Annotated in this window: 52 protein-coding genes (2 of these 52 cut by a window edge); 18 read left to right on the top strand and 34 right to left on the bottom strand. The window is 67.0% G+C overall.

Features of this window, described 5'->3' with window-relative positions; genetic code table 11:
• The 7 genes in view from ACZYVJ_RS01560 to ACZYVJ_RS01590 are tightly spaced (at most 33 nt apart) and all read right to left on the bottom strand, a layout consistent with a single transcriptional unit that may run on beyond the window.
• On the bottom strand, window positions 1–919 hold the 5' portion of the coding sequence (locus ACZYVJ_RS01560) for a M24 family metallopeptidase (protein ID WP_463829388.1). 203 nt of this gene lie to the left of the window's left edge; only the first 919 of its 1,122 coding nucleotides appear in the window; the start codon lies at window positions 917–919; its stop codon lies off the left edge, out of view.
• Window positions 909–2,144, bottom strand: a complete 1,236-nt coding sequence (locus tag ACZYVJ_RS01565) for a M24 family metallopeptidase (RefSeq protein ID WP_463829389.1) — start codon at window positions 2,142–2,144, stop codon at window positions 909–911. Before ACZYVJ_RS01565 ends, ACZYVJ_RS01560 begins: the two co-directional genes overlap by 11 nt.
• Window positions 2,141–3,313, bottom strand: a complete 1,173-nt coding sequence (locus tag ACZYVJ_RS01570; protein ID WP_463832791.1) for an amidohydrolase family protein — start codon at window positions 3,311–3,313, stop codon at window positions 2,141–2,143. Before ACZYVJ_RS01570 ends, ACZYVJ_RS01565 begins: the two co-directional genes overlap by 4 nt.
• Before the next feature lie 33 nt (window positions 3,314–3,346).
• Complete coding sequence (locus ACZYVJ_RS01575; RefSeq protein ID WP_463829390.1) at window positions 3,347–3,946, bottom strand: hypothetical protein; 600 nt, start codon at window positions 3,944–3,946, stop codon at window positions 3,347–3,349.
• Between the two features lie 19 nt (window positions 3,947–3,965).
• Complete coding sequence (locus tag ACZYVJ_RS01580) at window positions 3,966–4,913, bottom strand: SDR family oxidoreductase (RefSeq protein WP_463829391.1); 948 nt, start codon at window positions 4,911–4,913, stop codon at window positions 3,966–3,968.
• On the bottom strand, window positions 4,907–6,130 hold the full coding sequence (locus tag ACZYVJ_RS01585) for a cytochrome P450 (RefSeq protein WP_463829392.1): 1,224 nt from the start codon (window positions 6,128–6,130) through the stop codon (window positions 4,907–4,909). The genes ACZYVJ_RS01580 and ACZYVJ_RS01585 overlap by 7 nt, the downstream gene beginning before the upstream one ends.
• A complete protein-coding gene (locus ACZYVJ_RS01590) occupies window positions 6,127–6,849 on the bottom strand; it encodes a TetR/AcrR family transcriptional regulator (RefSeq protein ID WP_463829393.1) in 723 nt (240 codons plus the stop codon). The genes ACZYVJ_RS01585 and ACZYVJ_RS01590 overlap by 4 nt, the downstream gene beginning before the upstream one ends.
• A 136-nt stretch (window positions 6,850–6,985) precedes the next feature.
• Between ACZYVJ_RS01590 and ACZYVJ_RS01595 the strand changes: the two genes are divergently transcribed.
• Entirely contained in the window at window positions 6,986–7,462 is a 477-nt protein-coding gene (locus ACZYVJ_RS01595) for a nitroreductase family deazaflavin-dependent oxidoreductase (RefSeq protein ID WP_463829394.1), read from the top strand.
• Window positions 7,463–7,489: 27 nt separating this feature from the next.
• Here the strand turns inward: ACZYVJ_RS01595 and ACZYVJ_RS01600 are convergent, their stop codons facing one another.
• The 4 genes from ACZYVJ_RS01600 to ACZYVJ_RS01615 form a co-directional block, all read right to left on the bottom strand.
• Window positions 7,490–8,119 carry a hypothetical protein gene (locus ACZYVJ_RS01600; protein WP_463829395.1) on the bottom strand — a complete coding sequence of 210 codons (630 nt, stop codon included), beginning with the start codon at window positions 8,117–8,119 and terminating at the stop codon, window positions 7,490–7,492.
• Window positions 8,120–8,262: 143 nt separating this feature from the next.
• Window positions 8,263–8,754, bottom strand: a complete 492-nt coding sequence (locus tag ACZYVJ_RS01605; protein ID WP_463829396.1) for a DUF2231 domain-containing protein — start codon at window positions 8,752–8,754, stop codon at window positions 8,263–8,265.
• Between the two features lie 29 nt (window positions 8,755–8,783).
• The gene (locus ACZYVJ_RS01610; protein ID WP_463829397.1) at window positions 8,784–9,416 is read right to left on the bottom strand and encodes a hypothetical protein; all 633 of its coding nucleotides are present in this window, start codon (window positions 9,414–9,416) and stop codon (window positions 8,784–8,786) included.
• A gap of 114 nt (window positions 9,417–9,530) precedes the next feature.
• A complete protein-coding gene (locus ACZYVJ_RS01615) occupies window positions 9,531–10,340 on the bottom strand; it encodes a SigB/SigF/SigG family RNA polymerase sigma factor (protein ID WP_463829398.1) in 810 nt (269 codons plus the stop codon).
• A gap of 862 nt (window positions 10,341–11,202) precedes the next feature.
• Here ACZYVJ_RS01615 and ACZYVJ_RS01620 point away from each other — a divergent pair.
• Window positions 11,203–12,090 (top strand): SDR family NAD(P)-dependent oxidoreductase, encoded by an 888-nt coding sequence (locus tag ACZYVJ_RS01620; protein WP_463829399.1) that lies wholly within the window; start codon window positions 11,203–11,205, stop codon window positions 12,088–12,090.
• Between the two features lie 33 nt (window positions 12,091–12,123).
• Here the strand turns inward: ACZYVJ_RS01620 and ACZYVJ_RS01625 are convergent, their stop codons facing one another.
• Window positions 12,124–12,756 (bottom strand): cutinase family protein, encoded by a 633-nt coding sequence (locus tag ACZYVJ_RS01625; RefSeq protein WP_463829400.1) that lies wholly within the window; start codon window positions 12,754–12,756, stop codon window positions 12,124–12,126.
• 274 nt (window positions 12,757–13,030) lie between these two features.
• Window positions 13,031–13,702, bottom strand: coding sequence for a TetR/AcrR family transcriptional regulator (locus tag ACZYVJ_RS01630; protein ID WP_463829401.1), 672 nt, complete (start codon window positions 13,700–13,702; stop codon window positions 13,031–13,033).
• A gap of 180 nt (window positions 13,703–13,882) precedes the next feature.
• On the opposite strand from ACZYVJ_RS01630, the gene ACZYVJ_RS01635 reads away from it, so the two are divergent.
• Complete coding sequence (locus ACZYVJ_RS01635) at window positions 13,883–15,649, top strand: N-acyl-D-amino-acid deacylase family protein (RefSeq protein ID WP_463829403.1); 1,767 nt, start codon at window positions 13,883–13,885, stop codon at window positions 15,647–15,649.
• A 31-nt stretch (window positions 15,650–15,680) separates the two neighbouring features.
• On the opposite strand, the gene ACZYVJ_RS01640 is transcribed toward ACZYVJ_RS01635, so the two are convergent.
• Window positions 15,681–16,286 (bottom strand): TetR/AcrR family transcriptional regulator, encoded by a 606-nt coding sequence (locus tag ACZYVJ_RS01640; RefSeq protein WP_463829404.1) that lies wholly within the window; start codon window positions 16,284–16,286, stop codon window positions 15,681–15,683.
• A gap of 148 nt (window positions 16,287–16,434) precedes the next feature.
• On the opposite strand from ACZYVJ_RS01640, the gene ACZYVJ_RS01645 reads away from it, so the two are divergent.
• On the top strand, window positions 16,435–16,980 hold the full coding sequence (locus ACZYVJ_RS01645; RefSeq protein ID WP_463829405.1) for a class I SAM-dependent methyltransferase: 546 nt from the start codon (window positions 16,435–16,437) through the stop codon (window positions 16,978–16,980).
• An 8-nt stretch (window positions 16,981–16,988) separates the two neighbouring features.
• On the opposite strand, the gene ACZYVJ_RS01650 is transcribed toward ACZYVJ_RS01645, so the two are convergent.
• From ACZYVJ_RS01650 to ACZYVJ_RS01665, 4 genes are all read right to left on the bottom strand, one after another.
• Complete coding sequence (locus tag ACZYVJ_RS01650) at window positions 16,989–18,365, bottom strand: DEAD/DEAH box helicase (RefSeq protein ID WP_463829406.1); 1,377 nt, start codon at window positions 18,363–18,365, stop codon at window positions 16,989–16,991.
• Between the two features lie 318 nt (window positions 18,366–18,683).
• On the bottom strand, window positions 18,684–19,055 hold the full coding sequence (locus ACZYVJ_RS01655) for a thiocyanate hydrolase (RefSeq protein WP_463829407.1): 372 nt from the start codon (window positions 19,053–19,055) through the stop codon (window positions 18,684–18,686).
• 7 nt (window positions 19,056–19,062) lie between these two features.
• Window positions 19,063–19,767 carry a thiocyanate hydrolase subunit gamma gene (gene scnC / locus ACZYVJ_RS01660; protein ID WP_463829408.1) on the bottom strand — a complete coding sequence of 235 codons (705 nt, stop codon included), beginning with the start codon at window positions 19,765–19,767 and terminating at the stop codon, window positions 19,063–19,065.
• Between the two features lie 19 nt (window positions 19,768–19,786).
• On the bottom strand, window positions 19,787–20,626 hold the full coding sequence (locus ACZYVJ_RS01665) for an SH3-like domain-containing protein (protein ID WP_463829409.1): 840 nt from the start codon (window positions 20,624–20,626) through the stop codon (window positions 19,787–19,789).
• A 118-nt stretch (window positions 20,627–20,744) separates the two neighbouring features.
• Between ACZYVJ_RS01665 and ACZYVJ_RS01670 the strand changes: the two genes are divergently transcribed.
• Window positions 20,745–21,587, top strand: a complete 843-nt coding sequence (locus ACZYVJ_RS01670; protein WP_463829410.1) for an enoyl-CoA hydratase-related protein — start codon at window positions 20,745–20,747, stop codon at window positions 21,585–21,587.
• 10 nt (window positions 21,588–21,597) lie between these two features.
• Here the strand turns inward: ACZYVJ_RS01670 and ACZYVJ_RS01675 are convergent, their stop codons facing one another.
• From ACZYVJ_RS01675 to ACZYVJ_RS01710, 8 genes are read right to left on the bottom strand one after another with little or no spacing between them, the layout of a single operon-like run.
• Entirely contained in the window at window positions 21,598–23,298 is a 1,701-nt protein-coding gene (locus ACZYVJ_RS01675; RefSeq protein ID WP_463829411.1) for an FAD-binding protein, read from the bottom strand.
• The gene (locus tag ACZYVJ_RS01680) at window positions 23,295–24,689 is read right to left on the bottom strand and encodes an aromatic ring-hydroxylating oxygenase subunit alpha (RefSeq protein ID WP_463832792.1); all 1,395 of its coding nucleotides are present in this window, start codon (window positions 24,687–24,689) and stop codon (window positions 23,295–23,297) included. Before ACZYVJ_RS01680 ends, ACZYVJ_RS01675 begins: the two co-directional genes overlap by 4 nt.
• Window positions 24,690–24,720: 31 nt before the next feature.
• Entirely contained in the window at window positions 24,721–26,253 is a 1,533-nt protein-coding gene (locus tag ACZYVJ_RS01685) for an acyl-CoA synthetase (RefSeq protein ID WP_463829412.1), read from the bottom strand.
• Window positions 26,254–26,261: 8 nt separating this feature from the next.
• On the bottom strand, window positions 26,262–27,134 hold the full coding sequence (locus tag ACZYVJ_RS01690) for an enoyl-CoA hydratase-related protein (protein ID WP_463829413.1): 873 nt from the start codon (window positions 27,132–27,134) through the stop codon (window positions 26,262–26,264).
• An 18-nt stretch (window positions 27,135–27,152) separates the two neighbouring features.
• Complete coding sequence (locus ACZYVJ_RS01695; protein ID WP_463829414.1) at window positions 27,153–27,389, bottom strand: biotin/lipoyl-containing protein; 237 nt, start codon at window positions 27,387–27,389, stop codon at window positions 27,153–27,155.
• The gene (locus tag ACZYVJ_RS01700) at window positions 27,382–28,380 is read right to left on the bottom strand and encodes an alpha-ketoacid dehydrogenase subunit beta (protein ID WP_463829415.1); all 999 of its coding nucleotides are present in this window, start codon (window positions 28,378–28,380) and stop codon (window positions 27,382–27,384) included. Before ACZYVJ_RS01700 ends, ACZYVJ_RS01695 begins: the two co-directional genes overlap by 8 nt.
• 10 nt (window positions 28,381–28,390) lie before the next feature.
• Entirely contained in the window at window positions 28,391–29,371 is a 981-nt protein-coding gene (locus ACZYVJ_RS01705; RefSeq protein WP_463829416.1) for a thiamine pyrophosphate-dependent dehydrogenase E1 component subunit alpha, read from the bottom strand.
• Between the two features lie 43 nt (window positions 29,372–29,414).
• Window positions 29,415–30,278 (bottom strand): mycofactocin-coupled SDR family oxidoreductase, encoded by an 864-nt coding sequence (locus tag ACZYVJ_RS01710; RefSeq protein WP_463829417.1) that lies wholly within the window; start codon window positions 30,276–30,278, stop codon window positions 29,415–29,417.
• Window positions 30,279–30,534: 256 nt separating this feature from the next.
• On the opposite strand from ACZYVJ_RS01710, the gene ACZYVJ_RS01715 reads away from it, so the two are divergent.
• Window positions 30,535–31,791 (top strand): CaiB/BaiF CoA transferase family protein, encoded by a 1,257-nt coding sequence (locus tag ACZYVJ_RS01715; protein WP_463829418.1) that lies wholly within the window; start codon window positions 30,535–30,537, stop codon window positions 31,789–31,791.
• A gap of 266 nt (window positions 31,792–32,057) precedes the next feature.
• The gene (locus ACZYVJ_RS01720) at window positions 32,058–32,345 is read left to right on the top strand and encodes an ANTAR domain-containing protein (RefSeq protein ID WP_463829419.1); all 288 of its coding nucleotides are present in this window, start codon (window positions 32,058–32,060) and stop codon (window positions 32,343–32,345) included.
• A gap of 201 nt (window positions 32,346–32,546) precedes the next feature.
• Here ACZYVJ_RS01720 and ACZYVJ_RS01725 read toward each other — a convergent pair whose 3' ends face one another.
• Window positions 32,547–33,632: a DMT family transporter gene (locus ACZYVJ_RS01725; RefSeq protein WP_463829420.1), complete on the bottom strand. Its 1,086-nt coding sequence runs from the start codon at window positions 33,630–33,632 to the stop codon at window positions 32,547–32,549.
• A gap of 51 nt (window positions 33,633–33,683) precedes the next feature.
• On the opposite strand from ACZYVJ_RS01725, the gene ACZYVJ_RS01730 reads away from it, so the two are divergent.
• Window positions 33,684–34,304, top strand: a complete 621-nt coding sequence (locus ACZYVJ_RS01730; RefSeq protein WP_463829421.1) for a CGNR zinc finger domain-containing protein — start codon at window positions 33,684–33,686, stop codon at window positions 34,302–34,304.
• Here ACZYVJ_RS01730 and ACZYVJ_RS01735 read toward each other — a convergent pair.
• A complete protein-coding gene (locus tag ACZYVJ_RS01735) occupies window positions 34,301–36,133 on the bottom strand; it encodes a DUF4407 domain-containing protein (RefSeq protein ID WP_463829422.1) in 1,833 nt (610 codons plus the stop codon). The genes ACZYVJ_RS01730 and ACZYVJ_RS01735 overlap by 4 nt on opposite strands.
• A gap of 224 nt (window positions 36,134–36,357) precedes the next feature.
• Here ACZYVJ_RS01735 and ACZYVJ_RS01740 point away from each other — a divergent pair, with 224 nt between their 5' ends.
• The gene (locus ACZYVJ_RS01740; protein ID WP_463829423.1) at window positions 36,358–36,915 is read left to right on the top strand and encodes a hypothetical protein; all 558 of its coding nucleotides are present in this window, start codon (window positions 36,358–36,360) and stop codon (window positions 36,913–36,915) included.
• A gap of 112 nt (window positions 36,916–37,027) precedes the next feature.
• Window positions 37,028–37,456: a type II toxin-antitoxin system Rv0910 family toxin gene (locus tag ACZYVJ_RS01745; RefSeq protein WP_463829424.1), complete on the top strand. Its 429-nt coding sequence runs from the start codon at window positions 37,028–37,030 to the stop codon at window positions 37,454–37,456.
• A gap of 16 nt (window positions 37,457–37,472) precedes the next feature.
• On the opposite strand, the gene ACZYVJ_RS01750 is transcribed toward ACZYVJ_RS01745, so the two are convergent.
• The 5 genes from ACZYVJ_RS01750 to malQ all read right to left on the bottom strand — a co-directional run bounded on the left by ACZYVJ_RS01750 (window position 37,473) and on the right by malQ (window position 43,438).
• The gene (locus ACZYVJ_RS01750; protein WP_463829425.1) at window positions 37,473–37,730 is read right to left on the bottom strand and encodes a LapA family protein; all 258 of its coding nucleotides are present in this window, start codon (window positions 37,728–37,730) and stop codon (window positions 37,473–37,475) included.
• Between the two features lie 97 nt (window positions 37,731–37,827).
• Window positions 37,828–39,570, bottom strand: a complete 1,743-nt coding sequence (locus ACZYVJ_RS01755; RefSeq protein WP_463832794.1) for a molybdopterin-dependent oxidoreductase — start codon at window positions 39,568–39,570, stop codon at window positions 37,828–37,830.
• Between the two features lie 306 nt (window positions 39,571–39,876).
• On the bottom strand, window positions 39,877–40,347 hold the full coding sequence (locus ACZYVJ_RS01760; RefSeq protein WP_463829426.1) for a nuclear transport factor 2 family protein: 471 nt from the start codon (window positions 40,345–40,347) through the stop codon (window positions 39,877–39,879).
• The gene (locus tag ACZYVJ_RS01765; protein ID WP_463829427.1) at window positions 40,344–41,225 is read right to left on the bottom strand and encodes an LLM class F420-dependent oxidoreductase; all 882 of its coding nucleotides are present in this window, start codon (window positions 41,223–41,225) and stop codon (window positions 40,344–40,346) included. The genes ACZYVJ_RS01760 and ACZYVJ_RS01765 overlap by 4 nt, the downstream gene beginning before the upstream one ends.
• Window positions 41,226–41,260: 35 nt before the next feature.
• A complete protein-coding gene (gene malQ, locus ACZYVJ_RS01770; RefSeq protein ID WP_463829428.1) occupies window positions 41,261–43,438 on the bottom strand; it encodes a 4-alpha-glucanotransferase in 2,178 nt (725 codons plus the stop codon).
• A gap of 424 nt (window positions 43,439–43,862) precedes the next feature.
• On the opposite strand from malQ, the gene eccB reads away from it, so the two are divergent.
• Complete coding sequence (eccB, locus tag ACZYVJ_RS01775; protein ID WP_463829429.1) at window positions 43,863–45,380, top strand: type VII secretion protein EccB; 1,518 nt, start codon at window positions 43,863–43,865, stop codon at window positions 45,378–45,380.
• A complete protein-coding gene (gene eccCa / locus ACZYVJ_RS01780; protein WP_463829430.1) occupies window positions 45,377–49,543 on the top strand; it encodes a type VII secretion protein EccCa in 4,167 nt (1,388 codons plus the stop codon). Before eccB ends, eccCa begins: the two co-directional genes overlap by 4 nt.
• 30 nt (window positions 49,544–49,573) lie before the next feature.
• Here eccCa and ACZYVJ_RS01785 read toward each other — a convergent pair whose 3' ends face one another.
• Complete coding sequence (locus tag ACZYVJ_RS01785) at window positions 49,574–50,743, bottom strand: cytochrome P450 (RefSeq protein WP_463829431.1); 1,170 nt, start codon at window positions 50,741–50,743, stop codon at window positions 49,574–49,576.
• Between the two features lie 291 nt (window positions 50,744–51,034).
• Between ACZYVJ_RS01785 and ACZYVJ_RS01790 the strand changes: the two genes are divergently transcribed.
• The 6 genes from ACZYVJ_RS01790 to ACZYVJ_RS01815 all read left to right on the top strand — a co-directional run.
• Complete coding sequence (locus ACZYVJ_RS01790) at window positions 51,035–51,229, top strand: ferredoxin (protein ID WP_463829432.1); 195 nt, start codon at window positions 51,035–51,037, stop codon at window positions 51,227–51,229.
• Window positions 51,230–51,714: 485 nt separating this feature from the next.
• Window positions 51,715–52,956, top strand: a complete 1,242-nt coding sequence (locus ACZYVJ_RS01795; RefSeq protein ID WP_463829433.1) for a PPE family protein — start codon at window positions 51,715–51,717, stop codon at window positions 52,954–52,956.
• A gap of 69 nt (window positions 52,957–53,025) precedes the next feature.
• Window positions 53,026–53,325: a PE family protein gene (locus tag ACZYVJ_RS01800; protein WP_463829434.1), complete on the top strand. Its 300-nt coding sequence runs from the start codon at window positions 53,026–53,028 to the stop codon at window positions 53,323–53,325.
• A 7-nt stretch (window positions 53,326–53,332) separates the two neighbouring features.
• Complete coding sequence (locus tag ACZYVJ_RS01805; RefSeq protein ID WP_463829435.1) at window positions 53,333–54,553, top strand: PPE family protein; 1,221 nt, start codon at window positions 53,333–53,335, stop codon at window positions 54,551–54,553.
• Between the two features lie 524 nt (window positions 54,554–55,077).
• Window positions 55,078–56,331 carry a PPE family protein gene (locus ACZYVJ_RS01810; protein ID WP_463829437.1) on the top strand — a complete coding sequence of 418 codons (1,254 nt, stop codon included), beginning with the start codon at window positions 55,078–55,080 and terminating at the stop codon, window positions 56,329–56,331.
• Between the two features lie 332 nt (window positions 56,332–56,663).
• Window positions 56,664–56,955 carry the beginning of a PPE family protein gene (locus ACZYVJ_RS01815; RefSeq protein ID WP_463829438.1) on the top strand. It continues 926 nt past the right edge of the window, so the window shows 292 of its 1,218 coding nt (coding positions 1–292); the start codon lies at window positions 56,664–56,666; the stop codon falls past the right edge of the window.

The raw sequence follows: 56,955 nt of genomic DNA on the forward strand, positions 1-56,955 counted from the left end.
GCCCGTGTGCGACCGGCATCGGCGGCACCGGCTCACCGGCCGCCTCGTAGGCGGCCAGCAGACCGCGGGTGGAAACGCCCGGACGACACGCGTCAAGCATCCTGTCGTACAACCCATTCGAGCGCTCGAAGAGCGTGCGTGCCTCGCCGGTGACGCTATCGCCGGCCGGCCAGGTTCGGCCGACCTCGGCGACATAGCCATTCGCCAGCGCGCCGGCGGCGAACGCGACGAGATCACCCGCACGCACGTCGTGAGTGGCCGCGCGACGCCACGGCTGGTCCCGCGAGGTGACCCATGCGGCGTCCTGGGTCGCCGGCGTGCTCACCCCGCCCGCGGCCATCGCCTCCATCATCACCCCGGCCAGCGTCCGCTCGGAAACGCCTGGCGCCAATTCGCCCAGGGCGGTGGATAATCCGTGTTCGGCGACGCGCAAGGCCTGATCCATCGCAGCGATTTCGCCGGGCGTCTTGATGCGTCGCGCCGCACGCATGGCCGGTTCGGCATCGACGAGCTCGGCATTGGGAAACGCCTCGGGCAGCAGCGCCGCGAAAGTGGGTGTGATCGCGTCGGTTCCGACCCGCCGCGCCGTCTCGGCGCCGTCGACCTTCTTCAGGACATCGATGAGCGTCATCGGGTTCCAGGCCAGCCCGTACAGGTGGTCGTGGCCGATTTCCTCCGGAACGCCCTCGTCGTCGGTGCTGTTGAGGTAGATGTCCCCGGAAGCACGCACCAGCACACACATCGGACCGAACGGCCGCGTACCGGCTATCCACAGCTGTGGAGCGCCGGTGACGTAACGGATGTTGGCCTGCCGGCCGAGCACCAGGATGTCGAGGCCGTGCTCCTCCATTTGGGCCAGCGCCCGATCCCTGCGGCCCGACCGCAACGCGCGTGTGTCGGGCAAAATTTCAGTCGCCATAGGGGGTGTACGGGTAGTCGGTGATCGGCGCGTAGCCGTCTTCGGTGATCACCACGATCTCCTCACTGCGGTAGCCTCCGGTTCCGTCCTCCCACACCACGGGTTCCAGCACCAGAACCATGCCGGGCGGGAAGACGAAGTTGTCGTCGAACTCCTCGCCGAGATCCGTCCCTATCATCGGCGCCTCGGCGGGGTAAGTGCCGATACCGTGGCCCAGGTAGAAATGCGGCAACCACGGTTTGCGGCCGCCGTTGGCCGCGATCGCCGTGCGCGCCAAGTCGCCGGACGTGACGCCGGCTTTGGTGACCGCGAGTACGGCGTCCAAAATCGCGCGCCACTGCCGGAATTGGTCCTGCTGTCGTGGCGTGGGCGCCTCGCCGACCACCCAGGTGCGGCCGAAGTCAGAGCAGTATCCGTGGTAGGTGATGCTGATATCGGTCCACAGCACGTCGCCCGCGGCCAGTTCCCGATCGGTGGGCAACAGCGGCAGCGCGAGATCGCCGTGCGTCGTCCACACTCCGGCTTCCCGCGAGCTCGGCATCACCTGCCAGATGGCCTCCAGCATGTTGGTGGTGGCGCCCAGTTCGAACGCTCGACGCACGAACGTGGCAGACAGATCGATCTGGCGTACACCGGGTTTCAACGCCTGCTGCACGTCGACGATCGCCCGTTCGGTGATGCGGGCCGCCCGACGCAGGCAGGACAACTCGTCGCGGGTCTTCACCAGTTGCGCGGCGCCGAGCACGATCGCCGCGTCGGTCGGCGCGCCCGCGGGGAACAGCTTTGCCGCCGCCCGTCGCATGGCACCGGTGAGTTCGTCGACGGCCACCTTGGCCCCCGGCGGGACGAGCCCGGCCAGCTGTCGCGCGAAATCCTCGACACCATGGTCGAATTCGAGGTAGGCGGGGCCGTGCAGGTGGTCATCGGGCACGGGATACTCCGCGGACGCCCCGCTGCGAAACGGCATGAACAGGTGCGGATGCACGTCCTCGGCGAGCACCACGGCGACCGGGCGCTCCACGTGTGACAGACCGGCGTCCAGGAGCGGCCAGCTGGCGCCGGTGGCGTAGCCGACGTAGCCGTTCATCAGCAGGATCAGCGCGTCGACACCGTGTTCGGCCATGGCGGATCGCAGCCGCGCGCCGATCTCGGTGCGCATGCGCGCCCAATCCGGCTCTTCGGGGATGTCGAGCACCGATGCGCGGGCAGTAATCGAATTCGTCATGCGGGGATTCCCAGGAATTTCCTGATGTTGCCGCCGACAATCCGAACGGCGTCCTCGGGACCGACCGCGTCGACCACCGCGGCCAGCGACCGCTCCGAGTAGCCGAAAGTGCTTTCGTTGTGCGGATAATCGGACGACCACATCACCTTGTCGATGCCGATCTCGTCGATCTGCCGCAGCCCCAGCGGATCGACCATGAACGAGGCGCACATGTGCGCGTCCCAGTAATGCCGGACGTCACGTGCCGGCTGGTGGGCCAGCATGTGCCGATAGGATGCCAGGACGTGCTCGGCGTCCTGCAGGGCCGCCGGCACCCAGGCGATTCCGCCTTCGAACCAGCCGATCCGCAGCCGCGGATGCCGATCCAGGATGCCGCCGAAGATGTACTTGGAGAACATCTCCCGGAATGAGTCGATGTTGACCATCATCGCCACCGCGACGCTGTTGACCTCGCTGGGGAACTTGGGCTGACTCTCGCCGATGTGGTGGGTGACGGGCAGCCCGGCCTCCTCGATCTCGTCCCACACCGCGCCCATCGCCGTGCTCGAATAATCGATGGGCTGCCCCTCGCGATCGTTGCCGGGGCTGATCGGCATCAGAAATGTCGTAAGCCCCAACGACTTCAGCTCGGCGAGCGTGCGTCGCGCCCCCGCCGGATCCCACCAGTTGATCAGCCCGACGCCGTAGCAATGGCCGTCGGAGCGCTCCTGAACGCCGGCGATGTGCTCGTTGTAGACGCGAAAGATGCGCTCGCGAATCTCGTGGTCGGGGTGGTGGAACAGCGCGAGCACCGCGTTGGGGAACGCCAGTTCCTTGTCGACACCGTCCTCGGCGAGTTCGCGCACCCGGGCGTCGACGTTGTTGGTGGCCGCGCCGGCCAGATCGTCGTATTGCATGAGCACCGCACTGAAATCGCCGACCACCATCGATTGTCCGGGCGGGCCGAGCAGATATGCGCCGTCCTCGTACCAGATCCGTGGCGCCTGATCCTTCAGCTCGGCGGGAAAGCCCTCGTAGAAGATGTCGTCGGCCACCGAGATGTGGTTGTCGGCGGAGAACACCTCGGTACCCGCAGGCAGGCCGGTGCTGAACTCCGCCGCGTGACCGCGCCGGTCCTTGGGCGCACCGATCACGCCTTCGGGGTACAGCGTTTGGGCCGGGCTGGGCATCATCGTCCCTTCGTTCTTCAGATCAGTTCGCGTTCAGCGGGTCAGCACACCGATCCGCTGCAAGTCGGTGAGGTATTTGTCGATCAGCTCCCGCGACAGGTGGGGAATCGCGCGCCCGGCGGCGGCGCGGACGGCCCCCCGGAATCGCTCTCCGGGCACCGGCGATCCCGCCACCGCGGCCATAGGTTCACGGTAGACGTCGAGTACGGCCAGCACCGAGTGGCCACGCTGATTCTCCGGGAGCGCACGCATCGCCGTCTCGAACCGAGCGAGCCAGGTTGAATAATCGTCGATCCTTTCGACCGGGAATCCCGCCGCGATGATCCAGTCGACGAACGTGTCCAGCGAGATTCCATCGTCGTGCGGATTGGTCGTGTTGTAGGTGTCGAAGCTGCTGCCATGCTGTGGCCCGATCGCGGCGATCGCATCGGCCAGGAAGTCGACCGGCAGACCCTCGTAATGCGGGCGCCCGCCCTCCTGATCGGCCGAGTCCCGATAGAACGAGCGCGGAGCGACTCCGGTGGTGACCAGGCTGAACAGCAACCGGGTGAAGATGTCGGGCACGTTGAGCTGTCCCGCGTAGCGGCTGTCGGCCAGGATCATGCCGACGTCACTGCGACCGACGAACGCCATCTATCACCACTTTCTGCTGTCAACCCGGATAGCTGACACCGGTGAGCTGTTCGGAGAGCTGCCACAGCTGTTGGATATCGTGCTCGCTGCGCGCCGGCCGGGGGACACCCGCGAACGTGACGCCGCCCCCGACCGTTTCGTAGAAGCCCCGCGGTCCGTAATACTTGGCGCCCTGTGCATCCGGCGACACCGCGGCGTAGAGGGTCGGCTTGATACCTTCATCGATGTCGAGCCACATGAACGGCAGCAGCCGCCACGTCAGCCGTGTCAGCCGGGCCTGTAACGTCGGCGCGGCGCGGCCGTAGGAGGCGCCGCTGAGCAGGTTGGTCTTGGTCAGGCCGGGATGGGCGGCGTTGGACATCAACCCCCAACCGCCCGCGCGGCTGCGCCGATCCAATTCGACGGCGAACATCAGCTGCGCCAATTTGGCAACCCCATAGGACTGCATGGGTTTGTAGCCGCGTTCCGCGTTCACGTCGCCGAAGTCGAGACCGCCCTGGGTCGCGGCGATGCTGCTGACGGTGACGACTCGTGCGGATTCCGCCGCTCGCAGCAGGCCCAGCAGCCGCCCGGTCAGGGCGAAATGCCCCAAATGGTTTGTCCCGAACTGCAATTCGAATCCATCGCTGGTCTGCTGCCGTTGCGGGGGCGTCATGACGCCCGCGTTGTTGATCAGGATGTCGATCGGGCGACCTTCTGCGGTCAGTTCCTCGCCTAGCGCGGCCACGCTCGGCAGCGACGACAGGTCGAGTTGCCGGATGCTGAGCTTGGCCTCCGGCACCTCCCGGCGGATCTCGGCGATCGCCTGTTCGCCTTTGACCCTGTCGCGAATCGCCATCACGACGTCGGCACCGGCGGCCGACAGCCGCTTCGCCAACCCGAACCCCAAACCGCTGTTGGCCCCGGTCACTACGGTGAATCTGCCACGCAGATCTGGAATGTCGAGCGACAGATCGGGCTTCACCATGTCACGGGTAACTCGTAGAGGCCGTAGGCCAGTGCGTCATGTTTGAACGGCAGATCATTGCACGGCACGGCAAGCCGCAGGGTCGGAATGCGGCGCAGCAGAGTGGGCAAGACGATCTGCAGTTCCATGCGGGCCAGCTGCTGACCCACACACTGATGGCGGCCGTAGCCGAAGCCGACGTGCGGCCCGTCCTCGCGGAGCAGGTCCAGCCGGTCCGGGCTGGGGAATTGGCGGTCGTCCCAGTTGGCCGGGGCGACGTCCAGGATGATGCCGTCGCCGGCGCGGATCGTCTCGCCGCCAATCTCGATGTCCTCGACGGCGATTCGCCGCTGACCGGTTTGGATGATGCTCAGGTAGCGCATCAGCTCTTCGACCGCGGTGGCGACGACCTTCGGGTCGTCGGTGTCGCGCAGCAGCGCGCGTTGATCCGGGTGTTCGAGCAACGCCGCGACGCTCAGGCTGATCATGTTCGCGGTGGTTTCATGGCCGGCGATCAGCACGCCGGTGGCCAATTGTGCGGCCTCGCGCACACTGATCTCTTCGGTGTTCACCCGCTCGGCCAGATCCGATACCAAATCCTCTGAGGGGCTTTGCATCTTGGTCCGAACCAGGTTGGCCAGATACTTCGCCAACGAGGCGGCGCCCTGGGCGGTGTCCTCCTCGGTGGCGTAGCGGCCCATGCCCCGCTGGGCTTGGGTCTGAAAGAATTCCGCATCCTCGTAAGGCACGCCCAGCAGTTCGCTGATGACCAGGGAGGGGACCGGCAGCGAGAGGGTGCTGACGATGTCGCCCGGCTTCGGGCCCGCCAGCATAGCGTCGATGTGGTCGTCGGTGATCTTCTGCACCGCCGGCCGCAGCGCTTCAACTCGCTTGAACGTGAACGGTTTAGACAGCATCCGGCGGAACCGGGTGTGTTCTTCGGCGTCGGAGGTGAACACAGAGCGTGGGCGCTTGTGCACCGTGGCCAGCATGCCCGCGTTCCAGTGCGGATAGCCCGGCAGCCGGTCGTCGACGCTGGCGCGGGAATCGGTGAACAGCGCGCGTATCGCGTCGTAGCCGTGGATGAGCCACGGGGTACTGTCGTCCCAGATCCTGACCCTGCTCAGCTGCTTGTCGGCGTTGAGCTCCAATACCTTCGGAGGCGGCGCGAACGGGCAGCCTGGCGCCCGTGTCATCGGAAACTCCGGGATATCGGTGGCGGTGGATCCTTCGGTCATCGTGCTCCTCGGTTGTCGGGCTGCGCGGTCGTCTGTGTCGGCTGGCCGTGTGCCGCGCCCACGTGGACCGGCGCGCGCCACAGGCCGACGATCGCGTCGATCAACCCTTCGCCGGCCACCGGCCAGGGCGAACGCGACCGGGGTCCGTGTTCGGCCAGCGCGCCTTCGTGTTCCGCGCAGGTGTGCATGAGCAGGTTGCGCACCATCACCATCCGTTCGGCACGCACCCGCTTGGGCAGCTCCGGCAGGCAGCGGTTGATGCCGTCGAGCGTCTGCACCAGTAACGGCGATGCCAGTGCGTCTTTGGTGACCACGTGGCGGTAGGTCGGATCGGCCATGGCCTGCGCGGCGAACCGGGCGTACCAGGTCGGGGTGCCCAGTGCGGACAGGTGATCGGTCAGCGGGCGCACCAGGGCGCCGACCCAGTCGCGTAGTTCGGTCGAATCGCCGATGGCGGCCAGCATCTGGGCGCGGAGCTCCTCGATCGGCCCGCGATGCTTGCTTTCGATCGCGCGGAGCAGGTCGACCCTGGTGCCGAAGTGGTAGCAGGCGGCGGCGTTGTTGCCCTGGCCGGCCGCTTCGCTGATCTGCCGGTTCGAAACGGCGTACATGCCGCGTTCGGCGAAAAGCACTTCGGCGGCCGACAGGATCGCCTCTCGGGTGCCTGTCGACCTGTCGGAGCGAGCGGCCCGCTCGGCAGTCATCGCCTCAGTGAACACCTCGCGACGGGTTAAATCAAGCAATTTATTTATCTCCGGCGGGTCGCACCCGGGCGCTCGCCGAAACCTTGGTTCGTCAGCGGCATTTCATCGCCGTGACGCCCTGATCCGGCGCCCACCGAATACAGTCATGCCCATGAATCCGCTGCAGCGGCTGGCCCGCAACCCGACGGCCTACCGCTTGCTGGTGCTGAACGGTCACCGGTTCGTCGAGGGGCTCGAAGCCGTGCTTCGGTTCCTGACCAGTGGACGGCTCGGCGCGTTGGATCTGGCCGGCCTGCCCAACGTGCGGATCACCGTCTCGGGCCGCAAGACCGGTCTCGCCCGCACCACCACCGTGCAGTACGTACCCTTTCGCGAAGGCCTGCTGTTGGTCGGATCGAACTGGGGGCGGGGGCGACACCCGTCCTGGTCGGCGAATCTCAAAGCGGTGCAACGGGTCACGGTGCGCCGTCGTGGCCACCGGTTCGTGGCGGCGGTGCGGCTGCTCGGGGGCGCCGAGCGCGACGAAGCGTGGGCCAAGGCGCTGGGGTACTGGCCGAATTACCGCTTCGCCCAGGAACGCGCCGGCGGGCGCCGGTTTCGGCTGTTTCTGCTCACGCCGGCCCGGTGAGCTCCTCGTCGGCCGGCGCTCCTGTTGCTAGCCGCCGAGTCCGTTCTTGACTGCGGCGTCTTGTTTCTGACCGACGTCGGTCACGAAGTCCGGCGGCACGAGCGCGCTGGGCGGGCCGTCGAATTCCAACTCGACGAAGGCCTTGCCCTGGCTGAACATCAGCATTGTCACGCCCTTCGCGCCGTCGGGCGAGGGGCCCGAGATGGTGGTGCCCCCGGTGCCGATGGCGATCGGCTCGGGCGCACCGTGGACGTAACCGTCATGCGTCGACTTTGCCGATTCGAGCGCGCGCTGCGCGGCGGCGGGATCGGACAGGACCTGGATGCTGTCGGTGATCACGTGCGTGCGGTCGTTGTTGCTGAAAGTGGTGCTGGCGCCCGGTTGGCCGTTCGGGTTGTTGACCGGCGGGCTGGCCGTGAAGACCTCGGGCGCGTTGATATCGCCGGCCGCGATGAGTAGCTGCGTGTAGTCGGACGGCTGGGCGGACGCGGACGTCGACGTCGCGGTGTGGCCGGCCGGACTCGAGGCGGTCGGCGACGTGGTCGATGACGGCGTGGCCGGCGATGACTTCGATCCGTTACTGCAGCCGACCACCGCCGCGCCCGCCAGGGCGAGCGCCAGCGGTACTCCAGCGGCAAGCCTGGAGAATTTGCTCATGGACGTTTCCTTCCGCCCCCGGCTTGGACACCGCAAACGGTAATGCAACGCAAGCACGCATGTCGCGGAATGTGCAGCGCACAGCAGTTAGCCCCAAACACCCGGCTGGCCCGGGGCCAAGGGTTTTGCCACCAGCGACGTCGTCAGCCCGGGTGGTTCTTCGTCAGGTGCGCGATCTCGGTGCCCCAGACCGACTGTGCACCGGCGTCGCCCACGCGGTAGATCTGGACCATCGACGCTATCCCCACCGCCAGCACCAGAATCGCGACGAGTGTCCGGGTGGCGACGCGGCCCTTGTCCGATCGGCCTTCGGTCATGCGCACGACGACCAGCACGACCGCGGCGACCAGCAGAGCGGCGGCGAAGTAGGCCATCAGGCTGCCGCGCTCGGCGTGTTCGCGCAGGATCGGGCTCGGATTGGTTCTCAGGTCGTAGAGCCATCCGCCGGCGTTGATGGTGATGGGCGTCAACACCATGGTGATCACGGCCAGCGCCAGCGTGAGCCACATCAGCTGGCCGCGCCGGGCCGCAGGCCATAAGCCGCAGACGATTTCGAGCAGGGCGGTCAGCGGCACCAGCACCAACACGAAATGCAGCAGCAGGGCGTGGGCCGGCATGCCGTTGATGACGTTCATCGCGTCCCCCGATGGTGATGGCGCAGCGGCTAGCTGCCGAGCCCCTTCTTGATGGCCGCATCCTGCTTCTGGCCGACGTCGTTGACGAACTCCGGCGGGGCCAGCGTGTCGGTCGGGCCGTCGAATTCCAGCGTGGCAAACGCCTTGCCCTCGGTGAAGAGCAGGATGACCACACCCTTGCTGCGGTCCGGGGTGTTGCCCATCAACATCGTTCCACCGCTGCCGATGTTCGACGGTTGCGTGGACGGATCCTTGATCACGCCGCCCTGTTGCCCCTTCGCGTCGTTCAACGCGTTCGTGGCGGAGTCGGGGTCGTCAAAGACAGCGATGGTCACCTTGATCGCGTGGCTGCCGTCGTCGTCCTTGAACGTGGTCGTCACGCCCGGCTGGCCGTTGGGGTTGCCGGTCGGGGGCGCGGCGGTGAAGGGGACCGGGGCGTTGATGTCACTGGGCGCGATGAGGAGCTTGGCGTACTCGTTGGGCTGGGCCTGCGCCGATGACGCCGGTGCCGAGCTGGGGCTGCTCGGGGCCGAGGTAGCCGAGGTGGCCGATCCGGACTTCGACGGCGACGGCTGTGGCTTGTTGCCGCCACAGCCGGCCACCGACACCGCCAGTGCCGTCATCGCCGCGACACCCGCGAGCACCGTTCGTGACGTCCGCATTCGCTTTCCAGCTCCCTTCCAGGTTCCTGGCGACAAAGTCGGGTTGTCCTTCGATCGCACAGTACAGGGCTGCGCGGCAGGGTATGCCGCGCAGCGTCCTGGGGGAGTTAGCGCCTACTCGAGTTGATCGCGCAGGCTGCTCAGCGTGCTTGCCAGGATGCGGGAGACCTGCATCTGCGACACGCCGATCCGCTCCGCGATCTGGCTTTGCGTCATGGATTCGAAGAACCGCATGCGCAGCACCTCGCGTTCACGCTGCGGGAGGGTGGCAACCAGCACCCGCAGCGCTTCCCGGTTGGTGATGTGCTCGATCTGCGGGTCGATGTCGCCGACCGAGTCGGCCACCGAGCGAGGCGTTCCCGAACCGTCGGCGCCGAGCGGCGCATCCAGGGAGTCGAGCCGATAGGCGTCGCCCGCGACGAGGCATTCGACGATCTCCTCGTGCGGCACCTCGAGTACCCGAGAGAGCTCGCCCGCGGTGGGCGCGCGCCCGAGCTGCTGCGACAGGTCGGCGGTGGTCCTGCTGATCTGCACGTGCAGCTCGCGCAACCGCCGCGGGACGCGCATTCCCCAGCTGTAGTCGCGGAAATAACGCCGGACCTCGCCCATCATGGTGGGCACCGCGAACCCGATGAAGCTGGGCCCCTTCGCGGGGTCGAATCGGTTGACCGCGTTCATCAGCCCCAGCCGGGCGACCTGAATCAGATCTTCGAGACCTTCTCCCCGGCGGGCGAAGTGGCTGGCCACGTGGTCCGCCAGCGGCAGGCATCGAGAAACGATGCGTTCGCGCTGGTGGGCGTACTCGTGTGATTCGGCGGGCAACTGCTGCAGCACCAAGAACATTTCGACGACATCGTCGTATGAATCGTCGGTCCTGGTGGTGGGTGATGGTGCGGGACGGGTAGCGGAAATTACAGTGGTCATCGGCTGGCGCACCCCATGTTCACTCGACGAATCGGGTAAACGGTTGCGCGAGAACAAGTTTGCATGCTGACTCTCTCCTAGAGCCGTGTGCAGTGAGAGGTTGCAGCTATGCGCGCTTCTCGCCCCACCGCATCTCGATCCGCCGGACGGTCGTAACCCAACGCACGAAGGAGCGGGGAGAGGTTGACTGGGGCCGTTCGCCGGAGCCATACCAAACTCAGTAGCCGTGCGGCTTACTGGACCGCTTTTAGCTAAACGGCGACGCGTCCATAACGGACTTCATTGGAGACTATACCCCCCTTCGCCTCACCCGGCGATCGATTGGCGTAGCGGGTTCAGACACATTCTGAACTGTTTCCACGGTGTACCACTGGGGCGCCCGCAAGCCGCTGGCCCGGAGCTGATGGCACCCCGAAGTCGGCCGCACCCTCGGCGAGCTGCGGCGTTGTGGGCCTTGGCCATTCCGCCGACGAGGAGCCCGGCGCTACCGGCAAACAAATCGCCCCGAGTCGGTGTACTTCTTGACCGTGTGATTTGTACACCGTTGCCAAACCAGGGGAGACCGCTGAGGCGGTTGCCGCCGGGCAGACCGACGTCGGCGTCGAAGTCGGCCGCAGGGTGATTACGCAGCAGGGAGCGGGCGCCGACTCCTTTGAACGTCGAGCCGGCAGGGGTTGCTGGCCGCGTCCAGCGCGGCATTAGCCGGGAAATGTCGGCTTGCGTTCTCATTTCTGTTTCGGCTCGGTACTGTTCGGCTAATGTCCGTCACCCCCCTCGAGTGCTTGCCCGTCAATCCGCCGCGAGAGCAATTCGCGCGCAATGCATTACGTGATCATCGGCATGGCGCCAGCGGCAACGGGCGATGAGCGACACCGAAGCTGGGCTGGATGGCCGCGGCGTGGTGGTGTCGGGCGGCAGTCGCGGCATCGGACGAGCGGTCGCCGAGCTGCTGGCCGGCCTGGGCGCGAGTGTGGTCGTCAACGGGCGTGACGAACACGCCGTGGAAGAAACGGTCGCGGCGATCACGGCGTCGGGCGGGCGGGCCACCGCGGTGGTCGGACCCGCCGACGACGAGCGCGTCGCCCGCTGGCTCGTCGACGAATGCCTGAGCGCATTCGGACGGCTCGACACCCTGATCAATTGCGCCGGCATCGCCGAACCCCCCGGCTCGTCGATCCTGACGATCACCCCGGACGAGTTCGACCGGCTGATCAGTGGCCACCTCGGCACGGCCTTCCACACTTGCCGGGTGGCCGCCCCGGTGCTGGCCGAGCAAGGGCACGGAGCCATCATTAACACCAGTTCCGTGGCGTATCTGGGTGACTACGGCGGAACGGGATATCCGGCCGGCAAGGGCGCCGTCAACGGCCTGACTGTGGCCATCGCCGCCGAACTGAAGCCCTACGGCGTGCGGGCCAACGTGGTGTGCCCCGGCGCCAGGACACGGCTGTCCACCGGAGCCGAATACGAACAACACATCGAAGACCTGCACCGCCGTGGTCTGCTCGACGACATGACCATGCGGGCATCGCTCGACAGCGCTCCGCCCGAGTTCGTCGCACCGGTCTACGCCTACCTCGCCGGCGACTTGTCGCGGGGTGTGACAGGTCAAATCCTGGTTGCGGCAGGCGGTTTCGTGGGTAGCTTCGACCGCCAGACCCCGCGGCTGCTGGGCTACCGTGACCATCATCAGGCCGGGCCGTGGTCGGTGCGCGACGTTCACCAGATGATCGGTGGCGCGGCCCGGTGACGGGCAGGCCCCGGCGCCTGAGGCGGGCGAGCCTTACGAGAGCCGGTTGGCGGCGAAATCGGCTGCCTGGTCGACCATCCCGGCCTCGACGTACTGACGGTGGGCGGCGGGGTTGCCCGCGCCGGAACAAACCGGGTCGCCGGGGACGCACAACTCGAGCGTTTTCGCCGAATAGAGCGGCCCGATGTCGACCGGCGGCTGGTTGATGATGCTCATGAACTGGCTCGACGGCTTGCCGAACAGCGCCACCGCGGCCACGTGGCTGGCCACCTCGGCCGGCATCGGCTGAAGCGCCTGCACCAGGTGCACCCCGTCCGGCACCGCGCTTTCGGTGACGAAGCCCATCACCGCGGCGCCCTGCGAGTAGCCACCCAGGACCATCTTGGTGCGGGGGCAATTCGCCGCCATCCGTTCGACGTGACTGCCCGCGTCGCTGATGCCGTCGGCGGCCGTGGGGAAGTCGGTGGTGGCCGGATAGTTGACCGGATACACGCCGACCGACTTAGCGCCGACGTGTGAGCGCAAGGTGTCGACGAAGCTCTGGCCGATGCGGCCGACGCCGGGTGGCTCGGTGGTGCCCCGGGCGAACACCACCTCGACGTCGGGGCATGGGTCCGCGGACGCCGCTGCAGGGCCGACGAGCAGAGCCCAAATCGGCGATAGCACAGCACAAGTCAACACAGCGAGGGGATGCGCCTTCACAGCGCGATTTTGCCATAGGACGCCCGGGAGCGCGCGCTGAGCGGGCGGCCACCGCCGCGGATGTGACGAAGACCTCCAACTCGACGATTAGCCTCGGTCGGTCGAACGTCGGCGCGACGAGGATTCGCGCAACCCGGCGCAAAGCTCAGCCCTCGGGCCGGATCGGCCGCACACCGCTCGACGTGGGGACATAACGGCGAATATGTATGGTCAAGATCGCCGATTCTTGCCCGGCCGGTCAGGAGGCTTTTGACGAGCGTCGTCGCGTTCGCGGCGGCTCCGCGGCCCCCAGTGCATCCATGGCCCGGACCATCTGCGGGTAGGCGATCGCCGGGCCGATCCAGCGGGTGAGGTAGCGCCGGAGATCGGCACCGCTGCGCGGCGGCCGTCCGGGGTCGGTCAAGAAGGAATGGAGAACCCGCAGCGAGAATTCGTTCAGCTCGTCCAGGCCGGCTTCATCGAAACCGTAGTGCTCCCAGTCGATGTCGTAACGATGCAGCATCGAACGACCGAAGGCCAGGGCCGTATCGGAGATGATCGAAACCTTCTGGGCGCCGCGGCGGCGCTGGCTGAGCACGAACTCGACCTGGTTGTCCGCGGCCAGCTCTTCGACAGCGAAAGCCATTCCCTCGGTGATGGCCACCACCGGGTCGGTGACGCCCTCCAGGTGGGCCGCCATGCGGTCGAGGAAGCCGTCGGCCGACCGCATCGCGGACGCCACCATTAAGGCCTGCGTGCCGGGGAAGTATCGGTAGACGGTCTGCCGGGTCACCCCCAGTGCCCGCGCCACGTCCGCGATCCGCATCGCCGACCCACGTTCGTCGATGATCTTGTCGGCGGCGTCGAGGATGCGCTCGATCGCCTCCGCATCGGACGCCGGCGTGTTTCCGGCCCAACCGTGACTGCGCATGATTAACGGGCGGCAAACCCGTGGCCGGTGAACCCCACAGCTGGATCATAACGTCTGTCGCGACGCCATCGTTGCTGGCTAATCGCCGAGCCGCGCACCGATAGCGCGGCAGGACAATATGCGCATTATGTATGCTCACTGCGGGTCCGGAAGGCTCCGGCGCGACAGAGAGGCCGACCGATGCAGTACGACACCGTGATCACCAACGGGCGCTGGTTCGACGGGACGGGCGGGCCGTCGGCTCTGCGGGACATCGGCGTGCGTGACGGCCGCGTCGTCACCATCGCCAAGGGGCCACTCGACACGACCGGAGCCCGGGTCATCGATGCGACGGGGCAGTGGGTGATCCCCGGCATCATCGACATCCACACCCACTACGACATCGAAACGCTCTGCGAGCCTGCGCTTTCCGAATCGCTGCGGCACGGCGTGACGACGGTGATGCTGGGCTCCTGCTCGCTGTCCACCGTGTACCTGGACAACGTCGACGCCGGCGACATCTTCGGCCGCGTCGAGGCGATTCCGCGGCGCTATGTCATCGAACGGCTCAACGAAGCGCGGTCATGGAACAGCCCCAAGGAATATGTGGCCGCGCTCGAGCGGCTCAACCTCGGCCCCAACATCGCGGCGTTCATCGGGCACTCCGACATGCGCGCCGCGACGATGGGCCTGGACCGGGCGACCCGCAAGGACATTCGCCCGTCGGCGGTCGAACTGGCGCGGATGGAGTCGATGCTCGAAGAGGCTCTCGACGAAGGCTTCGTCGGGCTGTCCTCGCAGCAACTGCTCTTCGACAAGCTCGACGGTGAGGTGTGCCGGTCACGCACCCTGCCGTCGACCTATGCGAAGCCGCGTGAACTCCGGCGCCTGAACGCGATCCTGCGGCGGCGCAACAAAATCCTGCAGTCGGGCCCCGACATCAAGAACCCGTTGTCGATCGTCTCCCAGCTGGCCACGTCGCTCGGGGTCGGGCGTCGGCGGTTGAAGACCAGCCTGCTGTCGGCCGCCGACGTCAAGTCCTTGCCGCCGGTCATCTATCTCATGGACTGGCTCGCGCGGATGGTCAATGCGCTGGGCGCGGATTTCCGCTGGCAGCACCTGCCGGTGCCGTTCGAGGTCTACGCCGACGGGATTTCGCTGGTGATCTTCGAAGAGTTCGGCTCCGGTGCCGCGGCGCTGCACCTGGCCGACGAGATCGCCCGCAACGAGCTGATGCGCGACGAGGCCTACCGGCGTCAGTTCCGCAAGGACTACGACCAGAAGTACGGACCCCGGGTGTGGCACCGCGACTTCTTCGACGCAGATATCGTGGCGTGCCCCGACGAATCGGCGGTCGGTAAGTCCTTCGGTCAGGTGGGCCTGGACCGCGGTGGTCTGCATCCGGTCGACGCGTTTCTCGACCTGGTGCTCGAGCACGGCGAGAAGCTGCGCTGGCGCACCACGATCTCCAACCACCGGCCCGAATTGCTCAAGAAGCTCGCGCAAAGTCCCACCGTGCAGATGGGGTTCTCGGACGCGGGCGCGCACCTGCGCAACATGGCGTTCTACAACTCGGGCCTGCGCCTGCTGCGCCACGTGCGCGACGCCGAGAAGCAGGGCAGGCCGTTCATCTCGATGGAGCACGCTGTGCACCGGCTCACCGGTGAACTCGGCGCATGGTACGAGATCGACGCCGGCACGCTGCGTGAAGGCGACCGCGCCGACATCGTCATCATCAATCCGGACAAGCTCGACGAGTCACTCGAGTCCTACGCCGAGCATCCGGTCGAGTCCTACGGCGGGCTGTCGCGGATGGTGAACCGCAACGACGAGACGGTCACGGCGGTCCTGGTGTCCGGGAAACTCGCGTTCGGCGCGGGTGAGGCCTCGCCGGAGCTGGGCGAGCAGCGTTTCGGTGAGTTCCTCCGGGCCGGCAGCTCGGCACGAAAGCTGGCCTATACGGGCTAGCCACGCCTATTGACCTGGGACGCAGCAATTCTCATGCGACCGATGCGCCCAGGATGAGGTTGACGGCCTCGTCGAGCTGTCCGGAGATCTCGGCGAAGCTGACGAACCGGGCGGTCATCAGCGCGCCGGAAAAGGTCATCTGCAGCGTGGATTTCACGGATCGGGGCCACCCCGGGCCGAGCGCGGCCCCGATCCGTTTGGACACTTCTTCGCCGATCTGTTCCCGAAGCGGTGCGACCGCGGGATCGTCGGCCATCAGGGCGGCGCCGCAGGCGGCGGTCAACTCCGGCTCATCGGCGACGACGACCGCCATGTCCCGCAGCGTGGCGCTGACCCGGGTCTTGGTCGTGTCGTTGACGTCGGTATGTAGCGGCAGGTCGCGCAGGAAGCGCAGGTACACCGCCGCGACCAGCGCGCTTTTCGAGGGAAAGTAGGTGTAGGCGCTGGCCGGTGAAACCCCGGCGCGGGTCGCCACCGCGCGCATCGTCAGGTTCGCGTACGAGGATTCCCGCAGCTCCGTCAGCCCGGCATCGAGGACCTTTCGGATCGTCTGCCCGGGCCGGCGATCCGACCGGCGGGCCGCGCCGGCGCCCGCCGCTTTCCCGGCGACGACTGGGAACGACGCATCTCTAGACACCCGTCCAGTGTAGAAACGGGATTTGTCCCCAACAACAGCATCCGTCGCGGTCGGCTCACCTGCTATGCGGACGCGGGCGCCGTTTTACAGACAACTGTCTAAAACGGGACTGGCTGTCATCGGCGCACGTCGTTCTAGAGTGGCGCCTATGGGCGAAGCGGACCGGCATCGCTGGGACGAACGGTACGCGGCGAAGGGGCCGCCACCGTTGAGTTCGGTTGCGCTGCCCGCCGTTTTCGCGGGACATGCGGATCTGTTTCCCACCGCCGGCAGGGCCCTCGACCTCGCCTGCGGACAGGGGACCGGCTCGGTCTGGCTCGCCTCACGCGGCATGCGGGTGGTGGGGCTGGACGTTTCCACGGTGGCCATCAGCCAGGCGCGGGAACTGGCCCAGCGTGCCGCGGTGGGCAACCGCTGCCGCTTCGACGTGGTCGATTTCGACGGCGGTCTGCCGACCGGGACGCCGGTCGACGTCATCCTGTGCTGCAAGTTCCGCGACCCCCGCCTCGACCGGGCGATCGTCGAACGACTCTCGCCGGGCGGGCTGCTGGCGATCGCCGCACTGAGCGAGGTCGGGGCGAAGCCGGGCCCCTTCCGCGCAGCGGCCGGCGAGCTGCCCGCAGCCTTCGCCAGCCTGGACCTGATCGGTGCCGGCGAAGGCGACGGTCAGGCGTGGCTGCTGGCCCGGCGCTGAACCGTGGGCTAGCCGGCGTTTCCTTGCGCACGGGTGGAGCGGCGACGATCCGGCCGTCGCTTAGGCGCGCCGGTGCGGTGAGACGTCGCAGTTTCGGTGTGTGTGGGATTGGTCCGCGGCGACCTGCTGCTGCTGCGGCGACGCCGCTGCGCGCCGGAGTTGGCCCGATGCTGCGCAGGCGCGTGCGAGGGCGCCCGGGCGGGTGCGGGGGCCTGGTAGGGCGCCATTTCACCCACCAGCGCTTGCACCGCCTCAGATGCCGCGGTCACCTGCTGGGGAGCGACCTTGATACCGGCCTTGCGCATCAATGCCTGGGTGTCACGTCGCTGCTCGGGCAGGACGACGGTGACGACGTCGCCGGCGCTACCCGCCCGCGCCGTGCGCCCGGAGCGGTGCAGGTAGGACTTGTGCTCGGCGGGCGGGTCGATGTGCACGACGAGCGCGACCTCGTCGACGTGCACGCCGCGCGCGGCGATGTCGGTTGCCACCAGTACCCGGGCGCCGCCCGAGGCGAACATCGCAAGGTTGCGCTCGCGGGCGGGCTGAGACAGATTCCCGTGCAAGTCGACTGACGGAACTCCCGATTCGGTGAGCTGTTTGGCGAGTTTGCGCGCTTGATGCTTGGTGCGCATGAACAGAATTCGGCGCCCGGTGCCGGACGCCAGCCGGTGCACGACTTCCTTCTTGGCATCCGCATTGGCCACGTGGAACACGTGATGCGTCATTTCGGACACCGGCGAGTCGGCCCCATCGACGGAGTGCAGCACCTCGTCGCGGAGAAATCGGTTGACGAGCTTGTCGACGCCGTTGTCCAGGGTCGCCGAGAACATCAGCCGCTGGCCGCCATTCGGAGTGGCGGCCAGGATCCGGGTGACACCGGGCAGGAAGCCGAGATCGGCCATGTGATCGGCTTCGTCGATCACGGTGATCTCGATCGCCTCGAGGCTGATCAAACGCTGTTTCATCAGGTCCTCGAGCCGACCGGGGCAAGCCACCACGATGTCGACGCCGGACTTGAGGGCAGCTACCTGACGGTGCTGTGAAACGCCGCCGAAGATCGTGGTGACGCGCAGACCGCAGGGGGCTGCCAACGGCTCGAGCGTCGCGGTGATCTGGCTCGCCAGCTCACGGGTGGGCGCGAGCACCAAACCCGATGGCCGCGAGCGGCGGCCGCTGCGTTCGGAGAGTCGGCTGACCAGCGGAATCGAGAAGGCAAGGGTCTTCCCACTGCCCGTCTTCCCGCGGCCGAGTACGTCGCGGCCGGCCAGCGTATCAGGCAGGGTCGCAACCTGAATGGGGAATGGGTCGGTAATGCCGCGCTTCGTGAGCGCATCGACGATTGGTCTGCGCACGCCGAGGTCGGCAAAGGTTTTGTCGGTAGTCACTTTTCGGTGCCTTTCAGGCATCGGTCATGCCGGACCGGCAACGTGGTTGTCGCGCGCGGTTTTCGGCACAAGTTGGCGAGATTGCCGGAGGGCAAAATCGATCGCCGCGAGACAAGCTAGTGCGGGTGCACGGATCATCTGAACGTGGTGGTTGAGCCCGAAATTCGGGGCAGCACCAGTGGGATGAAGAAGCGTTCCACGACGTAGTTGACATCAGGCTTTGAAGCCAACGTTGCTGTGAAGCATAGCGCACCCCATGCACAACGACGAGAAAGCGCCCGGGCACTCCGGTGTGATGTGCGCCGCAGTGGAGCTCGCTCAGGATTCCAGCCTGGCCCGCACGGCGGCCAGCCTTTCCTCGAGTTCGGATTCATCGATGACACCGCGTGCCACGAGCGTGTGGGCCAACGCAACCAGTCGGTTCTCGGGATAGGGCAGGTCTGAGTAGACAGTCGCTGACAGGGCGTCCTCATCGTCGCGCCGGTCGGCAAAACCGAGAACCTTTGCACCGCACTGACTTTGGTCAATCGCATCGCAAATCCCGTCGAGGCTCGTCTGCCAGGGCGGCACCGGGTTGTCGACCCCGTGTTTTGCCGCCATGCGGCTCCAGACCTGGTTGCGTTGAACGATTTTCGCCAGCGGTGCCACAGTGGAGTCCCCGATGGGGTGCGGGGGGTGCGCGGTGCTCATCGGTGTCTCACTGCTCTACGGGGTGGACGGCCGGACGCGTCTGGGTGATGACGTTGGTCGTCACCCCCGGCTTGGGCAGCGCAACGCCGATCAGGCAATCGCGCGTGATGATTTCGACGAGTTGGTCCTCGGTCCAACCCTGTGTTCCTTCGGGACGGATGGGCATCACCATGAACCGATGCTTCTGGTTGGAATCTTCCACGCGGATCTCGACGTCTTCCGGAAGGATCAGTCCGAATTCCGCGAGCACCTGGCGCGGCCAGCGCACGATGCGACGGCGATAGTTGGGTGTGCGGTACCACTCCGGCGAATTGCCCAGGATCGGGCGCGGGTAGCACGAGCACAGGGTGCAGACGATCACATGATGCAGCGTCGGGGTGTCCTCCAGCACGTGCAGGGCGGTGAAGTCGCTCGGCGTTCCGAATCCGGTCGGTTCCAGCCAGTCGACGCCGACCGCCTTGCTGGCGGCGAGCGCATCCGAGCGCACCAACTCCTTGAAGTCGGGGTCGAGCCAGGCCCTGGCCACCAGGCGCGCCGCCGGGGTGGGGCCGATCTGTTCGGCGAATTCGGTGAAGCGGCGATGATCCTCGGCCGTGAAAATGCCCTTCTCGATGCACAATTCGCGAAGGGCGATCTCGAGGACTTCGAAGTCGGTGATCTCGTCCACCATGGGCGCGGCGGTGCGCTCGTGATCGTGTTCGTGGGCGGTCATGCTGAAGTCCTTTCCGACGCTATTCGGCCGAATCGAGCCACCGCTCGGGGATCTCGGTCTGCAACGTGTCGTTGCCCGGCCCGGTGTAGCCATGCCACAACTCGGACAGGTTGAACCGAACGATGTAGAACCATTCGGGTTGTTGGTCTGGCCCGTCCCAGGTTTCGTCCTCGGCGGCGGGGCTTTCGTAGGACACGACCGCGATCTCGCCCGTCGCGCCGCGCACGTACTCCTGAGTGCGGGTGTAGAGCAGCACGGGCAGATCTCGCACCACGACCTTGTCGCCGACGTTGAACTTGGGCTTGCCGGCCTGTCCGGCGAACACCTGTGGGTCGCCTTTGCCGGCGGCGTGGCGGTGGTGCCGGTTGCGGGTGACGGCGGCGGGGTCGCCTTCGGACTTCGGCTTGGCCTCCAAGGGTTTTCCGCTCAGGCCTCCCGCGTAGCGGGTCTTGACCTCGGCCATGCGCTCGGCCAATTCGCTGAGACCGATGTGGTGCTTTTCGGCGAGGACGCGTGCGACCGCCAGCAGCCAACGCCCGTAGTACGGGAGGCCGAGATAGATGGTTCGGCCCAGGTCGACGTTGCCCATCCGGCGGCGTTCCTCGGACAGCCAGATGCCACGCCAGCCGAGCACCTCGCACATCACATAGGTGTTGTGCTCCCAGATCTCGTACTGCTTGTTCTCGAATTCGATGGGAGCGTCCGGTTCGCCGCCGACGTCGTGGGGAGTCTTGACGTACGCGCTGAAGCGTTCGTGGTCAATGAGATCCGGCGTCGGAGCATCGGGGAGTTCGGGATAGGAGGACTGCAGCCGGGCTATCAGGTCGAGCTGTGCCGCTCGGTCCGACGGAGTCGTCATCCCAGCTCCATTCGTCACGGACTAGTCCAGCGCCTCCATACACTTCACTCCTCCCGCGAACATTGCGCAACCGCAAAGTGAATTCACCGGTATTGCGGTCTCCGGTAAGGTCACCAGGATGGAGCGGCGCGTCCTGGAAGCGGTCATTTACGAACGCGAACCGCCGATTGCGCGGATCATTCTGAACCGCGTGGACAAGGCCAACACGAAGGACGCGGTCCTGGTCGGCGAGGTCGACAGCTGCCTGCACGAGGCCGATCGCGACAAGGACATCAAGGTCGTCATTCTCAAGGCGAATGGCAAGGGATTCTGCGGCGGCCATGTGGCGCGCTGGGGCCCGGACGAAAACCCTTATCCGGATTTCGGGGACACCTTCGAGGACCTGTACAAGGGCACCGCCGATCTCTTTTTGTGGCCGACGCTGTACCTGTGGGAGTTCCCCAAGCCGACCATCTCGCAAATTCATGGTTATTGCATGGGCGGCGGTATCTATCTCGGCTTGCTGACCGACTTCTGCGTCGCCTCCGACGACGCGTATTTCCAGATGCCACTTGCCCAAAGCCTAGGCGAGCCCGGCGGGCACACGATGATCGAGCCGTGGCTGTTGATGAATTGGCACCGCACCATGGACTGGCTGCTGCTGGCGCCGACCCTGTCCGCGCAGCAGGCCCTCGAATGGGGCCTGCTCAACAAGGTGGTGCCGCGCGACGAGCTCGAGGACACCGTGGAGGAGATGGCGCGCAAGATCGCCCAAATCCCGTTGACCACACTGATGGCGGTCAAGAACAACGTGAAGCGCGCTTGGGAATTGATGGGCATGCGGGTGCATCTGCAGGTCAGTCATATCTTGACGAACATGGTCGGTGCCGCGTCCGACGTGCAGGCGCGCCGGGCGGAGCTGATGCAGTCGGGTATGAAGCCGCGTGAATTCGTCGACAAACCCGACTCTCCGCCAACGTGACAATGCCCGCCTAGCGGGTCATCTCGCCGGCGAGCTTTCGTCCCGCCGCGTGGCGGGCGGCGACGTAACCGAACACCATCGAGCTGGCGATGCTCGCACCGGCGCCGGGATACGTCCGCCCCATCACCGTCGCGGTGGTGTTGCCCGTCGCGTACAAGCCCTCGATCACCCGGTCGTGCTCGTCGAGAACCTGGGCGTGCTCGTTGGTGATCACACCGCCGCACGTCCCGACGTCGGCGGGGAGCACCCTCGTCGCGTAGTACGGGGCGGTGTCCAGCGGACCGATGGCGGCGTTGGGCCGATACCCGGGGTCGCCGAGACAGTCGTTGTAGGCCGACTGGCCGCGGCCGAAGTCGGGATCCAGCCCCCTGGCCGCGAAATGGTTGAATCGCTGGACTGTGGTCGCCAATTCGTCGGCGGGAAGGTCGATCTCGCGGGCCAGCTCGGAAATCGTCGCGGCGCGCTTGACCGCGCCGGACTCGATCAGCTCGGGGGGCAGCGGCTGATTCCGCTTCAGGGGATTCGCGCTGGTGACGTATCGGCGCACGTATCCTTCGTCGAAGATCATCCAGCACGGCACGGCCTTGTTCGCATACATCGCCTTGCCGACCTCGACGTAGGAGTTGGACTCGTTGCAGAACCGCCTGCCGGCCGAGTCGACGTAGATGGCGCCGGGGCGCTGACGTCCGGACCCCAGCGACGCGGCCACGGCACCGCCGTTGGCGATGAAAACCGAAGGCAGCCACCATGCCTCGTCCAACAGGTCGGTCTTGGCGCCCAGCCGCATCGCCGCCTCGAGCACCTCGCCGGTGTCGCCGGCATTGGCGATCGACCACTTCCCTTCGTTGGGCTGGTCACCGCTGTACCGGCGGCGCATCTCCTTGTTGTGGCCGAAACCGCCGGCGGCCAACAGGACTCCCTTGCGGGCCTCGACGTTGACCGGCCGCCCGTCGCGGACGACGCGCACGCCGACCACCCGACCGTCGTCGACGACCAGGTCGGCCATCGCGGCATCGGTCCATAACGGAGGATTCCCGTCGCTGAGCTCGATCAGCGCCTTGAGCATCTGGGCGATCAGCGACGCGCCGTTGGTGAGGAGCCGGCGTCGCCGGGCCCGCGCCAGCGCGGTGCGCAGGAAAACCCGCGATGCGACGGCGAAGGCGCGCGGCGCGCGGTTGAAATACTGGACGGACCGTAATTCGTTGGTCAGCACCACATATCCGTAGTTCTTGGCCAGCGGCGGCTGCACCTTGTCGCGCCACGTGCCGAGCCTGGCGGCATCGAACGGGATGCCCTCGACGGCACGGCCGGACGCGTTGCCGCCCTTGTGGTTCGGGTAGTAGTCGCTCCAGCCCGCACACCGGATCAGTTGGACACCTTTGCGGGTGAGGAAGTTGATCATTTCAAAGCCGGCGGTGAGGAACATCTCGCGTCGCTCGGGGGAGGAGGGCGCGCCGACGTCGCCGACCACGTCGGCCAGATATGCCAGGCCGTCCTCGTGCGAGTCCGCGATGCCGTCGGCCCGCATCAACGGGTTGTTCGGCAGCCAGACGATGCCGCCCGACAGCCCCGTCGAGCCGCCGACCAGCGGCTGCTTTTCGATGATCAGCGGTTCCAGGCCGCAGTCCAGCGCGGCCAGGGCGGCGACCATGCCACCCCCGCCGCTGCCCGCGATGACCAGGTCCGCACAGTGGTCCCACCGAGTCGTCATGGCGCCTCCGAGCCGAAGCCGAGATCGGCGATCGGTACATCGATGGTGGTGTTCGTCTTCTGGATGGCGGGCAGCAGGGTGGCGTACGGCAGGCCGGCCAGGAAACCGTCCACGACCCGTTCGAAATTCGAGATCAGGCCCTCGATCTGGTCGGACAGGCGCATGAATTCAAAGCCCTTGGAATGCAACCCCTTCTGCTGTCTGGGCAGGTTGGAGAAATCCTGGGCGGGAATGGGTGGCCAGCGCGGATCGTCGGGCGCCATCGGTTCGGGGGGCGTGGGTTTGCCGGCCGACGCGTCGGCCGGGAACCGGGTGAGAGACCAGATCTCGAACAGCGTCTCCTCGGGTCCCAGCGGACGGATGCGATACGAGGATGCGCTGCTGTAGGTCGGCAGGATGAAGTGGTGTGGGAAGGCGAATCCGATCGCGTCGGTGATCCCGCGGCGGACCAGATCGTTGAGATCGGGCATGCCGCTACCTCGGGCGCGGTGCCAGTTGACGACGGCCTCGTTGAGCGCACTGCGCCACGCCGCCATCGCCGCGGCCGGGTCGGGCGGCAGCTCGATGTTCTGCAGGCCCTCGGCGATGCGGATGTCGTTTTCGTGCGTCATGCCGCCCATGCCGTCGCCGAGCGTGCGCATGAAATACAGGCTGCTCGCGACGACGGGATGCACGGTCGAGGAGGGCTCGCCGGTCTGCGCGGACGGCAGCAGCTGCGGGTGGGTCTGCGGAACGTGGTAGCCCTCCATGAACGCCGCGGTCGCCAGTTTCCAGTTCACCGGCAGCCGGCACGATTGCCACCACTCCACGCGCAGCGAGTCCACCTGCCATGCGTCGTAAATCGTCGCGAACGGCTCCATCCAGTCACGCAACGCCGGCGCCTCGTTGTCGAGGTTGATCCACGCGCAACCGCCCCAGAGCTCGCAGCGTACGGACACCAGCCGCAGGTCGTCGTCGGCCATGTTCTCTTCCGTGAACGCCTCGGGCCGCAGGACGAACGTGTTGCGGCCGTCGATGCCCCAGCACCAGCCGTGAAACGGGCACACGAAGGTGCGCCGATTCCCGTTGCCCTCCACCAGCTTCACGCCGCGGTGGCGACAGGCGTTGTGGTAGGCGCGCACGGTGTCGCCGTCCACCCGGACCACGATGATCGACTCGTCGAGGATTTCGTATTCGACGAAGTCGCCGGGCTTGGGAATCTCCTCGAGCCGGCACGCCATCTGCCATACCCGCGGCCAGAACATCTCCGCTTCCAGCGCGTAGAAATCCGGGTCGTAGTAGCGCTGCTTGGGGATTCGATCGGCGGTCTGGACCGCCCACGGCACCGGTAGCGGCGTCCAATTCGCCCCCGGCCGGTGCGAGGCCTGTGCGTTGGTGATCTCGTTGCCCATTCCTACAGCCATCTCGTCATCCCTTGTCACATCACAAGATCCGCGATACCCGCCCTTGCCAATAGCGGTCGCGGATGCGTCTCTTGTACAGCTTTCCGTTCGGGTCGCGCGGCAACTCCCGGTCGAATTCGACGGTGCGCGGGCACTTGTACCCGGCCAGGTGAACCCGGCAGTATTCGATGAGTTCTGCCTCGAGCTCGGGCCCGGGTACCACGCCGTCGGCCGGCTGCACGACGGCCTTGACCTCTTCGCCGAATTCGTCGTTGGGGACTCCGAATACCGCCGCGTCGACCAGTTTCGGGTGCATGACAAGCAGATTCTCCGCCTCTTGCGGGTATATGTTGACCCCGCCGGAGACGATCATGAAGGTGGACCGGTCGGTGAGATAGAGGAACCCGTCTGAGTCGACATAGCCCATGTCGCCGAGCGATCGCCACCCGCGGTCGTTGTACACCGATGCGGTCTTGGCGGGGTCCTTGAAGTATTCGAAGTCGGGTCCGCCTTCGAAATAGAGCTCGCCGGATTCGCCGACGGGCAGTTCCTGCCCGTCCTCGCCGACCACGTGCACCGGGGCCATCGGAATCCCCACCGAACCGGGATGCGCGAGCCAATCCTGCGGCCCTATCGTGGTCCCCGCGAATCCCTCGGTGCCACCGTAGTATTCGTGAATGATGGGTCCGAACCACTCCATCATCCGGTGTTTGACATCGACCGGACACGGCGCCGCCGCGTGAATGACGCACCGCAGGCTCGACACGTCATAGCGTTCGCGGACCGCCGGAGGCAACTTCAGCATGCGCACGAACATCGTGGGCACGAACTGCGCGTGGGTCACCCGATGGGTGTCGATCAGACGCAACACCGTTTCGGCATCGAACTTGCGCATGATGATCGACGCGGCGCCCACCCGGTTGGCCGCCATGGTGTAGTTCACCCCGGCCGCGTGATACAGCGGCGCGGGGGACAGGTACACACTCGACGGGCTCATCCCGTACTTGTGGATGAGTGCCATCTCGAGCACCGACTGCGCCCAGGATCCATTGCCGTCGAAGGGAAGTGGTCGTCGCACCGCCTTGGGCCGTCCGGTGGTGCCGGACGAATAGAGCATCTCCGACCCGTCCGATGCCGGTGGGGCGTCGCCGGGCGCCGCCAGCGCGTCCTCGTAGCATCGCCAGCCCGGCAGGGGTCCGCCGACCGCGATGTGGGCGATCACCGCGACATTGGCCGCGCGGATGTGCGCGGCCAGTTCGGGCATCGAAGCATCGATGAAGACCGCCTTGGCGTCCGAATCATCGATGACGTAGCCGACCTCGTCGGGCAGGAAATGGGTGTTGACCGCGGTGTAGTAGAGGCCCGAAAGTTGAGCGCCCCAGGTGATTTCGAGGAACTCCGGCCGGTTCGGCAGGACCAGGGCCACACCGTCGCCGCGGCGCAGCCCTGCCTCGTGCAGCGCTGCGGCCACCCGCTGACTGCGGGCATACAGTTCGCCGAACGAGATCGCGTCGCCGTCAATCACCAGTGCCGGTGACCGTGCGGCTGCGATCGCGTGATCGGCGATGTTCACCGGTGGACCTATGTTGTTGCGGCGCCGTCGGTCTGGGCGGCGGCCGCGGCCTGGCGGCGGGCGTGCTCGGAGGGCAACACCTTGTCCTTGAACACGGTCTGAATCAGCTGCTGAACGTCCTTGCTGATCGAGGCGAGCGCGACGAGGTCGTTGGAACTCTGCCAGTGCACCCGCATGCCCATCAGCTCCCAGGCGCGTTTGAGGTTGGCCTTGGTGAGCATCAGGGTCGTCAACGGTGCCTGGGCGATATGGCGGGCGATCGCGTCGACACGGTCGTCGAGCTGGTCTCGCGGGACGACCTCGTTGACCAGGCCGACGTCGAGAGCCTTCTTGGCGTCGATCACCTCCGCGGTGAACAGGTAGTAGGCGGCGCGGCGCCAGTTCATGAACACCCAAGGCTCGATGGAACACTCACCGGATGGCATGCCGAACCCCTGCAGCGGTGGGTAGGAGAAGTAGGCGTCCTCGGACGCGATGACGATGTCGGTGGTCAGGCCCATGTGCGTACCACCGCCCACGCAGTAGCCGTGCACCTGCGCGATGGTGGGCTTGGAGAACTCCCACAGGTTCAGGGTCGGCTTGACGAACAGGTCCGACTGCGCCTTCCACGGGTGGCCCGTCACCATGGCGTTCTCCACGAACGACGGATAGTCGACGGCATTGTTGCCGATCGCGTGTCCGGAACAGAAGCCCTTGCCGTTGGCCTTGAGTACCAGCACCTTGATGTCGTAGTCGCGGTCGGCGTCCAGCAACGCGGCGTCGACCTCTTCGGCCAGCTTCTGGTCCTGCGCGTTGGCCTTTTCGGGCCAGTTCAGCGTGATGCGGGCGATCGGCCCCTCCTTTTCGTAGATGATTCTCTCGCGGGTCTCGTTGAGATCCATCGGGCTTACCCTTCCTCGTTAGGACGTGATGACGCCGATTTCGGCGCCGATGTCATAGGTGGTCCCGACCTGGCCCGTCCATCGCACGGTGCCGGACGCCCCCGCCTCGATCTCCTGTTCCACTTTTTCGGTGGCGATCACGTAGATCGGCGTGCCCGCCTCGACGTGCTCACCCGCCCCGACCAGCAGGCCGGTGAGTTCGGCCTCGGCGACCGCCACGGAGACCCGCGGGATGCGAATGATGAAGTCAGCCATGCACCTTCGCCCTTTCCAGGGTGCGCTGGACCGCTGCCACGATGCGCGCCGGCGACGGATACACCTGCGCCTCGAGTCCCGCGGCGGCCGGGTTCGGCACGAACCGCGCGGCGACTCTCTCGATCGGCGCGGCGAGTTCGCCGAACAGCTCGGTTGACAGCGTCGCGGCGATTTCGGCTCCCGGACCGCCGAATTGGACCGCGTCGTGCACGATGACGGCCCGACGAGTGCGCCGGACGGATTCGACGATGGCCTCGACATCGAGAGGCACCAGGGTGCGCAGGTCGACGACCTCGGCGCTGACGCCCTGCTCGGCCAGGGTGGCCGCGGCGGCGAGCGCGTCGTGCACGCAACGTCCATAGCCGATCAGGCTCACGTCGGTGCCGGGCCGCTTGATCTCGGCCTGGCCCAGCGGAATCGAGAAGCCGGGTTCGACGGGGACGGGGCCCTTCTTGCTCTGCAACCGGATGGTCTCGATGAAAAGGCAGGGATCGGGGTCGAAGATCGCCGACGTCAGCAGTCCCTTGCCGTCGCGCGGGGTGGACGGCACGATCACCTTCATCCCGGGGATGTGCATGAACCACGCCTCCAGGCTCTGCGAATGCGTCGCGCCGGTGGCCAGGCCGGCATACACCTGGGTGCGAACGGTGATCGGCGCCGACGTGCGTCCGGCCGTCATGAACCGCAGTTTGGCGGCGTTGTTGATCAGCTGGTCGGCGGCGATGCCGATGAAATCCATGATCATGATCTCGGCAACCGGCAGCAGTCCGTCGATGGCGGCGCCGATGGCCGCGCCGAGGATGGCGGCCTCCGAAATCGGGGTGTCCAGGACGCGTTCGTGGCCGTACTTGGTCGACAGCCCCGCGGTCGGCCCGGATGCGCCGGGATCGGCGATGTCCTCACCGAGCAGAAACACCCGATCGTCGGCCGCGAGCGCCTGATCCAGCGCCAGGTTCAGCGCCTCGCGCATCGTCATCTCTTTGTCGTCCATCGCCGAATCCTCAGACCGGGAACCCGATCGGGGTCGCATACACGTCCCGGTCGAGTTCGTCCGCCGTGGGTGAATCGGCGCTCATCACCGCCTGCAGCGCGGACTCCACTGTCGCCAGCGCCTCGTCGTCGATCCGCGCGAGTTCGTCTTCGTCGCACACGCCGGCGTCCGCGAGGTGCCGGCGGAAGCGCGGCACGGGGTCGGCGGCCATCGCCGCCTCGAGTTGTTCGGCGGGGATGTAGGACATCCGGTCGCCGAAATAGTGGCCGCGGAAGCGGAAGGTCACGCATTCGATGAGAGTGGGGCCGGCCCCGGCGCGGGCCCGCCGCAACGCCGCCTCGAGCGCAGCTGTCACCGCCAGCGGGTCGTTGCCGTCCACGCGCACACCCCGCATCCCGTATCCGGCGGCCCGATCGGCCACCCGCTCGAGCTTCATGGTGTCTCCGGTCGGTGTCATCTCGGCGTACAGGTTGTTCTGGCAGACGAATACCATCGGCAGATCCCAGAGCGCGGCCATGTTGGCCGCCTCGTGGAAGGAACCGGTGTTGGTGGCACCGTCACCGAAGCTCACCACGGTGACCCGATCGAGCCCCTTGCGCTTGGCGGCCATTGCCAGCCCCACCGCCACCGGCGGCCCGGCCCCGACGATGCCTGTCGAAAGCATCACGCCGACCTCGGGTTTGGCGATGTGCATGGTGCCGCCCTTGCCCCGGCTCGCACCGACGGTGCGGCCCATCATTTCGCCGTAGATCTCCTCGAGCGGCACCCCCTTGCCGATGAGGTCGTGCAGCCCGCGGTAGGTGGTCACCAGCTGATCGTCGGGCCGCAGCGCGACACCCATCGCGGCGGCGATCGCCTCCTGGCCGCGCGACGGCCAATACACGCACATGAACTCCCCGGTGCCGATCCCCCTGGACAGCCGGTCGTCGGCCGCCTTCATCAGCACCATGAGCGCGTAGAGGCGCCGTTGGTAGGAGCGATCGTCGGTCATCGTGCAGTCCCGTTGCGGTGCAGTCTGTTTGGTGTCATCGCGGTCATGCTCCCGACCATGGCTTGACCTTGAGGAAACCGCCGCCGTCCACGCGGAGTTGCTGGCCGGTGATATAGCGGGCGGCGTCGGAGGCGAGGAACAGCACCGCCTCGCTGATGTCCTCGGGCTCGACGTAGGGGATCGGCATCGCCTGGACGACCGGGAAGATGGGTTCGGCGTCCTCGCGGGTCGGTTCCTTCAGGTCGGGTCGGAAGGCGCGGTACATCGGCGGGCTGTGCAACATGTCGGTGTTGACATTCGTCGGGTGCACCGCGTTCATCCGGATGGAGAACGGGGCGAGCGCCAGGGCGAAGTCGTTGACATAATGCGCGGCAGCCAATTTCGCGAAGGCATAGCCGGCCCCGCCGGGGCCGCCGTCGATGCCGGTGGTGTTCATCGACGACATGAAGGCCGCGTTGGAACCGATGACGACGATCGATGCGCCGGACTGCAGGTGTTTGAGGCTGGCGTGGACGAGGTTGAGCACGCCCACCAGATCCACGTCCACCGCGTCGGCGAAAGCCTTCGGTGGCAGACCCGCAGTCAGAGGGCAGATGCCGGCGTTGGCCACCACGACGTCGAGGTGCCCGAATTCGGCGACGCCCTCGTCGATGGCCGCGGACAGGGCGACTCGGTCGCGGACGTCGGCGATCGCGGTATGGACGCGCTGGCCCTCCTTCTCCACCAGCCGTGCCGTTTCGTCCAGGTCCTCGGGACGGGCCAGGGGATACTCATTGGTGTCGATGTCCGCGCAGAGGTCCACGGCAATGATGTCGGCACCCTCGGCGGCCAGCATCCGCGCATGAGAACGGCCCTGACCGCGCGCGGCGCCACTGATCACGGCCACCTTGCCCGTCACTCTGCCCATCGCCCGTCCTTCGTCCGTGTGTCTATATCACGACCCGCATTGGGGCACAACGCCATTCGTTGTCCCGACTGATATCGCGGCGGGACTGAATCGACTTCTCGCCCGTCCGCGCCGTATTGCGGCACGCGGTCATCGCGGTGGGCGTCGGAATGCGACCTCCGGTCGGCTCCATCGCATCTCTTCCACGAAAAACTGCGCTGACCTGCGGGGCTATCACTACGCCCAAGACTAGCTAGAATATCTAAAATAGCAAGGAATGGTCGCGACGAGGGGGTTGGCGATGTCCGACGTGCACGGCGGAGTCCTTCGAGGTGTACGGGTTGTCGAACTGGCGTCGTGGACCTACGTGCCCTCCGCCGGTGCCGCCCTGTCGGACTGGGGTGCCGACGTCATCAAGGTGGAAGGAGTCGCGGCGGGCGATCCGGGCCGCGCGCTGGTCGTCGGCGGGTTCACCCGGCAGGCGGCCCGCCCGGATGCCGATTTCATCCTCGAGCTGGGCAACCGCGGCAAGCGGAGCATCGCCGTCGACATCAAGTCGGAAACGGGTCGTGAGCTGTTCGGCCGGCTGCTGGCCAGTGCCGATGTGTTCTTGACCAACTGGCTGCCCGGCGCACTCGAGCGGGCCCGGCTGACCGTCGACGACATCCGCGCGTTCAACCCGAAGATCATCATCGCGCGCGGCACCGGGCTGGGGGTCCGAGGTCCCGATCGCGATCGCGGCGGATTCGATGCGGCGACGTATCTGGCACGCGGTGGGGTCGCCTACACGCTCACCCCGTTCGGCAGCGAGACGCCCGCGGTCCAGGGGCCCGGCTTCGGTGACCTGCAGGGCGGGGCGACGCTGGCCGGCGGGGTGTGCGCCGCGCTGTTTCACCGGGAACGCACCGGCGAACCGACCATCGTCGACTCTTCGCTGCTGGCGCAGGCGATGTGGTCGATAGCGCCCTCGATTTCGGCCGCCGACTTCTTCGATATCGATGGGATCCCGGGCGCGCCCCCGGGGCTGGCCATCAACCCGCTCGTCAACCGGTACAAGACCAAAGACGGCAGGTGGATCCAGCTGGTGTTCTTACAGCCCGACAAATTCTGGGTGGGCTTCTGCGCGCGCATGGGCCTGCCGGAACTGGCCGACGACGAGCGATTCGTCCCGTCCAGCAATTTGATCGCCAATGCGGCAGCGGCCACCGAGCTGCTGGCGAACACCTTTGCCCGTCACGACCTCGCGCACTGGCAGGCGGTGCTCGAAGACGAGCCGGGCGTGTGGGGTGCGCTCGCGACACCACGGGAAACCCTCAACGACCCGCAAGTCGAACCCAATGGATATGTGGTCACCAATGTCGACGATCACGGTGAGAAGTACCGAATCGTCGCCGCGCCAGTCCAATTCAATGAGACGCCGCCGTCTCCCGCGCGCGCCCCGGAGCACGGTCAACACACCGAAGAGATCCTGCTGGAACTGGACGTCGACTGGGACGACATCGCCAAGGCGAAGGAAGCCAAGGCGATTCTGTAGCGAGCCCGGCGGACGCGGTCAGCAACTAATCGCGCTGTTTCACAGCCTGTTTCGCTACCACGTGTCGCGAATTTTGTTGATGAGCGGCCGATTCCGAAACGGTCACAGCCGCATATCAATGTCACTGATGGACTGGCACAACGCGACAGATCCGCAAATCATTGCACAGGGCGCCTTTTGGGGATTGCGGCCGCGACGAAGCGCACGAATTCCTGCCGCTACGCGAGTAGTGGTTCCGCGAGGGCGCAGCAGGAGGTATCAACAGCATGACGACGAACTGGGTTCCCGCCCAAACTTCGTGCGGCCCGAACTCCGGTCGCATTCTCGACACCGCGCGGGGCATCCTCATCGGCCTTCGCCGGTGTCCTTCCGACGCCGCTTTGGACGAATTGCACAGCGCGGCAATACGGCACAAGGTGCCGGTGTTCGCCATGGCTTGGGCACTGGTCCACCTCGCGGGTGGCGGCGAGAAGACGCCCAGCTTTGTCGACGCGCAGTCTGCGGCCCGCAGTGAGTGGGGTGCGCTGTTCAAATCCGCCGCTCTGACCTGTTGAGCGGGCGCCAAGACGTTGGGGCGGCCGAGCTTTCGAGGGGTAACCCGGCCGCCTCCAACTCCAACTACATCGACCCGAACCCGCGGTCGGAGGGTTACGCCTTCGGCCTTCGGCTGCAGTGGCCGACGCGGGGGCGGGGTTTACGGCGCTGGCGGATGAGCCGCGCGCCGCTTCGGTCTGGCCCGGAGCCCGACTACGGGATTAACCTGCTTCGCTGAGACCGCCGCCCCAAGCGGTGGCATCCGCGGGCGCATCTTTGTGCCGGTTGGATGGAGACGACGCCGGCCGCAAGGGCGCCCAGGAAATTAACCGCCCAGGCCTGAACTCGCTAGTCGTGGGCCTCGAACGCTCGGGCGCTCCGGTCACCGTTTCCTCGGGTGCGCCGCGACGCCGTCCGTTGCCCATTCTCGTGGAAACTCCTGCGCCCCCAACGTATCCGGCGACGAGGATTACAGCGCACCCGGCCAGTTGCAGGGCCGATGGGCGTTCCCCAAGCATGACTGTCCCGAGCGCCACTGCCCCCACCGGCGTCAGCAGGAGCAGCGCCGAATTCACGGTGCTGGGTAGGCGGGCCGAGCAGAAGGCGACGAGTAGCCAGCCGAGCAATTGACCGGTGACCGCTACCAGTGTCAACCATCCGAGTGCGCGCCAGCCCGGCCACGCGTCAAAGCCGTGCCACCAGGGTCCGACCACGACCGCCACAAATGCGGATGCAACCAGCACGACACCGTAGGTCTGCATGGGGTGGCCGGCTTGGCCGCCGCGCCTCAGTAGAAAGAGGAATCCGGAATAGCAGAGCGCCGCGCCGACCGCGTGAATGGTTCCGCGGGTGGGATCGGTTCCCGTTATCCCGTGCTCGAGTAGTCCGCCCGCGAGCAGCACACCAACGAGCAGCGCGGGTAGTGCCAGCGTGAAGCGGCGGGACATCGGTTCCCGGTCGATTAGCCGACTGAGCAACGGCACCACGGCGACCTGGGTGTTCACTAAAACCGTCGACAGGCCCGCGCCGACCTCTGTTATCGCCTGGGTCCACAGCAGCATGTCACCGGCGAACAAGGCGCCGCCGACGATAGCCGATAGGAGCGCTCGACGCGACAAGCGCTGACCGCGTTGCCATTCCGGGACGGCGAGTGCGGCAACCACCGGCAACGCAATCAGGCAACGTCCAGCTGTCGCGGTCGCAGGTGCCGTCGAGGCCAACTTGAGCAGCACTGCCGATGCCGACACGCAAAGGGCGCCGCAGGCCAATCCGATTCGGTCGGTAAGTTCTCGCGATAAATTCATCATGACTCGGGAAGTACCCGGATTGTCTAATGGGCAATCGAGGGATTACCCATTATGATGGTGGTCATGGCGCGATCAGACGCGGCCAATCTAGAGCTGCGCGGGGGTCATCCCGCGGTCGACTTGGTCAACACGGTGGCGTGGCGGGGTGACCCACGTCGTCGTACGGACTATCTGTCGGACTATCTCGACCTGGTGGCGTGGGCGCATCACGCGCAGGTGTTGTCCCGCCGCGAGGCGAATGTCCTAGCCGAGCGCGCCGCGTCAGAAAGGGAGGCGGCCGCGCAGACATTGCGTCGGACGCGGTACGTCAGGGAGGCACTGCATGGCATCTGGACAGAGCGCGAATCGACTCGCGATGCCGACACAGTGGCTGCCGCTTTCCGGTCCGCGCTGCGCGTCAAGCGTCTTGCCGTCGGTGTGGATGTCGTCGAGTGGCAGGACTCGGCACTGCTGTTGCAGTCGCCGCTACACCGGCTGGCCATCGAAGCTGTGAACCTGCTTACCGCCGTTCCACGCTCGCGCATCAAGCGCTGTGCCGACGATGAATGCGGCTGGCTGTTCCTCGATTCCAGCCGCCGCCAGAACAGGCGGTGGTGCAGCACGGCCGACTGTGGCAATCGGGCGCGGGTGCGAAATTTCTACGAACGCGGCCGCGAGGGTTTGGGCAGTTAGGCCGGCGGAAGCTGACGCGGGCCATCGGGCGGACCCAATTCAGGCGGCCCGTCGCGACTCGTGAGCGCACGCCGACGGTCGACTTCCGCCGACTCCACCGACAAGTGGTCCGCATCGTCTGTGGCCCGCCGCGGCAAGGAAGAGTGGGAATGCCCGCCGGTCACCCGTCGGTGCGCCCGGGTGCCAGGTTCTTGCCGCGACGAGGTGACGAACTCCGTGCGCGCCGAGGGGTTTTCGGTGCTCGCTTGCTGTCCGGACAGCTCGGTGTCCGAGGCCTCGGAACTGACCGTCACCTTGCGGCTGCGCTTGAGCGTGAAGGTGATCTCCTCGGTCTCTTCGAGAACGCCTTCGAACACCTGGCGCGCGCTACGCAACGGCTGGGTGGTGGTATCGATCACCTTGGCAACGAACGGCGGCACCAGCGGGCGAATCCAGCGGGCCGCGGCCTTGGTGGCGTCCGGAAGCGACGGAATCAACGGGGCATTCCGTCCTTCGTGGGCCTCGACCTCGCCGCCCGGCGGCAGGGGAGCGGGCAGATTCTCCGGAACATCGCGCGTACGGGCGTTACCCAGGCCGGCGGCCGGCTCCGGCGCGGGCAGCTGGGTGAGCGCCCGGCTGGCCGCCTCGGCTTCGGCGGCGATCGGCAGATACACGTCGTCGTCGCCCGGCTCGAAGGCCCGCTGCGACGGAGCGTGCGCCGGAGCGTCCAGGGCTTCGGAAACCCGGCGGCGTTGCTGCTCGCGGTCGATCTCGGTCTGCGCCTCGATGGCGAGCCGTGCCTGCGTGAGTTGGTGCTCGGCCCAGAGGATTTCGGCCTCGCGGCGCACCTCGGCCCGCTTGACCGCGATGGCGGTCTCGGCGTCGAGTTCTGCGCGTTCGCGCTCGACGCGCGAGGTGGCCCGGCGATCGTGCGTGGTCTCGCCGCGCCACAGTCCCAGGATCAGGGGCGTCAGGTAGAGCAACACGCACAGCGCGACCGTCAGCACCCGCAGGCTCATTGCCCCGGCCTCGGCGAAGGTGAGGTCATTCATCGCGACCCAGCGCGCCCCCAGGCCCCGGCCGGCGTCCGCCACGACGGCGTCCCGCGTGTCGCGCAACGCCGCCTCCTGTCGCGACATCGTGGCGTCCAGATCCGGTGCGCGGCTGTCCCGGGCCGCCAGCGCGGCGTCCAATTCGTGCTGGGCATCGGCGAGAAGATCGTTGGCCGTGCGTGTTTCGGGCCCGGCACCGGGAACACCGGTGATCCGGGTCTGCGGGCAGCCCGCCGTCGGGTGGTACTCACAGCGGGCGACGACCAGCGCCTTGTCCTGGCGGTCCCGGGCCTGCGCAACGGCGCCGTCTAGCGCGGTGCGGGCATCCCTGGTCTGCTGTAGCGACGCCGATGCCTGCGCCACGGCGGGAACGGATTCGGAGCTGCGCAACGCCCGTTCGTCGAGCCGGTGCTCGATGGAGCTGGACAGCATGACCAGTGCCGCGAGCTCACCGACGACGACGCCCACCGCGCCCGCCACCGCGGCGCGTCCGACCACGCCGGGGCGGCTGCGGTCCGGCCCGGGAATCGTGCCACGGGTGATGGCCCCGACCAGCAGGCCGAAGACGAGGGTGAACGCAACGACGGCCGGCACCGGCCAGCGAGACGACTCGCAGATCGCCAGGGTGGCCACAAGCCAGGCCAGCGCCGCGCCCAACAGTGCGACCGCGCCGGCGACGGCGTGGGTGGACCGTTCGTGACGCTCACCCAGCTCGTGCCGGTGTCCGCCGCCTAGCCAGATGAGTACCCCGGACACCGGGGCCATGCCCGTGCGCTGCTCAGTTACTTCCTGGGGCATGAGACTGAAACACCTCCACGATCAAGCCTTGCAGGCCACCGCCCGACACTTCGAATCGAACCGCCCCGCCTGTGGTGCGCTTCACAAACCCGTCGGATCGACGCAGATCGCCCACCGGGCACCGACCGGGTTGCTGGTTCAACGAGACGGGATCTGACCCGGAATCCTGCGACGCGAGCAGATCAGCGACCGTTCCGGCAGGCGACATGAGACGGTATAAGCCTATGACGAATCACGATTATGTCACCTACGAAGAGTTTGGCCGCAGGTTCTTCGAGGTCGCCGTCACCCCCGAGCGGGTCGCTGCCGCGTTCGCCGACATCGCCGGCAGCGAGTTCGCCATGGAGCCGATAGCGCAGGGGCCGGGCGGGATCGCCAAAGTCAGCGCGAACGTCAAGATTCAGGACCCCCGGGTCACTCGGCGACTCGGCGACAGCATCACCTTCGTCATCCACATTCCGCTCTCGATCGACCTGCTGGTCGACCTGTGGCTCGACAAGCAGCGATTTGTGGTCTCCGGGGACATCCAACTGCGCGCGACCGCGCGCGCGGCCGAACCGCTGTTGCTGATCGTCGACGTCGCCAAGCCGCGGCCCTCGGACATCACCGTCAACGTCTCGTCGAAGTCGATCCGCGGTGAGGTGCTGCGGATCCTGGCCGGCGTCGACGGTGAGATCCGGCGGTTCATCGCGCATTACGTCGCCACCGAGATCGACGCGCCCCAGTCGCAGGCGGCGCAGATCATCGACGTGGCTCACCAGCTGGAGGAGGTCTGGCCCTGAGCGTCCGGCTCAGCGAATACGTGTGACGGTGTCGGGGTACTCAGTCACGGTTGTGTGTTCGTCGCCGGCACGTGGGGCGACGGCGGTTCTGATTCGCCAGGGGAGGAAGACGTTGGCTCGCGTAGATGTCTCGGTGTCGTCGCAGGTAGAACCGGAGGCGGCTTGGAAGCTGGCGTCCGACCTGGATCGATTCGAGGAATGGATGACGATCTTCGCCGGGTGGCGCGGGCCGGTGCCCGACACGATCGAGAAGGGCACCTGCGTCTCGTCGTGCGTCAAGGTCAAGGGCTTCCGCAACGTCATCCACTGGAAGGTCACCCGGTACGACGAGCCGAAAGCGATTGAGCTGCAGGGCCGCGGACGCGGCGGCATTCGCCTCACGGTGGCGATGACCGTCACCGATGACCACCCCGGCTCGACGTTCCACCTCACGGCCGATCTCGGTGGCGGTTTGCTCAGCGGGCCGGTCGGAGGATTGGTCGCCCGGGTGTTGCGCTCGGATGTGCAAAAGTCCGTGAACAACCTCGCGGCTCTGCGGTAGTCGCCCTACCGCGCCGCTACCGGGCCGGGTGCCTGATCACCCACTGCCGCTCCGAGTCGCGAATTCGCCTGCGGTCCATCGCAAGCCAGGACAGGCCGGCACCGAACGCGAGCATCGAGATGATGGCGGCGGCGACGCCGGCGCGGGCCTGACCCAGCGCGAAATTCGTCACGCACACCGCGAACGCCAGCGCGGCCGCCGCGACCACGACGAGCCCGGGTGTTTGCGCGTACCGGTCAGTGGTCCGATCGTGGTCGACAGGGTCGTGCCTCATGGCGTCTCCTCTGCTGTCACATCCGTTTCGGACGATGTGTTTGTGCTACCCGAATGGCCGGTCGGACAAACGACTTGGCGGAGGCGACGCGCGACCGCTAGAGAGTTTGGTGGCGCCCGAAGTACTTGTGGTCTTCGCTGTAGCCGCCGTAACCGCTGCCGATGTCGTGGTAGTCGGCGACGAACTCGATGCCTTTGATCCACTTCACCAGTTTGAAGCCGTGCTGCAATTCGTTGCGCAGCCGCAGCGGTCTGCCGTGCATGTAGGGGAGCTGCTGGTCGTTCATGTTGTAGGCCAGCATCGTCATGTGGTGGTCCATCTGGCCGATGTGGTGGGCGTTGTAGTAGATGCCGCCGGTGGCGCCCAGCCCCATCGAATAGAAGACCGCCCATTTCGCCTCGGGCAGTGGTTTGACGATGTCCATGATCGTTTTCATCTGCACGCCACCCCATTTGGCGACGCCCGACCACGCCTGGATGCAGAAGTGCTGGCTGATCTGCTCGTGGTAGGGCAGCGCCATCAAATCCTCGAGGGAGAATTCCATCGGGTGCTCGACCAGGCCGTAGACGCGCAGCCGCCAGTCCTTGAAGTCGTCGCGCTCCAGCTCCTTGTACTCGACGGTCTCCGGCAGGCGACCGTTGCGCCAGTGGTGCGGCGAGATGTCCTTTTCGGTGAAGGCGCCGGGCTTGGGGTCGAGCTGCTCGAGAATCCGCTGGAAGGGGCCCACCAGCGCGTAGCCGACCCGTTGCACCACGCGGGGATGGCGAATGGTGAAGGGAGTGGCCCAAACCCATGCGACGGCGGTCAGCACCATGGCCGCGGCGAAGATGCCGAAACCGATCCAGCTGTTGTCGTCGCGGGAGGCGAACATGTGGTTGAGGTTTCGCAGCGCGCTGGTCGTCAAAACCATGGTGACGTGCACCAGGATGAAGAACAGGAAGTAGACCAGCACCACGAAGTGCAGCGACCGGGCGTGCTGGATGCTCAGCCGCTTGCTGAGCCAGTGCACCCGCTGGGACAGCGCGGGCGACATGCCCAGGCCGGTGATCAGCGCGGCCGGGGCGGCGATGAAGACGGTGGTGAAGTAGGACAGCAGCTGCAGGCCGTTGTAGGCGACCCAGCCGTTGTCGGTCGGCCAGTCCAGCGACAGGTACTGAATGGCCACCGACGCCGCGTTCGGGAAGACGTCCCAGCTCATCGGCACGATGTGGCGCCACTGACCGGTGGCGAACAACAGCACGTAGAAGACGGCCCCATTGACGAGCCACAACACGTCGATGCCCAGATGCCACCACCGGGCCAGGCCGATGGAGTGCCGGAAGCCGGGCAGCCCCAACTGCGGTGGCAGGGCGACGGTGTCCGCGTTGGCGGTCCACAGCTCGTCGTCCGGAACCGGCGGACCCACCCGCAGCCACTCGTCCTTACCGGGGGTGGCGTTGCGGCTGAAGTAAAGGCGGGGATGGTCGCAGAGAATCTGGATGCCCGTCCTGATGATGAACATCATCATGAAGAGGTTGAAGAAGTGCGTCCAGCCGATCCACGCCGGCAGGCCTGGGGGTACGCCGGCACTGTCCGAACCGGGGTAGCGGTGGATGAACGACTGCACCGACGGCACGTTGTGCAGGCCTTTGCCAACCGCGATCCCCGCGATCAGCACGGCAAACCCGATCGGGATCAGCCACAGCAGGTTGAACCATCGGTCGCGGCCGATGCGCAGCTTCGGGGCGGTGGCCCGCCTGGTGAGATCGAAGCCGCCACCGTAATGCTCCACATCGATGACGTCTTCGGCTGTGTGTATCTCGTTGCGGTAGTCCGGATTAACCGTCAGCGGCGTGCCCACTGCCAGCGTCGATACCGAGCCGCGCTGCGCTGCTCGCTCTGCACCGGTCCCCGCGGAATCAACGGTGTTCGTCACGCGCCCGAAATTACACGAATGGACCTGGATTAATTGGAGTCAATCGGGATCGACGGCCCCCGTCGCGGCGCCCGCACGGGGTGCGACGGGCGATACGCGCGCCGAGTGCGCAAAATCCGGCCGCGACCGGACGGCGTTAGCCGCACCTACCCAAAGAAAGCAATGATTTATTCCGCAGATACGAACCGATGAGTTTTGCTGTGAGTGTGCGCATAATCTGCTGCCAACACGCTACGCAGGGTCGTGTGGCAGCAGCCGGCGCACCGGGCGGGTCTCGATGGCGTGCACCGTCAGTGCCCGACGGCTGATCCGCCAGCCCGCGTCGGTCAACACGTACTCGTCGTCGTAGCGCAGGTGCCAGGCCACGTCCATCAGGTCTGAGTCCCGCTCGTTCCAGTGGTGCGCGACGCACGCGATCCGCCCGCGGGCAGTGCCGGGTTGTGCGGCCGCGTCGTACACCTCACCGATGATCGCGTGTTCGGTGCGGGCAACGGCGGCCACGACCGCGGCGGCGGCGGCGATGGCGTCACGGCCTCGATGCGAATGGATCGGCAGCAGATCGGCCGGCGGCGCCGGCACCACCAGTTCGGCGTCGGCAGTGAAAAGATTGGCAACAGCATTGAATTCGCGGTCATCGACGCGGGCGGCGTACCGGTGCACCAGATCGCTCAGCGCCGCCCGCTGGTCGGCTGACAGCGTCATGACTTCATGGACAGCCGTTGCGCACACGCGGACAACAGGTCTTTGGCCTGCTCGATATCGGTGGTCGGCGGCATGGCCAGCACCAGACGGTCGGCGCCCTGATCGGCGAGGGCGGCCGCGCGCTCGGCGTCGATCTTGGCGACGGCGTGACCCAGCGACACCTCCAGTGACGCCGGATCACGGCCCGCCGCCGCCGCCTCGTCGCGCATGAGCGCGATCAGCGATGCCAGACGCGGCCCGGTAACCCCGAGTGGCTGGAAGCCGTCGCCAAGGCGTCCGGCGCGGCGCGCGGCGGCTCGGCTGTGCCCGCCGATGTGGATCGGGAGGTGTTGTGCCGCAGCGGGTTTCGGATAGCACATGACGTCCTCGAAGTTGAAGAATTCGCCCGCGAAAGACGCCCCGCCGGACCGCTGAGTCCACAACTCCCGCATGACGGCGAGCTGCTCGTCGGCCCGCCGGCCCCGGCTGTCGAAATCCACATCGCAGGCGGCCAGCTCCTCCTTCAGCCAGCCGACGCCCACACACAGGCGCAGCCTGCCGCGCGACAGGGCGTCGACGGTGGCGGCCCGCTTGGCCAGTACCACCGGGTGGTGGTTGGGCAGCACCAGTACGCCGGTGGCCAGCCCCAGGCGGCTCGTCTGGCCGGCCAGAAACGCAAGCAGGTCAAGCGGATCCGGGATGGGGCAGTCTGGCGCCAGTCCGACGCGTCCCGAGTCGTCGTAGGGATAGACGCTGTCGTAGCGGGTGAGCAACACGGTGTGCTCTACGACGACGATCGATTCGAACCCGCAGGCTTCGAGGTGGCGCGCGAAAGCCACCATCCAGTCGGGGTCCGCAGTGACACCGTCGGCGACCGGGGCCACGACTGAGACCTTCATGGTTTGAGAAGCTAACAAGGCACCCGCCGGCGCGCCTAGCGGGCCACGTTTTCGGTGACGCGGGCAACGTTTTCGGTGGCGACGGGCGCGATCGCGGCGCGGACGGCTTCGGCGAGCGTGGCGGTGCGCGGATCGGTGAACACGTCCTCCAGCATCACCGCGCTCCCGTCGGGGCCCGTCAGCGGCACCCGCCAGTTGGGGTACTCGTCGGTGGTGCCGGGCTGATTCTGGGTCCGGCGGTCACCGACGGCGTCGGTGAGCGCCACGCCCAGCAGTCGCGACGGGGTCCTGCCCAGGTAGCGGTACAGCGCGACGACGACCTGTTCGGGGTCCTCTTCGCCGTCCTCGAGCAACCCGACCCGGCGCAGCTCGGCCATCCACGCCGCCAGCTCCGTCCGGTCGGATTCGAGCTCCTCTGCGACGGGACGGGTCAGCAGCCCCAGCGAATCGCGCAGCCGCACATGGTCACCCGCCAGATAGCCGGCGGTCGGCGGCAGGTCGTGTGTGGTGACCGAGGACAGGCAGTACTCGCGCCAGCGCTCGGCCGGCAGGGGGCCACCGTTTCCGTCGCGGTCCAGCTCGAACCAGAGGATCGAGGTGCCCAGCAGGCCCCGCAGCAAGAGGTAGTCGCGCACCCACGGCTCGACCGTGCCGAGGTCCTCCCCGACGACGACCGCGCCCGCGCGGTGCGCTTCCAGCGCGACAATGCCGATCATGGCCTCGTGGTCATATCGCACGTAGGTGCCTTCGGTGGGTGAGGTGCCCCGCGGGATCCACCAGAGCCGGAACAACCCGATGATGTGGTCGATGCGCACGCCGCCGGCATGCCGCAGCACCGCCCGGATCAGCGCGCGAAACGGCCGATATTCGTGCTCGTCCAATCGGTCTGGCCGCCACGGGGGTTGGGACCAGTCCTGGCCCAGCTGATTGAACTCGTCCGGCGGCGCGCCCGCGGTGACGCCCAGCGCCATCACGTCCTGCAGCGCCCAGGCGTCGGCGCCATTGGGGTGTACGCCGACGGCCAGGTCATGCATGACGCCCAACGACATGCCGGCCCGGATCGCCTGTGACTGCGCCGCAGCCAGCTGCTCGTCGAGTTGCCACTGCAGCCAGCGATGGAAATCGACTGTGTCCGAATGCTTTTTGACAAAGTCCGCGACGCCGGCCGCGTCCGGGTGCTGTACCGCCTCGGGCCAGGAGTGCCAGTCGGCGCCGTACTTCTCGGCCAGCGCGCACCAGGTGGCGAAGTCGTCCAGCGCGCGGCCCTCCCGGTCGCGGAACGCGGTGTAGGACAGCTCCCTTCCCGCCGACCGCGGTTCTTGGTGCAGCAGCCGCAGCGCTGCCCGCTTGGCCGCCCACGAGCCGTCGCGGTCGATGGTGTCGACGCGGGCGGCGCGCTGCTGCACCTCGGAGCGCAGCCGCCGGACCCGGCTGCGCTTGGTCAGGTCGGCGAATTCGGGGATTGCCTCGACGTGAAGATAAATCGGGTTGACGAAGCGGCGCGACGTCGGCAGGTAGGGCGACGGCTCCATCGGCTTGGTCGGGGCCGCCGCGTGCAGGGGGTTGACCAAGAGATAGTCGGCGCCGTGGCGCGACGCCGACCACACCGCCAGGTCGGTCAGATCGGTCAGGTCGCCGATACCCCAGGACTGTCGGGACCGCACGCTGTAGAGCTGAACGGCCAGGCCCCACGCGCGCCGGGCGCCGAGCCGCTCCGGCAGCCCGAGCCAGTCCGGCGTGACGATCAGCGCGGTGCTGGTCTCGGAGTCGCCGGAGCGCAGGTGCACCCGGTGATAGCCCAGCGGCAGATCGGAGGGCAGCAGAAAGCTGGCCTCACCCACCCAGCGGCCGTCCAGGTCGAATGGCGGGGTGAAGTTGTCGACCTGTTCGACGCCGCCGCGCACCGTGCCGTCTTCGAGCTCCAACCACACCTCGGCCGGATCGCCGTGGGTCACATGAGCCCAGAACCGGATCGGCTCGCTGGTACGCCCGACGATGGTCGCGGGCAGCCTGCGCGCCCAGTGCGACCGCAGCTTCGCGGTCAGCGCGACGTTGCGCTCCTGCTCGTTGTCGGCCGCGACGCCGAGGGAGCCCAGCACGGCCTTCAGCGTGGTCTCGGGAACCCGCACCCGCCTGCCGCTCCAGTCCTCGTACTCCGTCGCGATGCCGTATCGCTTGGCGAGTTCGATCAGCGACGGCGCGAGTTCAGTCATACCGCCATCTTGCTGCCAGGATTCGCGGCCCTGCGACTCGGACCCGGCGCGAGTTGGCGCATTCTTTGCTGTGTGGTGGCCTGCCATTCATTTGTGACGTCTCCCGGCAACGGCTTGGTTCGCTCGACAGGACGAAAGGCCGCGCGGCCACTACGATGCTCCGAGGAGACGAAAAGGATCCGGTCGGCTCATCCGTGGGGGAACGAAACTGCCAGCTCAATGGCGCGTGTCGCCGCTGCCCTCGCCGGCGGCTTCGGTGCGGGGAACGCGGTCGGCCTCGGTGCATAAAGAGATGTAGAAGTGAATGGCTTTCGCGCCGCGTGGCGAGGTCCGCGCAGGTGCCTTAACGTTGTCATGTAATTCGCGCTGGATCAGTTCATCGGGACGATATCCAGGCGCATCAGTAGACCGGATGGTGAATTAAGTGGCGGAAGAGAGTCGCGGGCAACGCGGGTCGGGGTACGGCCTCGGGTTGTCGACCCGGACCCAGGTGACCGGCTACCAGTTCCTCGCGCGCCGGACCGCGATGGCGCTTACCCGGTGGCGCGTCCGCATGGAGGTGGAGCCCGGCCGGCGTCAGAACCTGGCCGTGGTGGCATCGATCTCGGCCGCGCTGGTGATCTGCCTCGGCGCGCTGCTCTACTCCTTCATCAGCCCGGCCGGCCAGATCAACGAGTCGCCGATCATCGCCGACCGCGACTCGGGCGCGCTGTACGTCCGCGTCGGCGAGAAGTTGTACCCGGCGCTGAACCTGGCGTCAGCCCGCCTCATCACCGGCCGCCCGGACAACCCGCACCTGGTCAAGTCCAACCAGATCGCCACCCTGCCGCGCGGTCCGATGGTGGGCATCCCGGGCGCGCCGTCCAGCTTCCACCCGACCAGCCCGGCCGCGTCGTCCTGGTTGGTGTGCGACACCGTGGCGAACTCGACCGGGTCGGGGGCACCATCGGGTGTGACGGTGACGGTGATCGACGGCAACCCGGATCTGAGCAATCACCGGCGGGTGCTGACCGGGTCGGACGCGGTGGTGTTGAACTACGGCGGGGACGCCTGGGTGATCCGGGACGGACGCCGCTCACGCATCGACGGGTCGAACCGGTCGGTCCTGCTGCCGCTGGGCCTCACCCCGGAGCAGGTCAGCATGGCCAAGCCGATGAGCCGCGCCCTGTATGACGCGCTGCCGGTGGGTCCGGAACTGACCGTGCCGCAGATCCAGAACGCCGGTACCGGGGCGTCTTTCCCGAACGCGCCGGGCCCGATCGGCACGGTGATGGTGACCCCGCAAATCAGTGGGCCGCAACAGTATTCACTGGTGTTGGCCGACGGTGTGCAGACGCTGCCGCCGTTGGTGGCCCAGATCCTGCAGAACGCCGGGCCGGGCAACACCAAGCCGGTGACCGTGGAGCCGTCAGCGCTGGCGAAGATGCCGGTGGTCAACAAGCTGGATCTGTCGTCCTACCCGGACACACCGCTGAACGTGATGGACATTCGCGAGAACCCGGCGACCTGCTGGTGGTGGCAGAAGACCTCCGGTGAGAACCGGGCCCGCGTCCAGGTCATCTCCGGCGCGACCATTCCGGTCGAGCAGAAGGACGCCAATCGGGTGGTGTCGCTGGTCAAGGCCGACACCACCGGCCGCGAAGCCGACCAGGTCTTCTTCGGGCCCGACTACGCGAACTTCGTGGCCGTCACCGGAAACGACCCCGGAGCCAAGACGACCGAATCGTTGTGGTGGCTCACGGACGCCGGTGCCCGATTCGGCGTCGACGACACCCGCGAGGTACGAGAAGCGTTGGGCCTGAAGACGAAACCGGGCCTGGCACCGTGGGTGGCGCTGCGGCTGCTGCCGCAGGGGCCGACGTTGTCGCGCTCGGATGCGCTGGTGGAGCACGACACGCTACCGATGGATATGTCACCAGGAGAGTTGGCGGTACCGAAGTGAAACGTGGATTTGCGCGGCCGACGCCGGAGAAACCTCCGGTAATCAAGCCGGAGAACATCGTCCTCCCGACGCCGTTGAGCATCCCGCCGCCGGAAGGTAAGCCCTGGTGGCTGATCGTGGTCGGCGTCGTGGTGGTCGGCCTGCTGATCGGTATGGTCGCCATGACCTTCGCCAGCGGTTCGCACGTGTTCGGCGGCGCCGGATCGATCTTCCCGATCTTCATGATCGGTGGGGTCGCGATGATGATGTTCGGCGGCCGGTTCGGCGGGCAGCAGCAGATGAGCCGGCCCAAGCTGGACTCGATGCGCGCCCAGTTCATGCTGATGCTGGACATGCTGCGCGAGACCGCTCACGAGTCGGCCGACAGCATGGACGCCAACTACCGGTGGTTCCACCCGGCGCCCAGCACGCTGGCCGCCGCGGTCGGGTCGTCGCGGATGTGGGAACGCAAGCCCGACGGCAAGGACCTGAACTTCGGCGTGGTCCGCGTCGGCGTCGGTATGACGCGGCCCGAGGTGACCTGGGGTGAGCCCCAGAACATGCCGACCGACATCGAGCTGGAGCCGGTGACCGGTAAGGCGCTTCAGGAATTCGGGCGCTACCAAAGTGTCGTCTACAACCTGCCCAAGATGATCTCTGTGCTGGTCGAGCCCTGGTATTCGCTGGCCGGAGATCGCGAGCAGGCGGTGGGTCTGATGCGGGCGATCATCTGCCAGCTGGCGTTCTCGCACGGGCCCGACCACATGCGCATGATCGTGGTCAGTTCGAACCTGGACGAATGGGACTGGGTGAAGTGGCTGCCGCACTTCGGTGACCCGCGCCGCCAGGATGCCGCCGGTAACGCGCGCATGGTCTACAGCTCGGTGCGTGAGTTCGCTGCCGAGCAGGCCGAATTGTTCGCCGGCCGTGGCTCTTTCACGCCCCGGCACGCCAGTTCGTCGGCCCAGACTCCCACCCCGCACACCGTGATCATCGCCGATGTCGTTGACCCGCAATGGGAGTACGTGATCAGCGGTGAGGGCGTCGACGGGGTGACGTTCTTCGACCTGACCGGTTCCGCGATGTGGAGCGCGGTCCCGGAGCGCACCCTGCAGTTCGACGAGAAGGGTGTGATCGAGGCGCTGCCCCGCGACCGCGACACCTGGATGGTCATCGACGAGAAGCCCTGGTTCTTCGCCCTCACCGACCACATCAGCACCGCCGAGGCCGAGGAGTTCTCGCAGAAGCTGGCGCGCTGGCGGCTCGCCGAGGCGTACGAGGAGATCGGCCAGCGGGTGGCGCATATCGGCGCCCGAGACATCATGGCCTACTACGGAATTGACGATCCGGGCCGCATCGATTTCGAGGCGCTGTGGGGTAGCCGCAACGACTCGATGGGCAGGTCCCGGTTGCGCGCGCCGTTCGGTGTCCGCTCCGACAACGGCGAGCTGCTGTTCCTGGACATGAAGTCGCTGGACGAAGGCGGCGACGGCCCGCACGGCGTCATGTCCGGTACTACCGGCTCGGGTAAATCGACCCTGGTGCGAACCGTGATCGAGTCGCTGATGCTGAGCCACCCGCCGGACGAGCTGCAGTTCGTGCTGGCCGACCTCAAGGGTGGGTCGGCGGTCAAGCCGTTCGCCGGCGTGCCGCACGTGTCCCGCATCATCACCGACCTGGAAGAAGACCAGGCGTTGATGGAGCGTTTCCTGGATGCGCTGTGGGGTGAGATCGCCCGCCGCAAGGCGATCTGCGACAGCGCAGGTGTCGACGACGCCAAGGAATACAACTCGGTGCGCAGCCGCATGCGGGCACGCGGCCAGGACCTGGCGCCGCTGCCGATGCTGGTGGTCGTCATCGACGAGTTCTACGAGTGGTTCCGCATCATGCCTACCGCGGTCGACGTCCTCGACTCCATCGGCCGTCAGGGTCGCGCGTACTGGATCCACCTGATGATGGCGTCGCAGACCATCGAGAGTCGCGCCGAAAAGCTGATGGAGAACATGGGTTACCGGCTGGTGCTGAAGGCACGTACCGCCGGTGCGGCGCAGGCGGCCGGTGTGCCGAACGCGGTCAACCTGCCCGCGCAGGCCGGTTTGGGCTACTTCCGCCGCAGCCTGGAAGACATCACCCGGTTCCAGGCCGAATTCCTGTGGCGGGACTACTTCCCGCGCGGCATCACCGACGACGGAGACGAAGCGCCGGCGCTGGTGCACAGCATCGACTACGTCCGTCCGCAACTGTTCACCAACTCGTTCACCCCGCTGGAAGTCAGCGTTGGGGGACCGGAAGTCACCGCCCCCGCGATCCCCGCCGATGGCGACGCGCTTCCGATCGAGGCGGCCGAGGACGACGACTCCGAAGGGATCCGGACGCCCAAGGTCGGCACGGTCATCATCGACCAGCTGCGCAAGATCGACTTCCAGCCGTACCGGCTGTGGCAGCCGCCGCTGAGCCAGCCCGTCGCCATCGACGAGTTGGTCAACCGGTTCCTCGGCCACCCCTGGCAGCAGGACTACGGCACCGCGCGGGATCTGGTCTTCCCGATCGGGATCATCGACCGTCCCTTCAAGCACGACCAGCCGCCGTGGACGGTCGACACGTCGGGGCCCGGTGCGAACGTTCTGATCCTGGGTGCCGGTGGTTCGGGTAAGACGACGGCGCTGCAGACCCTGATCTGTTCGGCGGCGCTGACCCACACGCCCGAGCAGATCCAGTTCTACTGCCTGGCCTACAGCAGCACCGCGCTGACCACCGTCGCCCGACTGCCCCACGTCGGCGAGGTGGCCGGTCCGACCGACCCCTACGGCGTTCGCCGCACGGTGGCCGAACTGCTGGCGTTGGTGCGGGAGCGCAAGCGCAGCTTCCTCGAGTACGGGATCGCCTCGATGGAGGTGTTCCGGCGGCGCAAGTTCGGCAACGAGCCCGGTCCGGTCCCCAACGACGGCTTCGGCGACGTCTACCTGGTGGTGGACAACTACCGGGCGCTGGCCGAGGAGAACGAAGTGCTGATCGAGCAGGTCAACGTGATCATCAACCAGGGCCCCTCGTTCGGGGTGCACGTGGTGGTCACCGCCGATCGCGAATCGGAGCTGCGGCCGCCGGTGCGCAGCGGCTTCGGCTCCCGGGTCGAGCTGCGGCTGGCCGCCGTGGAAGACGCGAAGCTGGTGCGTTCGCGCTTCGCCAAGGACGTTCCGGTCAAGCCGGGTCGCGGCATGGTCGCGGTCAACTACGTCCGCCTGGACGCCGACCCGCAGTCCGGTCTGCACACGTTGGTGGCGCGTCCCGCGCTGGCCAGCACGCCGGACAACCGATTCGAGTCCGACAGCATCGTCGAAGCCGTCAGCCGGATCACGAGCGCTCAGGCTCCGCCGGTGCGCAGGCTGCCGGCGACCTTCGGGGTGGAACAGCTCCGCGAGCTCGCCGCGCAGGACACCCGCCAGGGCGTCGGTGCGGGCGGAATCGCTTGGGCCATCTCGGAATTGGACCTGTCGCCGGTGTATCTCAACTTCGCCGAGAACGCGCACCTGATGGTGACCGGCCGTCGCGAATGTGGGCGTACCACCACGCTGGCCACGATCATGTCCGAGATCGGGCGGCTGTACGCGCCGGGAGCGACCAGCGCCCCGACGCCGCCGCCGGGGCAGCCCTCGGCCCAGGTGTGGCTGGTCGACCCGCGCCGTCAGCTGCTGACCACGCTCGGCTCCGACTACGTCGAGAAGTTCGCCTACAACCTCGACGGCGTGCAGGCGATGATGGGCGAACTGGCCGCGGTACTGGCTGGCCGCGAGCCGCCGCCGGGCCTGTCCGCCGAAGAGCTGCTGTCGCGTAACTGGTGGAGTGGGCCGGAGATCTTCCTGATCGTCGACGACATCCAGCAGCTGCCGGCGGGCTTCGACTCGCCGTTGCACAAGGCCGCACCCTGGGTGACCCGGGCCGCCGACGTCGGCCTGCACGTGATCGTCACGCGGACCTTCGGTGGTTGGTCCTCGGCCGGCAGCGACCCGATGTTGCGGGCACTGGCCCAGGCCAACGCGCCGCTGCTGGTGATGGACGCCGATCCCGACGAGGGATTCATCCGCGGCAAGATGAAGGGTGGTCCGCTGCCCCGTGGCCGAGGCCTGCTGATGGCCGAGGACACCGGTGTGTTCGTTCAGGTCGCGGCGACCGAGTTCCGTAAGTAGGGCGGGCGCGCTGCGTTGGGGCCGACCGGGTCAGGTTCGGCCCCAGCGCAGCGGCAATGCCTTGAGCGCGAAGCTCTTTGACGGGTAATTGATCTCGGGGGAGTAGCCCTCGGGCAGCTCGAAATCCGGAATCTGGGACAGCCATTCCGCGACGATTACCGTGAGTTCGATGCGGGCCAGGTGAGAGCCCAGGCAGCGGTGCGGCCCACCGCCGAACCCCCAGTGCCGGTGGACTTTCCCGTCCATGTTGAGCTCGTTGGTGGACATCGCGTCGCTGTCGTCGCGGTTGACCGCGGCCATGCACAACCGCACCGACGTGCCCGGCGGCAGTGTCATGCCGCCGACTTCGACGAATTCGGTGGTGATCCGCGGCGCCACCGGGGCCGACGGTTCGAGGCGGACGATCTCCTCGATGAAAACCCGGATCTGCTTGGGATTGTCGCGCAGTTCCTTGCGCAGCTGCGGCCTGCGCGCCAACTCGTACAGCGAGAACCCGATGGCCGCGGTCACGGTGTCCAAACCGGCCAGGATCAGCAGGTGACTCATTCCCAGCAGCTCGAGGTCGGTGAAGTTGCCCTTGCCGGTTATCACCTTCGACAGCATGTCCGACCCCGGGTTCTGCCGGCGCTGCGCGATGGCGTCGGCCAGATACTGCAGCAGTTGATCGGCCTTCTCGATGTCGCCCTTGGTGATGAAGGGCTTTTCGCCGACGACGGCGTCTTTCCAATCGATGAGGCGGTCGCGGTCCTCGACCGGCAGCCCGTAGAGGTCCAGGAACACCTGAAACGGGTACAGGTTGGCGAAGTCCGCCATCACCTCACTCTCGCCCCGGCCGGCCAGGGCGCCGATCATCTCGGCGGCGTGGCGCTCCAGCACCGGGCGCGACTTGCTCAACGCGTGCGGGCTGAAATACGGCTGCAGAATCTGCCGGTAGCGGGTGTGCTGCGGCGGATCAAAAGCCAGCGGCAGCACCGGCAATGGGTGGCCGGGGGGCTGCAGCACCGTCGACGAGAAGACCTTGGTGTTGCGCAGTGCGGCCAGCACGTCTTCGCGGCGGGTGATGTAGTAGTGGCCGTTCATGAAGACAACGGGTCCGGCGTCGCGCAGCGTCTTCCACCCGACGCCCCGGTCCACGGTCATCGGCAGCGTGGCGAAATCAAGTCGGGGTAAATAGAACGAGCCCTGCTGGCCTTCGCTCATGCGCTTCGATCTCCGGTTGTCTCAATTTGTCCGACAACCGCGACGCGCTTGCGCCCTCGTCGGACTTCGTCGACATCAACATGCGACGGATCATCAATATTGCATGCGCGCCAAAGGAACACGGACACGCCTACTCGGGCCGATCCGGAGTTCCCGGCGCACGGAATCGGCTGGCGGACATCTTCGATACTTTACCGACCGACTAACCTGGGTATCGAATCGTGAAGTGCCAGCCCGGCCATTTCGTGGGGCCGTTCAGGGCCGACCCGGGCCGCCTAGGGAGGAAACCTCGTGAGGGTTCGTCTGGAACAGTCGAAATGCGTGGGCCACGCCCAGTGTTACGCCGTCGACCCAGACCTGTTTCCCATCGACGAGTCCGGCTATTCGATTCTCGAGGAACACGAGGTCGCACCGGAAGACGAGCAAGTGACGCGCGACGGCGTCGCTTCCTGCCCCGAAATGGCACTGATTCTCGACGAGGACTGACGGCGCAAATCTGCCCAGGCGCCGCTGGCGAAAAGCAAACGGATGATGAACAATCCGTTGCCTTCAGTGAACTCCCACCGACCGGGAATGAACAGTGGCTGGCCATTAATGAACAGGTGGCTTTGGGGTGTCGGTGTTTGCCTCGTAACGAACTAATCTCAGTGCCGGGCGGCAGTTCGGGCACACGCGAGCTGTCGCTCGGTTGCTGATAGCGGGAGATTAGCCGAGGCAGAAGGTGCATGTCGTTTCTGGCCAGACGTCCGAGAAGTGTGGTAGCACACCAACTTTGCGGGCGCAGTCAACTGGTCAACATGTACTTGTCCGCCGGGCTGATGGGGTTGGGGGGCGAAGTAGCTCCTGCAGCGATTCCCGTAGGCGCAGCGACCAGCCGGTGGCGTCGTTTACAGAGCCGTGACCACGACCACCACTGATTCCTATGTGACAGCCGAGATCGCATGCGTTCGCGGCCGACTGAGGAGGACACGGTGTTTGACTTCGCGGCGTTACCGCCCGAAATCAATTCCGGTCGCATGTATGCGGGTCCGGGGTCGGGGCCAATGATGGCCGCGGCCGCCGCCTGGGATGAAATTGCGGCGGAATTGGGTGTAGCGGCCAGCGGCTACAACTCGGTGGTCACCGAGCTCACCAGCGGGCCGTGGGTGGGACCGGCATCGATGTCGATGCTTTCGGCGGTCACCCCGTACGTGGGCTGGCTCAACACCATGGCCGCGCAGGCGGAGGAGACGGCAGGACAGGGCCGGGCCGCCGCGGCGGCCTTTGAGGCGGCGTTCGCGATGACGGTGCCGCCGCCGGTGATCGCCGCGAATCGGGTGTTGCTGGCGACCCTGGTGGCGACGAATTTCTTCGGCCAGAACACGCCCGCGATCGCGGCCACCGAGGCCCAGTACATGGAGATGTGGGCACAAGACGCCGGTGCGATGGCCGGGTACACCGCGTCCTCGGCGGCCGCCTCGACCTTGAGCCCGTTCGTCACGCCGCCCAATACGACCACCCCGGAGGCGGATTCCGACCAGGCCGCCGCGGTAGCCAAGGCCGTCGCCGAGCCTGCGGGCAATACCGCACAGAGCACGTCGCAGCTGGCGACCCCACAAGCGTTGTCGGCCAGCACGACTCAGGCGGCGACACAGACGACCGCGGCCACCTCGAATCCGGGATTGCTCTCGAGCACGATTCAGGACTTCTTGGACTCGGGGCTGCCGACCCCGACGAACAACTACCTGGGGCTCAATCCCACGCTCTACACCGTGCTCCTCAAGCAAACCTCGGGTCTGGGCTATTTCTCGAACGGCATCGTGGCCTTCTGGTCGCAGCTCTCCCAGCAGTTGGTCTCCGGTCCCGGTGGTAGTACGGCGGGTGCCGGTGGTGCCTGGTACCCCACGCCGCAGTTCGCGGCCCTGGGCCTGGGCAACCTCGGCGGTGTGGGCCACGTGGGTGCGGTCTCGGCGGGGGTCGGGCAGGCCGGCCGGGTGGGGCTGCTGTCGGTGCCCCAGCACTGGGCGACGTTGACCTCGTCGGTGACCCCGGCGGCACTGTCCGAGGAGGCCACGCCGCTCCAGGCCGCGGCGGGCGGAGCCAATTCCCCGGCCAACGGTCTGCTGCGCGGCATGCCGGTCGGGTCGATCGGGCGACGCGGTGCCGCGGCCGGCTATGTCAACAAGTACGGCTTCCGCTACAGCGTGCTCACCCGCCCCCCATCGGCCGGATAACGAAGAGTCCAGATGAACCATCGACACAACGCAATGCTCGCCGGGCCCCACCGAAGGGAAGGAAACTAGATGTCCTTTGTGACCACGCAGCCCGAGGCGCTGGCCGCCGCAGCGGGCAATCTTCAGACCATTGGCTCAACGCTGAGCGCTCAGAACACCGCAGCAGCGGCCCCGACGACGGGGGTGGTGCCGGCGGCTGCCGACGAGGTCTCGGCGCTCACGGCGGCGCAGTTCGCCGCGCACGGGCAGATGTACCAGGCCGTCAGTGCTCAGGCGGCGGCAATTCACGAAATGTTTGTCAACACCCTGAGCACCAGCTCTGGGTCGTACGCGGTGACTGAAGCGGCCAACGCGGCCGCGACTGGTTAAGGAGTCAATGATGTTGGATTACGGAGCCTTTCCGCCGGAGTTCAATTCGGCGCGGATTTATTCTGGTCCGGGGTCGGGGTCCTTGATGGCCGCGGCCTCAGCGTGGAGTGCGCTGGCGGCCGAGCTCAACTCGGCCGCGCTCAGCTATGACAACGTGATCGCCTCGCTGAGCAGCGAAGAGTGGACCGGCACGGCCTCGGCGGCGATGGCCCAGGCGGCAGCTCCCTACGCCGCATGGATGACCGCCACGGCCGCTCAGGCCGAGGAGGCGGCCACCCAGGCGCGTTCGGCCGCCGCCGCCTATGAGACCGCGCTGGCCTCGTCGGTACCGCCCCCGCTGATCGCAGCCAACCGGATGCAATCGCAGCAGCTGCAGGCGACGAATGTGCTGGGGCAGAACACCCCGCTGATCGCGCAGCTGGAGGCCCAGTACGGCGAGATGTGGGCGCAGGATGCGGGCGCGATGTACAGCTACGCGGGTCAGTCGGCGACGGCGACCAACGTGTCGACGTTCCAGAAAGCGCCGGAGGTGACCAACCCGTCCGGCCAGGCCAACCAGGCCGCGGCGGTCACCAACGCGACGGCGAATTCGACGGCGACCAATACGTCGAAGACCCTGCAGTCGCTGGCGACCCCTGCGGCGACCACCACGACCAACGCGACGACGGCGACCACGGCGGCGACGACCACCACCGACCCGCTGTCGGAACTGTGGTTCCTGCTGACCGGGCAGACCAGCCTGCCCACCAGCTTGGGATCGGCGGTCAACGGCTACAGCCCGTTCGCCAGCCTGTTCTACAACACCGAGGGTCTGCCGTACTTCAGTACCGGTATGGCCAACACCTTCACCCAGATCGCCAAGTCGGTGGGTGCCATCGGTGGGGCGGCTCCGGCCGCGGCCAAGGCGCTGCCCGGCCTCGGTGGTCTGGGCGGCATGTTGGGTGGCGGCGCGGCCGCCGCGCACCCGGTGGCAGCGCTGGGCAGCGCGGCCTCAGTCGGTGGCAAGCTGTCGGTTCCGGTGGCCTGGTCGGGCGCGCCGGCCGCGCCGGCGTTGGGACATGCGATTCCGGTCAGCAGCATCTCCGCCGCCCCGGAGGCCGCGGGCGGACCCGGAAACCTGCTCGGTGGCATGCCACTGGCCGGTGCCGGTGCCGCCGGGCACGGGGTCGCCGGTCCCAAGTACGGCTTCCGGCCCACCGTCATGGCTCGACCGCCCTTTGCCGGATAGCCTCAGCTTCAACTGATCTCGAGCGCGCCCTGCCCCCGGAAGTATCGGGGCGGGGCGCGTTCGCGTGTGCCGGTCTCAACCGCGGCCCGATGGTCGCCCCTGAGGCGCGCACAGCGGCACGCTCGCACGCTCCGGATCGCGGCCCGCCCGGGGCCACCGCAGCGACCCCGGTGCGGCATTATCTGCGGCCGGATTTTTATCCCGCGCTGGGGTTTTCGCGCCGGCGCCATCCCCCCGGAACGGGCCGCGACCGCGGGGCAGTGAGCGGGTTGCGGACGGCTGCACCCGAATGTTCCCGCAGGTAGTCACCGTGATCGCGAGATGCGGCCGCCGTCGGCCCGATCCTGCCGCGGCGACGGAACACCGCTTTCGACGATGCCGCCGATGCGACGGCGGCCGGATCGCGCAGCGGCGATGCAGCGGTGAGTCGACCTAGCCTTCCGAGCAAGCAAGTTCTTCAAGGCGATCGCCGAGAGACCAGCTGCGAGGGGATAAATGTCGTTCGAGCCCGGTGCTTCGTAACCATGGACTTCGGGGCATTACCGCCGGAGATCAACTCCGGCCGCATGTACGCGGGTCCGGGGTCAGGTCCGATCATGGCCGCGGCCGCGGCGTGGGACGGGCTCGGTGCCGAGCTGGGCTCGGCCGCCAGCGGCTACACGTCGGTGATCTCGGAGCTGACCCACGCGCCCTGGGTGGGCCCGGCCTCGGCGTCCATGCTGTCGGCGGTCACCCCGTACGTGAGCTGGCTGAGCGTCCTGGCCGCGCAGGCCGAGGAGACCGCGGGCCAGGCCAGGGCGGCCGCGGCGGCCTTTGAGGCGGCGTTTGCGATGACGGTGCCGCCGCCGGTGATTGCGGCCAATCGGGTGTTGTTGGCGACCCTGGTGGCGACGAATTTCTTCGGGCAGAACACGCCGGCGATCGCGGCCACCGAGGCGCAGTACATGGAGATGTGGGCCCAGGACGCCGCCGCCATGTACGGCTACGCCGGCTCGTCGGCCGCCGCCTCGGAGCTGACGCCGTTCACGTCACCGCCCAATACGACCACCCCGGAGGCGGATTCCGACCAGGCCGCCGCGGTAGCCAAGGCCGTCGCCGAGCCTGCGGGCAATACCGCACAGAGTACGTCGCAGCTGGCGACCCCACAAGCGTTGTCGGCCAGCACAACTCAAGCGGTGACCCAAGCGTCGACCACGACGACCGCGACCGAGCCGGGTCCGTTCACCTGGCTGCAAAACTTGATCAATGGATTCTTGACTTCCGGGCTGCCCACCCCGACCAACAACTACGCCGGGTTGAACACCGGCATGTACGGCACCCTGCTCAAGCAGACCACCGGCCTTGCCTATTTCTCGACTGGTATTACGAGCTTTTGGTCGTCGATCGCCCAGCAGTTGACGTTCGGTCCCGGTGGTAGTACGGCGGGTGCCGGTGGTGCCTGGTACCCCACGCCGCAGTTCGCGGCCCTGGGCCTGGGCAACCTCGGCGGTGTGGGCCACGTGGGTGCGGTCTCGGCGGGGGTCGGGCAGGCCGGCCGGGTGGGGCTGCTGTCGGTGCCCCAGCACTGGGCGACGTTGACCTCGTCGGTGACCCCGGCGGCACTGTCCGAGGAGGCCACTCCGCTCCAGGCCGCGGCGGGCGGAGCCAATTCCCCGGCCAACGGTCTGCTGCGCGGCATGCCGGTCGGGTCGATCGGGCGACGCGGCGCGGCTGCCGGCTATGTCAACAAGTACGGCTTCCGCTACAGCGTGCTCACCCGCCCCCCATCGGCCGGATAAGCGGCGGAATCAGGCATGTATGACCTCACCTTTATCCGCGGCCGGATTTTATCCCCGGCCTGGACACACGTGCGCCCGGCTACGCCGGCATGGCGCCGCCGCGCTCGCGGCACACGGGCGCAGAGCTACGGCCATTCCCGCAGCTCACACCCGCTACCAAGCCCCCTCGCGGGGGAGTCGGCCGCCATCGAACGGCCGGGCCTGGCGACCGGCGCAAAGGCGCGCCGAGCAGCCGTTAGTCCACCGACCGGCGTGGTGGCGGCCACCAGCGCATTAACGTCATTCACTACTCGACGCATCGATTCGAACATCACAGGTTAAGGGGCATATTCGTGGTGGATTATGGGGCGTTCCCACCGGAGTTCAATTCGGCGCGGATCTACTCGGGTCCGGGGTCGGGTTCGTTCGTGGCCGCGGCGTCGGCGTGGAGCGCGCTGGCGGCCGAGCTCAACTCGGCCGCGCTCAGCTATGACAACGTGATCGCCTCGCTGAGCAGCGAGGAGTGGACCGGCACGGCCTCGGCGGCAATGGCACAAGCGGCCGAGCCGTACGTGACCTGGCTGACCACCACGGCCGCTCAGGCCGAGGAGGCGGCCACCCAGGCGCGTTCGGCCGCCGCCGCCT

The sequence above is a fragment of the Mycobacterium sp. IDUB_3 genome (genome assembly GCF_055419585.1).

Coding starts and splice junctions, on each gene's coding strand:
- ACZYVJ_RS01565 (WP_463829389.1), bottom strand. CDS start 2,144: ATGACGAATTCGATTACTGCCCGCGCATCGGTGCTCGACATCCCCGAA.
- ACZYVJ_RS01570 (WP_463832791.1), bottom strand. CDS start 3,313: ATGCCCAGCCCGGCCCAAACGCTGTACCCCGAAGGCGTGATCGGTGCG.
- ACZYVJ_RS01575 (WP_463829390.1), bottom strand. CDS start 3,946: ATGGCGTTCGTCGGTCGCAGTGACGTCGGCATGATCCTGGCCGACAGC.
- ACZYVJ_RS01580 (WP_463829391.1), bottom strand. CDS start 4,913: ATGGTGAAGCCCGATCTGTCGCTCGACATTCCAGATCTGCGTGGCAGA.
- ACZYVJ_RS01585 (WP_463829392.1), bottom strand. CDS start 6,130: ATGACCGAAGGATCCACCGCCACCGATATCCCGGAGTTTCCGATGACA.
- ACZYVJ_RS01595 (WP_463829394.1), top strand. CDS start 6,986: ATGAATCCGCTGCAGCGGCTGGCCCGCAACCCGACGGCCTACCGCTTG.
- ACZYVJ_RS01600 (WP_463829395.1), bottom strand. CDS start 8,119: ATGAGCAAATTCTCCAGGCTTGCCGCTGGAGTACCGCTGGCGCTCGCC.
- ACZYVJ_RS01605 (WP_463829396.1), bottom strand. CDS start 8,754: ATGAACGTCATCAACGGCATGCCGGCCCACGCCCTGCTGCTGCATTTC.
- ACZYVJ_RS01610 (WP_463829397.1), bottom strand. CDS start 9,416: ATGCGGACGTCACGAACGGTGCTCGCGGGTGTCGCGGCGATGACGGCA.
- ACZYVJ_RS01615 (WP_463829398.1), bottom strand. CDS start 10,340: ATGACCACTGTAATTTCCGCTACCCGTCCCGCACCATCACCCACCACC.
- ACZYVJ_RS01620 (WP_463829399.1), top strand. CDS start 11,203: ATGAGCGACACCGAAGCTGGGCTGGATGGCCGCGGCGTGGTGGTGTCG.
- ACZYVJ_RS01630 (WP_463829401.1), bottom strand. CDS start 13,702: ATGCGCAGTCACGGTTGGGCCGGAAACACGCCGGCGTCCGATGCGGAG.
- ACZYVJ_RS01635 (WP_463829403.1), top strand. CDS start 13,883: ATGCAGTACGACACCGTGATCACCAACGGGCGCTGGTTCGACGGGACG.
- ACZYVJ_RS01645 (WP_463829405.1), top strand. CDS start 16,435: ATGGGCGAAGCGGACCGGCATCGCTGGGACGAACGGTACGCGGCGAAG.
- ACZYVJ_RS01655 (WP_463829407.1), bottom strand. CDS start 19,055: ATGAGCACCGCGCACCCCCCGCACCCCATCGGGGACTCCACTGTGGCA.
- scnC (WP_463829408.1), bottom strand. CDS start 19,767: ATGACCGCCCACGAACACGATCACGAGCGCACCGCCGCGCCCATGGTG.
- ACZYVJ_RS01665 (WP_463829409.1), bottom strand. CDS start 20,626: ATGACGACTCCGTCGGACCGAGCGGCACAGCTCGACCTGATAGCCCGG.
- ACZYVJ_RS01670 (WP_463829410.1), top strand. CDS start 20,745: ATGGAGCGGCGCGTCCTGGAAGCGGTCATTTACGAACGCGAACCGCCG.
- ACZYVJ_RS01675 (WP_463829411.1), bottom strand. CDS start 23,298: ATGACGACTCGGTGGGACCACTGTGCGGACCTGGTCATCGCGGGCAGC.
- ACZYVJ_RS01680 (WP_463832792.1), bottom strand. CDS start 24,689: ATGGGCAACGAGATCACCAACGCACAGGCCTCGCACCGGCCGGGGGCG.
- ACZYVJ_RS01690 (WP_463829413.1), bottom strand. CDS start 27,134: ATGGATCTCAACGAGACCCGCGAGAGAATCATCTACGAAAAGGAGGGG.
- ACZYVJ_RS01695 (WP_463829414.1), bottom strand. CDS start 27,389: ATGGCTGACTTCATCATTCGCATCCCGCGGGTCTCCGTGGCGGTCGCC.
- ACZYVJ_RS01700 (WP_463829415.1), bottom strand. CDS start 28,380: ATGGACGACAAAGAGATGACGATGCGCGAGGCGCTGAACCTGGCGCTG.
- ACZYVJ_RS01705 (WP_463829416.1), bottom strand. CDS start 29,371: ATGACCGACGATCGCTCCTACCAACGGCGCCTCTACGCGCTCATGGTG.
- ACZYVJ_RS01710 (WP_463829417.1), bottom strand. CDS start 30,278: ATGGGCAGAGTGACGGGCAAGGTGGCCGTGATCAGTGGCGCCGCGCGC.
- ACZYVJ_RS01715 (WP_463829418.1), top strand. CDS start 30,535: ATGGTCGCGACGAGGGGGTTGGCGATGTCCGACGTGCACGGCGGAGTC.
- ACZYVJ_RS01720 (WP_463829419.1), top strand. CDS start 32,058: ATGACGACGAACTGGGTTCCCGCCCAAACTTCGTGCGGCCCGAACTCC.
- ACZYVJ_RS01725 (WP_463829420.1), bottom strand. CDS start 33,632: ATGATGAATTTATCGCGAGAACTTACCGACCGAATCGGATTGGCCTGC.
- ACZYVJ_RS01730 (WP_463829421.1), top strand. CDS start 33,684: ATGATGGTGGTCATGGCGCGATCAGACGCGGCCAATCTAGAGCTGCGC.
- ACZYVJ_RS01735 (WP_463829422.1), bottom strand. CDS start 36,133: ATGCCCCAGGAAGTAACTGAGCAGCGCACGGGCATGGCCCCGGTGTCC.
- ACZYVJ_RS01740 (WP_463829423.1), top strand. CDS start 36,358: ATGACGAATCACGATTATGTCACCTACGAAGAGTTTGGCCGCAGGTTC.
- ACZYVJ_RS01750 (WP_463829425.1), bottom strand. CDS start 37,730: ATGAGGCACGACCCTGTCGACCACGATCGGACCACTGACCGGTACGCG.
- ACZYVJ_RS01760 (WP_463829426.1), bottom strand. CDS start 40,347: ATGACGCTGTCAGCCGACCAGCGGGCGGCGCTGAGCGATCTGGTGCAC.
- ACZYVJ_RS01765 (WP_463829427.1), bottom strand. CDS start 41,225: ATGAAGGTCTCAGTCGTGGCCCCGGTCGCCGACGGTGTCACTGCGGAC.
- malQ (WP_463829428.1), bottom strand. CDS start 43,438: ATGACTGAACTCGCGCCGTCGCTGATCGAACTCGCCAAGCGATACGGC.
- ACZYVJ_RS01785 (WP_463829431.1), bottom strand. CDS start 50,743: ATGAGCGAAGGCCAGCAGGGCTCGTTCTATTTACCCCGACTTGATTTC.
- ACZYVJ_RS01800 (WP_463829434.1), top strand. CDS start 53,026: ATGTCCTTTGTGACCACGCAGCCCGAGGCGCTGGCCGCCGCAGCGGGC.
- ACZYVJ_RS01805 (WP_463829435.1), top strand. CDS start 53,333: ATGATGTTGGATTACGGAGCCTTTCCGCCGGAGTTCAATTCGGCGCGG.
- ACZYVJ_RS01810 (WP_463829437.1), top strand. CDS start 55,078: ATGGACTTCGGGGCATTACCGCCGGAGATCAACTCCGGCCGCATGTAC.